Origin of the sequence: Pseudoduganella danionis (assembly GCF_009720775.1) — a bacterium.
Lineage (GTDB): Bacteria > Pseudomonadota > Gammaproteobacteria > Burkholderiales > Burkholderiaceae_D > Rugamonas > Rugamonas danionis.
On sequence record NZ_WNKW01000005.1, the window covers coordinates 288,358 to 346,028 of the forward strand.

The 57,671-nt window shown below is 62.5% G+C and carries 44 protein-coding genes (2 of these 44 only partly in view); 27 read left to right on the forward strand and 17 right to left on the reverse strand.

The genetic code is table 11. The annotated features are described in order from the left end of the window. Positions 1–1,125, reverse strand: the 5' portion of a protein-coding gene (locus tag GM655_RS17825; protein WP_229632623.1) for an MATE family efflux transporter. 249 nt of this gene lie to the left of the window's left edge; 1,125 of the gene's 1,374 nt are visible here — the first part of the coding sequence; the start codon lies at positions 1,123–1,125; its stop codon lies off the left edge, out of view. A 229-nt stretch (positions 1,126–1,354) separates the two neighbouring features. Between GM655_RS17825 and GM655_RS17830 the strand changes: the two genes are divergently transcribed. From GM655_RS17830 to GM655_RS17840, 3 genes are all read left to right on the forward strand, one after another. Then, a complete protein-coding gene (locus GM655_RS17830; protein ID WP_371866875.1) occupies positions 1,355–2,194 on the forward strand; it encodes an ABC transporter substrate-binding protein in 840 nt (279 codons plus the stop codon). Positions 2,195–2,251: 57 nt separating this feature from the next. After that, complete coding sequence (locus GM655_RS17835) at positions 2,252–6,352, forward strand: EAL domain-containing protein (protein WP_155436033.1); 4,101 nt, start codon at positions 2,252–2,254, stop codon at positions 6,350–6,352. Positions 6,353–6,419: 67 nt separating this feature from the next. After that, positions 6,420–8,531, forward strand: a complete 2,112-nt coding sequence (locus GM655_RS17840; RefSeq protein ID WP_155436034.1) for a TonB-dependent receptor plug domain-containing protein — start codon at positions 6,420–6,422, stop codon at positions 8,529–8,531. A 21-nt stretch (positions 8,532–8,552) separates the two neighbouring features. Here GM655_RS17840 and GM655_RS17845 read toward each other — a convergent pair whose 3' ends face one another. Next, complete coding sequence (locus tag GM655_RS17845) at positions 8,553–10,187, reverse strand: methyl-accepting chemotaxis protein (protein ID WP_155436035.1); 1,635 nt, start codon at positions 10,185–10,187, stop codon at positions 8,553–8,555. A gap of 168 nt (positions 10,188–10,355) precedes the next feature. Between GM655_RS17845 and GM655_RS17850 the strand changes: the two genes are divergently transcribed. The 4 genes from GM655_RS17850 to GM655_RS17865 are packed head-to-tail and all read left to right on the forward strand — an operon-like array spanning position 10,356 to position 13,312. Further along, positions 10,356–11,582 carry a SpoIIE family protein phosphatase gene (locus GM655_RS17850; RefSeq protein WP_371866876.1) on the forward strand — a complete coding sequence of 409 codons (1,227 nt, stop codon included), beginning with the start codon at positions 10,356–10,358 and terminating at the stop codon, positions 11,580–11,582. A 9-nt stretch (positions 11,583–11,591) separates the two neighbouring features. Beyond that, positions 11,592–12,149: a SiaB family protein kinase gene (locus GM655_RS17855; RefSeq protein WP_155436036.1), complete on the forward strand. Its 558-nt coding sequence runs from the start codon at positions 11,592–11,594 to the stop codon at positions 12,147–12,149. An 18-nt stretch (positions 12,150–12,167) separates the two neighbouring features. Then, on the forward strand, positions 12,168–12,557 hold the full coding sequence (locus GM655_RS17860) for a DUF1987 domain-containing protein (protein WP_155436037.1): 390 nt from the start codon (positions 12,168–12,170) through the stop codon (positions 12,555–12,557). Next, positions 12,557–13,312: a GGDEF domain-containing protein gene (locus GM655_RS17865; protein ID WP_155436038.1), complete on the forward strand. Its 756-nt coding sequence runs from the start codon at positions 12,557–12,559 to the stop codon at positions 13,310–13,312. Before GM655_RS17860 ends, GM655_RS17865 begins: the two co-directional genes overlap by 1 nt. Before the next feature lie 30 nt (positions 13,313–13,342). On the opposite strand, the gene GM655_RS17870 is transcribed toward GM655_RS17865, so the two are convergent. From GM655_RS17870 to cyoA, 7 genes are read right to left on the reverse strand one after another with little or no spacing between them, the layout of a single operon-like run. Next, on the reverse strand, positions 13,343–13,882 hold the full coding sequence (locus tag GM655_RS17870; protein WP_155436039.1) for a response regulator transcription factor: 540 nt from the start codon (positions 13,880–13,882) through the stop codon (positions 13,343–13,345). Further along, on the reverse strand, positions 13,872–15,248 hold the full coding sequence (locus GM655_RS17875) for an ATP-binding protein (protein WP_155436040.1): 1,377 nt from the start codon (positions 15,246–15,248) through the stop codon (positions 13,872–13,874). The genes GM655_RS17870 and GM655_RS17875 overlap by 11 nt, the downstream gene beginning before the upstream one ends. Before the next feature lie 16 nt (positions 15,249–15,264). After that, a complete protein-coding gene (locus GM655_RS17880) occupies positions 15,265–16,125 on the reverse strand; it encodes an SURF1 family protein (RefSeq protein WP_155436041.1) in 861 nt (286 codons plus the stop codon). Further along, entirely contained in the window at positions 16,125–16,532 is a 408-nt protein-coding gene (gene cyoD / locus GM655_RS17885; protein WP_155436042.1) for a cytochrome o ubiquinol oxidase subunit IV, read from the reverse strand. The genes GM655_RS17880 and cyoD overlap by 1 nt, the downstream gene beginning before the upstream one ends. Next, positions 16,529–17,143: a cytochrome o ubiquinol oxidase subunit III gene (cyoC, locus tag GM655_RS17890; protein ID WP_155436043.1), complete on the reverse strand. Its 615-nt coding sequence runs from the start codon at positions 17,141–17,143 to the stop codon at positions 16,529–16,531. The genes cyoD and cyoC overlap by 4 nt, the downstream gene beginning before the upstream one ends. Then, positions 17,136–19,139 carry a cytochrome o ubiquinol oxidase subunit I gene (cyoB, locus tag GM655_RS17895; protein WP_155436044.1) on the reverse strand — a complete coding sequence of 668 codons (2,004 nt, stop codon included), beginning with the start codon at positions 19,137–19,139 and terminating at the stop codon, positions 17,136–17,138. The genes cyoC and cyoB overlap by 8 nt, the downstream gene beginning before the upstream one ends. A gap of 2 nt (positions 19,140–19,141) precedes the next feature. After that, positions 19,142–20,155: a ubiquinol oxidase subunit II gene (gene cyoA, locus GM655_RS17900; protein WP_155436045.1), complete on the reverse strand. Its 1,014-nt coding sequence runs from the start codon at positions 20,153–20,155 to the stop codon at positions 19,142–19,144. 152 nt (positions 20,156–20,307) lie between these two features. On the opposite strand from cyoA, the gene GM655_RS17905 reads away from it, so the two are divergent. The 4 genes from GM655_RS17905 (at position 20,308) to GM655_RS17920 (ending at position 25,940) form a co-directional block, all read left to right on the forward strand. Next, entirely contained in the window at positions 20,308–21,660 is a 1,353-nt protein-coding gene (locus tag GM655_RS17905) for an MFS transporter (RefSeq protein ID WP_155436046.1), read from the forward strand. Between the two features lie 106 nt (positions 21,661–21,766). Further along, positions 21,767–22,750, forward strand: coding sequence for a 2-dehydropantoate 2-reductase (locus GM655_RS17910; RefSeq protein ID WP_155436047.1), 984 nt, complete (start codon positions 21,767–21,769; stop codon positions 22,748–22,750). 200 nt (positions 22,751–22,950) lie between these two features. Further along, the gene (locus GM655_RS17915) at positions 22,951–24,519 is read left to right on the forward strand and encodes a fatty acyl-CoA reductase (protein ID WP_155436048.1); all 1,569 of its coding nucleotides are present in this window, start codon (positions 22,951–22,953) and stop codon (positions 24,517–24,519) included. A gap of 53 nt (positions 24,520–24,572) precedes the next feature. Continuing rightward, positions 24,573–25,940 (forward strand): wax ester/triacylglycerol synthase family O-acyltransferase, encoded by a 1,368-nt coding sequence (locus GM655_RS17920; protein WP_155436049.1) that lies wholly within the window; start codon positions 24,573–24,575, stop codon positions 25,938–25,940. Between the two features lie 22 nt (positions 25,941–25,962). Here GM655_RS17920 and GM655_RS17925 read toward each other — a convergent pair whose 3' ends face one another. Then, positions 25,963–27,168, reverse strand: coding sequence for a cyanophycinase (locus GM655_RS17925; protein WP_155436050.1), 1,206 nt, complete (start codon positions 27,166–27,168; stop codon positions 25,963–25,965). A gap of 198 nt (positions 27,169–27,366) precedes the next feature. Between GM655_RS17925 and GM655_RS17930 the strand changes: the two genes are divergently transcribed. From GM655_RS17930 to GM655_RS23255, 4 genes are all read left to right on the forward strand, one after another. After that, positions 27,367–27,951 (forward strand): RidA family protein, encoded by a 585-nt coding sequence (locus GM655_RS17930; protein ID WP_229632624.1) that lies wholly within the window; start codon positions 27,367–27,369, stop codon positions 27,949–27,951. A 66-nt stretch (positions 27,952–28,017) separates the two neighbouring features. After that, positions 28,018–29,379, forward strand: a complete 1,362-nt coding sequence (locus GM655_RS17935; protein WP_155436051.1) for an amino acid permease — start codon at positions 28,018–28,020, stop codon at positions 29,377–29,379. Further along, positions 29,376–30,584 carry a hypothetical protein gene (locus GM655_RS17940; RefSeq protein WP_155436052.1) on the forward strand — a complete coding sequence of 403 codons (1,209 nt, stop codon included), beginning with the start codon at positions 29,376–29,378 and terminating at the stop codon, positions 30,582–30,584. The genes GM655_RS17935 and GM655_RS17940 overlap by 4 nt, the downstream gene beginning before the upstream one ends. 149 nt (positions 30,585–30,733) lie before the next feature. Then, positions 30,734–32,491: a methyl-accepting chemotaxis protein gene (locus tag GM655_RS23255; protein ID WP_155436053.1), complete on the forward strand. Its 1,758-nt coding sequence runs from the start codon at positions 30,734–30,736 to the stop codon at positions 32,489–32,491. Between the two features lie 38 nt (positions 32,492–32,529). Here the strand turns inward: GM655_RS23255 and GM655_RS17950 are convergent, their stop codons facing one another. Continuing rightward, positions 32,530–35,583, reverse strand: a complete 3,054-nt coding sequence (locus tag GM655_RS17950) for a response regulator (protein WP_155436054.1) — start codon at positions 35,581–35,583, stop codon at positions 32,530–32,532. 53 nt (positions 35,584–35,636) lie between these two features. Next, a complete protein-coding gene (locus GM655_RS17955) occupies positions 35,637–36,776 on the reverse strand; it encodes a glycerate kinase (RefSeq protein ID WP_155436055.1) in 1,140 nt (379 codons plus the stop codon). Between the two features lie 314 nt (positions 36,777–37,090). On the opposite strand from GM655_RS17955, the gene bcaP reads away from it, so the two are divergent. From bcaP to GM655_RS17970, 3 genes are all read left to right on the forward strand, one after another. Then, positions 37,091–38,482, forward strand: a complete 1,392-nt coding sequence (gene bcaP, locus GM655_RS17960; protein WP_155436056.1) for a branched-chain amino acid transporter BcaP — start codon at positions 37,091–37,093, stop codon at positions 38,480–38,482. A 102-nt stretch (positions 38,483–38,584) separates the two neighbouring features. After that, the gene (locus GM655_RS17965) at positions 38,585–39,673 is read left to right on the forward strand and encodes a GNAT family N-acetyltransferase (RefSeq protein ID WP_155436057.1); all 1,089 of its coding nucleotides are present in this window, start codon (positions 38,585–38,587) and stop codon (positions 39,671–39,673) included. 194 nt (positions 39,674–39,867) lie between these two features. After that, positions 39,868–40,227, forward strand: coding sequence for a flagellar protein FlaG (locus GM655_RS17970; RefSeq protein WP_196308800.1), 360 nt, complete (start codon positions 39,868–39,870; stop codon positions 40,225–40,227). A gap of 19 nt (positions 40,228–40,246) precedes the next feature. On the opposite strand, the gene GM655_RS17975 is transcribed toward GM655_RS17970, so the two are convergent. Next, positions 40,247–41,734, reverse strand: coding sequence for a DUF4214 domain-containing protein (locus GM655_RS17975; protein ID WP_155436059.1), 1,488 nt, complete (start codon positions 41,732–41,734; stop codon positions 40,247–40,249). Between the two features lie 162 nt (positions 41,735–41,896). Between GM655_RS17975 and GM655_RS17980 the strand changes: the two genes are divergently transcribed. From GM655_RS17980 to GM655_RS18010, 7 genes are all read left to right on the forward strand, one after another. Next, positions 41,897–42,412 carry a TlpA family protein disulfide reductase gene (locus GM655_RS17980; protein ID WP_229632625.1) on the forward strand — a complete coding sequence of 172 codons (516 nt, stop codon included), beginning with the start codon at positions 41,897–41,899 and terminating at the stop codon, positions 42,410–42,412. Next, entirely contained in the window at positions 42,409–42,636 is a 228-nt protein-coding gene (locus GM655_RS17985) for a DUF4266 domain-containing protein (protein WP_155436060.1), read from the forward strand. Before GM655_RS17980 ends, GM655_RS17985 begins: the two co-directional genes overlap by 4 nt. Before the next feature lie 9 nt (positions 42,637–42,645). Then, positions 42,646–43,752 carry a DUF3570 domain-containing protein gene (locus GM655_RS17990; protein WP_155436061.1) on the forward strand — a complete coding sequence of 369 codons (1,107 nt, stop codon included), beginning with the start codon at positions 42,646–42,648 and terminating at the stop codon, positions 43,750–43,752. A gap of 4 nt (positions 43,753–43,756) precedes the next feature. Then, positions 43,757–44,659 (forward strand): FAD:protein FMN transferase, encoded by a 903-nt coding sequence (locus tag GM655_RS17995; protein WP_371866877.1) that lies wholly within the window; start codon positions 43,757–43,759, stop codon positions 44,657–44,659. A 175-nt stretch (positions 44,660–44,834) separates the two neighbouring features. Further along, complete coding sequence (locus GM655_RS18000) at positions 44,835–45,914, forward strand: HD-GYP domain-containing protein (protein WP_155436062.1); 1,080 nt, start codon at positions 44,835–44,837, stop codon at positions 45,912–45,914. A 16-nt stretch (positions 45,915–45,930) separates the two neighbouring features. Further along, positions 45,931–47,088 carry an FIST signal transduction protein gene (locus tag GM655_RS18005; protein ID WP_155436063.1) on the forward strand — a complete coding sequence of 386 codons (1,158 nt, stop codon included), beginning with the start codon at positions 45,931–45,933 and terminating at the stop codon, positions 47,086–47,088. Between the two features lie 36 nt (positions 47,089–47,124). Continuing rightward, positions 47,125–50,223 (forward strand): hybrid sensor histidine kinase/response regulator, encoded by a 3,099-nt coding sequence (locus GM655_RS18010; RefSeq protein WP_155436064.1) that lies wholly within the window; start codon positions 47,125–47,127, stop codon positions 50,221–50,223. A 31-nt stretch (positions 50,224–50,254) separates the two neighbouring features. Here GM655_RS18010 and GM655_RS18015 read toward each other — a convergent pair whose 3' ends face one another. From GM655_RS18015 to GM655_RS18030, 4 genes are read right to left on the reverse strand one after another with little or no spacing between them, the layout of a single operon-like run. Beyond that, complete coding sequence (locus GM655_RS18015; RefSeq protein WP_155436065.1) at positions 50,255–51,565, reverse strand: TolC family protein; 1,311 nt, start codon at positions 51,563–51,565, stop codon at positions 50,255–50,257. Further along, positions 51,562–51,882, reverse strand: coding sequence for a DUF3240 family protein (locus tag GM655_RS18020; RefSeq protein WP_155436066.1), 321 nt, complete (start codon positions 51,880–51,882; stop codon positions 51,562–51,564). Before GM655_RS18020 ends, GM655_RS18015 begins: the two co-directional genes overlap by 4 nt. Further along, the gene (locus tag GM655_RS18025; protein WP_155436130.1) at positions 51,872–54,961 is read right to left on the reverse strand and encodes an efflux RND transporter permease subunit; all 3,090 of its coding nucleotides are present in this window, start codon (positions 54,959–54,961) and stop codon (positions 51,872–51,874) included. The genes GM655_RS18020 and GM655_RS18025 overlap by 11 nt, the downstream gene beginning before the upstream one ends. Continuing rightward, positions 54,961–56,184, reverse strand: coding sequence for an efflux RND transporter periplasmic adaptor subunit (locus GM655_RS18030; RefSeq protein ID WP_229632626.1), 1,224 nt, complete (start codon positions 56,182–56,184; stop codon positions 54,961–54,963). Before GM655_RS18030 ends, GM655_RS18025 begins: the two co-directional genes overlap by 1 nt. A gap of 129 nt (positions 56,185–56,313) precedes the next feature. On the opposite strand from GM655_RS18030, the gene GM655_RS18035 reads away from it, so the two are divergent. Together GM655_RS18035 and GM655_RS18040 are read left to right on the forward strand one after the other, a co-directional pair. Next, the gene (locus GM655_RS18035) at positions 56,314–57,000 is read left to right on the forward strand and encodes a response regulator transcription factor (protein WP_371866879.1); all 687 of its coding nucleotides are present in this window, start codon (positions 56,314–56,316) and stop codon (positions 56,998–57,000) included. After that, a protein-coding gene (locus GM655_RS18040; protein WP_155436067.1) for a sensor histidine kinase crosses the window boundary here: on the forward strand, positions 56,997–57,671 show its 5' portion. It continues 708 nt past the right edge of the window; 675 of the gene's 1,383 nt are visible here — the first part of the coding sequence; the start codon lies at positions 56,997–56,999; the stop codon falls past the right edge of the window. Before GM655_RS18035 ends, GM655_RS18040 begins: the two co-directional genes overlap by 4 nt.

Consider the following 57,671-nt stretch of genomic DNA (forward strand, 5'->3'; position numbering starts at 1 on the left):
CAAGGCATTGATCACCACCAGATTGAAAGTGCGGCCCGGCTCCAGCAATACCGTCAGCCACAGCAGGATGGTGCCACCCGCAAGTATGTGCTCGTCATTGCTGAACCAGCCCAGCAGCGGCCTGGCCGCCAGCGCCGCCAGTGCAGCAATCAGCAGCGCGACCAGCGCGCCACGTAGTAACATGCGTTGGACCAGTTGATGCGCCTGACGCAACTGGCCTGCACCGATCAGATAGCCCACCATGATTTCCACGGTCAGACCGCTGGCGATGCTGAACATCATTACGCCCGCCATCACCTGCAGTACATAGGCCTGGGTGGCCAGCGCCGTCGCCCCCAGTTCCGCTGCCGTGGCCACGCTGACCATGAAAGCCAGCCGCCAAGCGATGTTCTCCGCCGCCCCGGGCAGGCCGATGTGCAGCACGGCCGCCAGTTCGGCCCGCGGCAAGCGCCACCAGTCCTGCGCGTGCAGACGTATGCCCAGCTGGCGCTGCCACAGGATCAGATGCAGCGCCAGGCCCAGCATGCGGCTCAGCGTGAGTGCCAGTGCATAGCCGGGCAGCCCAATGGCCGGTAAGCCGCCCCAGCCAAACATCAGGGGCAGCGCCAGCGCCAGATGGCAGACATGCATGGCCACTAGCACCAGCAAGGTATCGCGCGTGCGCAGATGGGCCCGCATCACGCTGGCCATGGCAGCATTCCAGGCATCGAACAACATGGCCAGCGCCAGGGCCTTTAACAAGGGCACGGCCAGTGGCAGCACGTCAGCCGGCGTGTTCAACAGCCGCAACAGGGGTTCGGCTGCGAGCCAGCCGGCCAGTGCCGAAATTCCGCCCAGCCAGCTACTGGCACCAACCACGGCACGCGCCACATTCTGCGCTGCATCATATTGTCGTGCGCCCAGCTTCTGCGTTACCACCACGCTGACGCCGGCGCCGATGATGCGGAACAGCAGGAACAACATGGCAGTTACCTGGCTGGCGATGGCAAAAGCCGCACCGGCCGCATCCGAACTTCGGGAGGCCAGCGCAGTACCCGCCACGCTGATCGCCATGGCCAGGCCTAATTCTGCCAGTAAAGGCCAGACCAGCGCATGCATGCGCAGAGGGGGGCGGGAGCGGTTCATGAATTCAATGAGTTTGTTGCAGGCAGCGCTAGTGTAACGCAAGTGGAAGCGCTTACATAACTACCATAGAATATATCTATTGATGATTTTTGGTTGGCAAAGTGTACACTCTTGCTGCATCCTTTTATCCAGTCCGCAAGCCGCCTTGACCCCTGCCGCCGTCCTTCGCCTGCTTCCTGTTTTGCTGCTATGCCTGTCAGGCAGGCTGGCGCACGGGCAAACGCTGGCCGTGCTGCACCCGGAACTGAACGGACCTTATCGCAGCGTCGTCAGCGAAATCCTGCAGGGGGTGGAAGAGCAGACCCGCAGCCGCCCGCGCGCCATTGCGCTGGGCCAGATAGCCGATGGCAGCGAATTGCGCGCCAGCCTGAAGAATAGCAAAGCCGTCATCGCGCTGGGTCGGCAAGGCATGAAAGTGGCGGCCACACTAGAGGCTGGCACGCCCGTGGTGATAGGCGGCGTCAATCCCGGTGCCGAAGGCGAGCAGCTTAACGGCATCAGCATGATGCCTGATCCGGCCCTGCTGTTCAGTCTGCTCAGAAACGTCCTGCCCGGGGTAAAACGCGTGATGGTGGTCTACCACCCGCAAAATAGCGAAGCCCAGTTGCGGTTGGCACGCGAGGCGGCACGCGCCCAGGGGCTGGACTTTTCCGCACTGGAGGCGACGGATCTGGCCAGCGCGGCGCGCGCCTATGAAGCCCTGCTCAGCACGGCCGATGGCCGGCGCGATGCACTATGGCTGCCACAGGATGGCACCACGGTCGAAGAAACCACCCTACTGCCCATGATACTGAAGGAATCGTGGAGCCGCAGCCTGCCCGTGTTTTCCAGCAGCGTGCTGCACGTCAAGAAGGGCGTGCTGTTCGGCATGTATCCGAATAATGTACAACTGGGCCATGATCTAGCCCAGCTTGCCACTGCGCTACAAAACGGCGAAACCATACGGCGCGGACTGACGCCCTTGCGTGCGCTCAGCAGTGCACTCAATACGCGTACCGCCAGCCACCTCGGGCTGCACCTGAGCACAGCACAACAAAGGCAATTCGATGCAATCTTCCCTGAACTCTAAGCTGCGTGCCGCCTTGCCGGCAGCGTGCAGCCCCCTGCAACGCCGCTCAGCCACGCCATGATCCAGTCACTCCGTCTATTCCTGCGCCGCACCGGCTTCCAGCGCCAGTTAATGCTGATCGCTGCCAGCTCCATCCTCGGACTGGCCGTGTTCTCGGCCCTGATGAATGCGCGCGAAGCCAATGTGCGCATGCGCGACTACTACATCGGCCAGGGCCAGCGCATCGCCGAGAATCTGGCGCGCCAGAGTACCCTGGCCTTGCTGTTCCATTCGCCCGAAAACGCGCGCGAAGTGGTCAGCACCACGCTGGCCTTCCCCGATGTGAGCGCCGTGCAGATCATGGATGCGCAGCAGCGTGTGCTGGTTAGTGAAACCCCGGCCGGTCAGCCTGCCCTGCATGCGCCGGGCACTGCCCTGCCGGCCCGCGCCGGTCTGATCAGCGAAGATAGCCGCAGCTGGCTGTTTGCGGCGCCCGTGTTTGGCGGACAGGCGGAAAGCTCGCCGCTCGATCCGCAGGATGTGCGCCCGCAAGTCCAGGGCTATGTGCATGTTCAAATTGCCAAGAGCACGCTGAATAGCCTGACCAATTCCCTCTTGCTGGGCAATCTGGTACTGACCCTGTCGTTTGCCGTGCTGGTGCTGGGTGTGGGCCGCTTGCTGACGCGCCATATGATACGGCCGCTGAATGCGCTGTCGGCGCTGATGCGGCGCGCCGAAGCGGGCGAATCAGGCATGCGCGCGAGTCCGTCCGGTCCTCGCGACCTGATCGATATGGCCCAGGCCTTCAACCAGATGATGGTAGTGCTCGAACAGCGCGAAAGCGAACTCAAGGACTCGCGCGATGCCGCCATCAATCTGGCCCAGTTGAAAGCCCAGTTTGCCGCCACCGTCAGCCATGAAGTGCGTACGCCACTCAACGGCGTGGTCGGCATGCTGGACATGCTGCGCGAAACCCGGCTCTCGGCGCGCCAGCAGGAACTGGTCGACGTGGCCTGGAATTCGTCCAACACCCTGATCGAGCTGATCAACAACATCCTGGACTTTTCCAAGCTCGAAGCAGGCAAGCTGACGCTGGAACCCAACACCTTCGACCTGCCAGCCTTGCTCGATCAGGTGATCGATCTGCTGGAGCCGCAGGCCAGCCAGAAAGGCCTGCGCCTGAGCTGGCAGGCCGCCGGCGAACTGCCGCCATATATCACAGGCGATGCCATGCGGCTGCGCCAGATCCTGCTTAACTTGATAGGCAATGCCATCAAGTTCACTGCACGCGGCGAAATCAGCGTCAGCCTGCGCATAAGCGGCGACGCCGCTGCCATGCGTCTGCACTGCAGCGTGCGCGATAGCGGCATAGGCATGAGCGCGGAGGTCTGCCAGCGCCTGTTCCACGCCTATGTGCAGCCGGAGACGGGGACCACGCGGCGCTATGGCGGCACGGGGCTGGGCCTGGCCATCTGCAAACAACTGGTGGAGCTGCTCGGCGGCCAGATCAGTGTGGAAAGCAGCCCCGGCCACGGCAGTTGCTTCAGCTTCGACATGCTGTGCCAGTCTGCTAGCGCCGCACCGGCCTCGCGCGCGCTGCCTGCCGCAGCCGACGAGCGCAGCGCTGCCCTGCCCGCCCCGGCAACACGCAGCCAGCCGGCCAAGACTGGCTCGGCGCCGCCGCGCTTCCGCGTACTGGTGGCCGAAGACAATCGCACCAATCAGATGGTGGCGGCCGGCATGCTGGCCCTGAATGACTGTGCTTGCGTATTCGCGGCCGATGGCGCCGAAGCCGTGCGCGCCGCCCAGCGCGAACAGTTCGACCTGATCCTGATGGATTGCAGCATGCCGGAAATGGATGGCTACGAAGCCACCGCCCATATCCGTCTGGCCGAACTGGCCAGCGGACGGCGTACGCCGCTGCTGGCCATGACGGCCAACACCCAGTCCGGTGATGCAGAAAAATGTCTGGCCGCCGGCATGGATGACTATCTGGCCAAGCCCATCACGCTGGTGGAACTGCGTCGCAAGCTGGAAAAATGGCTGCCCCTGCTCGATGTGCTACCCACACCCCAGCCCGCGCCTATGAATGCCGCCGGCCCTTGCCCCGTCAACCGCGCCGTGTTCGAGCCGCTATGCCAGGTACTGGGCGCCAGCCTGCCACAGGCCATCGAACCCTATCTGGAAGATGCGCCGCGCTGCATCGACGATGTGCAACAGGCTATGGCCACGGGCAACTATACGCTGGCACGCGAGCGCGCCCATACGCTCAAGGGCGCCTCGGCCAATCTGGGCGCAGAAGCGCTGGCCCAGCTGGCCCAGCAGGTGGAAGACTATGCGGCACGCGGACAGGGCGAGCTGCTGGCACCGTTGCTGGTGCCGCTGCGCAGTCAATACGCAGCACTGGCCGGCTTCCTGCAAGCCCAGCTACGCGTGATCGCGCCAGCGCTCGACCAGCACGACGATAGTCTGGCCCAGGTGCTGATCGTCGATGATGACCGCAGCACGCGCAGCACCTTGCGCCATACCCTGCAGCGCGACGGCTTCCATGTGGAAGAAGCGGCCGATGGTGCGCAGGCATTGGCCATGCTGGCCGTTTGGCAGCCCGACGTGATCCTGATGGATGCCATGATGCCCGTGATGGATGGCTTTACCGCCTGCGCGCGCATGCAGCAGCTACCTCATGGCAGCGAGATACCCGTGCTGATGATTACCGCACTGCAGGACAACGCCTCCGTCGAAAAAGCCTTTGCCGCCGGCGCCAGCGATTACATCCCCAAGCCCATCCACTACGCCGTGCTGTCGCAGCGGGTACGCCGCATCATCGAAGGCAACCGGGCCGAGAAGCGCATTCGCCACCTGGCCTACAACGATGTGCTGACCAACCTGCCCAACCGGACCCTGTTCTTCGATCTGCTGGCCCAGCGCATCAGCCGGGCAAGCGAACAACAGCACCAGCTCGGCGTGCTGTTCATGGATCTGGACCGCTTCAAATACGTCAACGACAATCTGGGCCACCACATCGGCGACCGCCTGCTGCAGGCCGTGGCCCAGCGCGTGCGCCAGACCGTGCGCGATGACGACACCGTGGCCCGCCTCGGTGGCGATGAATTCACCGTGGTGCTCGACCATCTGGATAGCCCCGCTGCCGCAGCCACGGCCGCACAAAATATCGTGCGCGCACTAAGCGCCCCCTTCCCCATCGATGGCAACGATATCTTCGTCACGGCCAGCGTGGGCATCGCCATGTACCCGCACGACGGGCTGGATGTGGCCAGCCTGGTCAAGCATGCCGACAGCGCCATGTACCGCGCCAAGCGCACCAACAGCGGCTTCCAGTTCTATGAAGCGTCGATGGAACTGTCCATCTCCGAGCACGTGCGGCTGGAGAGCGATCTGCGCCACGCCATGCTGCAAGGCCACCAGCTCGAAGTGTATTACCAGCCGCAGGCGCGCATGCAGGACGGCGGCATCCTCGGCATGGAAGCGCTGCTGCGCTGGCACCATCCGCTGCGCGGCCTGATCCCGCCCGACCAGTTCGTACCGCTGGCGGAAGAGACGGGGCTGATCATCCCTATCGGCGAGTGGGTGCTGCGCACCGCCTGTACCCAGTTGCAAAGCTGGCGCGCGGAAGGCATGCCGGATCTGCGCGTGGCCGTCAACCTGTCGGTACGCCAGCTGCTGCAGAAGAATTTCAGCACTACCGTAGCCAACATACTGGCCGAAAGCGGTCTGCCGCCAGCCATGCTGGAATTGGAAATCACCGAAAGCACGCTGATGGAAAACGCCCAGGATACGCTGGCTACGCTGCATAGTCTGCACGCGCTCGGAGTGCGCCTGTCGATCGACGACTTCGGCACCGGCTATTCCTCGCTGTCCTATCTGAAGCGCTTCCCCGTCGACATTCTCAAGATCGACCGCTCGTTTGTGCAGGATGTGCCGCAGGATAGCGATGACATGGCCATCGTCAGCGCCATTATCGCGCTAGCCCATAGCCTGCGGCTCGAAGTAGTGGCCGAAGGCGTGGAAACGCAAGCCCAGCTCGACTTCCTGCGCACACGCCAATGCGATCTGCTGCAGGGCTATTACTTAAGCCCGGCTCTGCCGGCGCAGCAGTGTGCCGAACTGATACGCGCCCATCAGGCGCGCAGCAGTAACACACTGGCCGCGCTGGAATAAGGCCGCACACCATGCCGCAAAGTTTTGTTTATCCGTCTAGTACCGTATCAGGAGTTTTCGCGTGAATATGCCCCGTCCTCACCGTTTGCGCTATGCGCTGGCAGTTGCCCTGCCATGGTTCTTCAGCGCCCCGCTGGCCTGGGCCAGCCCGGTATCCGATGACGATGACCTGGCCCTGTCGTATAGCGAAGCAGCCAGCGTCAGCATCGCTACCGGCAATAGCCAGAGCTTGCGCCGCGCCCCCGCCGTGGCCAGCGTGATCACGGCGGCCGACATCGTCGCCATGGGTGCGACAGAACTGGACCAGATCCTCGAGACGGTGCCCGGCATCCACGTCAACCGTGCGCCCAATAGCAACTCGCCGCTGTATGTGGTGCGCGGCATCGTCAGCGCCTTCAATCCGCAGGTGCTGCTACTGCAGAACGGCATACCCATCACCACGGCCTACATGGGCAACAAAGGCAATATCTGGGGCGCCTACCCGGTCGAACATATCGCCCGCATCGAAATCCTGCGCGGGCCCGGTTCGGCCCTGTATGGCTCGGATGCCTATGCGGGCGTCATCAACATCATCACCAAGAATGCCGCCGAGGTGGGCGGTACGGAATTCGGCCTGCGCGGCGCCAGCTTCGGTACAGGCGACCTGTGGTTCCAGCAAGGCACGCGGCTAGGGCCGCTGGCTGTGGCCAGCTACCTGCGCTATGGCCAGACGGACGGCAACCACAATCTGGTGGAGAGCGATGCCCAAAGCCGCAACGACAAACTGTTTAACACCCATGCCACGCTGGCCCCCGGCCAGATCAACAATCAGCTCAAGGCGGTGGACGGCAATCTCGACCTACAGTTTGGCGTCTGGCGTGCCCGCTTCGGCTACAAGCGCCGCTACGACATGGGTACGGGTCTGGGCATAGCCTGGTCGCTCGATCCCACCGGCCGCCAGCAAACCGAGCGCATCACCAGCAGCCTGTCATGGGCCGATGCCCAGCTCGCGCATGACTGGGGTGCGGGTGCCACACTGAGCAGCCAGCAGTATTCGCAAGAAATTCCCACCTGGTTTCGGCTGATGCCTGCCGGACTGGTCTATCCTACCGGCGCCTTCCCCAACGGCATGATCGCCGCACCAGAGACCTGGGAACGCACCTACCGTGCCAGCGCCTATGCCGATTACAGCGGCTGGCAACTGCACCGCCTGCGACTGGGTGTGGGCCACGACGATATCGATATGTACCGCACGCGCGAGTATCGCAATTTTAACTATGCCGCCAACGGCATGCCGATTCCGCTGCCCAGCGTGATCGAAACCAGCGCGAGCTCGCCTTTCATCCGGCCGCAGCGGCGCAACATCAACTATCTCTACCTGCAGGATGAATGGAATCTGGCGGCCGACTGGAACCTCACGGCGGGCCTGCGCCATGACCGCTATTCCGATTTCGGCAGCACCACCAATCCCCGTCTCGCACTGGTGTGGGATGCCAGCTACGATCTGACCGCCAAGCTGCTGTATGGCCGCGCCTTCCGGGCGCCAGCGTTTGTGGAAAGCTATGGCATCAGCAATCCCGTCGCCTTGGGCAATCCTCTCCTCAAGCCGGAACGCAACGCCACCACCGAACTGGCGCTGGCCTGGCAGCTCAGCAGCAACGCCAGCTTCAACCTGACGTTCTATCACTACAGCATGCACGACATCATCCGTGCCGTCATGAACCCGGTGGCCGGCACTGGCTCCACCTATGCCAACACGGGCGACCAGCGCGGCGACGGGCTTGAGCTGGAAGGCAAGTGGCAGCTGACCAGCACCGTACAGTTCAGCGGAAATTATGCGTGGCAGCGCTCCATCGATCAGCGCACAGGCACTGATGCCGGGGCAGCACCGCGCCACCATTTGCTGGGCAGGATAGACTGGAGCGTGGTAACCGACTACCAGCTCGGCGCCCAGCTCAACCACGTGGCTGGGCGGCGCCGTCCGCTCGGCGATCTGCGTGCACCGATCGCCGACTACAGCACGGCTGACTTTACCATCGCCACGCGTTACGGCCGCCAGCGCTGGAACTACACGCTGGCCATCCGCAATGCCTTCAACGCCAACGTACGTGAACCCAGCCCGGCGCCGGGGCTGGCGCTGCCCGGCGATATACCCATGCCGGGTCGTAACATTTCACTGCAAGCCAGCTACCAGATGTAGTCGCGCCGCAGCGCCAGCGCTTCAGGCTGCGCGCGGTAGCGCCGCCAGCTTGCGCTGCGCCAATCTGGTCTGGGGCGGCATGGCTAGCACCTTAGTCTGGCGGAGCGGTTCATGGTCCAGCCGGAAGCCGCCCATCAGCTGAGCCATTTCACGGCATTGCTGCTGCATGGCCTGGGCGGCAGCTGCGGCCTGCTCCACCAGCGCTGCATTCTGCTGGGTCACGCCATCCATCTCGCCAATGGCGGCATTGACCTGTTCTATGCCTTGCTCCTGCGCGCTGCTGGCACTGCTAATGGCAGCGATAATCCCCGCCACTTCACCGACCCGCGTGACGATTTCCGCCATGGTCACGCCAGCATCGCGCGCCAGAGCGCTGCCACCCGCGATCTGCTCTGCCGATTCATTGATCAGCAGCTTGATTTCCTTGGCCGCCACGGCCGAACGCTGGGCCAGATTGCGTACTTCCGTTGCCACCACGGCGAAACCGCGGCCCTGATCGCCGGCCCGGGCCGCTTCCACGGCCGCGTTCAATGCCAGAATATTGGTCTGGAACGCGATGCCATCGATCACGCTGGTGATCTCGACGATGCGCTGGGCTGCCGCATCGATGTTCTGCATGGTCGCTACCACCTGCGCCACCACGGCGCCGCCCTTGTCCGCTACTTCCGTCGCCGACACGGCCAGCGCATTGGCCGTACGGGCATTGCCGCTATTGGCGCGTACCGCCTCAGTCAGTTCGACCATGGCCGATGCCGTTTCTTCCAGCGCGCCGGCCTGATGTTCGGTACGCTGCGACAGATCCAGATTGCCCGCCGCAATTTCACGCGAGCTGTAGTCTATGCTGTCCGCACCATCGCGCACGCGCCGCACCGTGTGGGCCAGCCGCTCTGTCATATGGCTGAGCGCATCGAGCAGCTTGCCAATTTCATCGTCGCGCTCATGGGCGATACTGCCGTGCAGCTGGCCGGACGCCACCTGCTGTGCCAGCAGCACAGCCTGTTCGAGCGGGCGCACCACGCTGCGCGTCAGCAGCACAGCCAGCACTATGCCCGTGACCAGCGCCAGAGCACCCAGCACCAGCAACAGTAGGCGGCTCAGGGCAAACTGGCTGGCACTGTGTTCGGCAAGCTGTTGCGCCTGCTGCTTCTGATAGGCCAGCAACTGTGTCAGCGCGCCCGTATAGGCACCGGCCACGGCCGGCATACGCTGCTCCAGCAAGTCAGCGACTTCCTGGATGCGGCCGCCATCCTTGTATTTGAACAGCTCGCTGCGCATGGCCAGATACGCCTGCTTGTGGCGCGCCACCTGCTGCAGCAAACGGGTTTCCTCGGCGTCGCTGGGCAACTGCGCCAATCGCTGTTCCAGCGCAGCCAGCTGTTTCTCGCCCGCGTCGAGCTGGGCCTGGAACAGATCGGCCACTTCCAGACTGTCGGCGCGCGCTACCGACACGGTGCGCAAGCCATTGAGTTCTACGCTGGCCAGCAGCTCCGAGCCGAGCTGCTGTTTGGCCAGTTTTTCGTTGACCAGTATCGAGGTGCTGGCATTGCCCGTATGCAGACGCCAGAGTGCGACGGCGGACATGCACGCCATTAGCACGAGCAACAGGCCGAACGAGGCCATGACACGGAAACCAGTATTAAATCGGGGAATATTCATCGCGTTTTCTAGGGGATGGACTGAGTGAGAAACAGCCGGCAGTTTAGTGACCAAATGTGACGTCATCATTACCTCATGGAAACTATTAGTACATCAGGCCTATGTAATGAGCAGGTAACAATTTCCCATTAGCATTACGACCACTAGCCATTACCGGGAAACCCCACCGTGGAGTTCAACGCTTCTCGTCACCACCTGCCGCGCTTCCGCCTGTCCACCGCCGCCGATCTGTGCGTGGAAACGGTGTCGGTCGCATCCGACACCAGCAATCTGGGCGTGCTGGAACTGTTCACCGAACGGCGCGAGCTGATGAGCTTGCCCGTGCTCGAACATGAGCGCCCGATAGGCCTAATCAGCCGTAACATCTTCCTGTCGCAGATGTCCAAGCCTTACTACCACGAGCTGTATGGCAAGAAGAGCTGCATCGCCTTCATGGACAAGGATCCCCTCATCGTCGACGCGGCCATGAGCATCGAAGAGCTGACCTTTCGCGCCGTGGAATCGGGCGAGAAAGCGCTGGCTGATGGTTTCATCGTCAGCCGCGATGGCGGCCTGGCCGGCGTCGGCTTCGGCCTGCAACTGATGAATGTGGTGGCGAATATGCAGGCCGAGCGCAACCGCCAGATCATGCACAGCATCGCCTACGCCAGCGTAATCCAGCGTTCGCTGCTGCGCCCTTCCGATCTGGCGCTGGCCGCCGCCGTGGCCGATGCCCACCTCGAATGGCAGCCGCGCGACGTGGTGGGCGGCGACTTCTACCATTTTGCCCAGTATCCGCAGGGCTGGTTCGGTGCGATTGCCGATTGCACGGGTCATGGCGTGCCGGGTGCCTTCATGACGCTGATCACTTCCTCCATCCTGTCGCAGGCACTGCAGCAGCAAGGGCCGGCCGATCCTGCCGCGCTGCTGGCCGAAGTCAGTCGTGGTGTCAAAAGCATGCTGGCCCAGCAGGACGCTAGCAATGGCAGCAGCAGCTCCAACGACGGCATGGACGCCGGCTTCATCTGGTACGAGCGCGCCAGCCGCACCTTGCATTACGCCGGGGCACGCATGGCCTTGTTCCTGCTCACTCCGGACAGCGCCGCCATCCAGAGCATAGACGGCGACCGCATGGGCGTGGGCTACACCGATACGCCGGCCGACTATCAGTGGCACAACATCAGCGTGGACATACCCCCGGGCAGCTTACTGCTGCTCACCACCGATGGTCTGATCGACCAGATCGGCGGCAGCCGCGACATCGCCTATGGCAAACGGCGCATGCGCGATGCCCTGCTGGCCCAGCGCCATGCCAGCGCAGCGCAAGCCGGTGCGGCACTGCTGGCGGACTTCCTTGCGTGGCAAGGCAGCCAGCCGCGCCGCGACGACCTGACCTTTTTCGTTTTTCGCCCTTAGGAGCACCCTTTGCTGTACGAAGAATTCAACGACTTCTGGGACGTGGCCCGCAAGCGCCACATCATCTTCTTCTACGTGGGCTATTTCTCGCAGCACGTGGTGGCCGCCATTTCCGAAACCATCAAGGCGCGGCTGGATACGGCCGGCGCGGCGGGACCTACGCGGCGCCGCATCTTTTCCTCGTTCGTGGAAATGTCGCAGAACATCATGCACTACTCGTCCGACACGCTCACGCCGGGGCAGGAAACCACGGGCCAGATGCGCCGCGGCTCGTTCTGCATAGGCATGAAGGACGACAGCTTCTTCCTGCTATGTGCCAATCCGGTCGACAGCACCAATGTGGAACGCATACGCCAGCGCCTCGAACCGCTGCACAGCATGACCATGGAAGAAATCAAGACTGCCTATAAAAAGGCCTTGCGCGACGAAGCCCCGAGCGACAGCAAGGGCGCCGGTCTGGGCTTTCTGACCATGGCGCGCGACGCCAGCGAACCGCTCGAATTCGAATTCGTGCAGGAAGCTCATGCGCCTGACACCACGGTGTTCTGCATCAAGGCGATTATCTAATTCAGTACTGGAACCGTTATGCAAGCACTCTATCTCAGCGCCACCCCTACCTCGCCGGAAGTGGACTTCCGCTTCGAACAGCATAGCCTGTCGATCAAGGGTGAATCCTATCCGGAAAATGCCGCTGCCTTCTACAGCCCCCTGATCGAACAGGTGCAACACTATCTGGCTAGCTGCGACGGCCAAAGCATCAGCGTGAATGTCTCGCTGGCCTACTTCAACAGCTCCAGCACCAAGATGCTGTTTGCCTTCTTCGACGCGCTGAATCAGGCTGCCATGGCCGGCAACGACGTCTGCCTGAACTGGTACCACGACGAGGACGACGACACCATCCTCGAATTCGGCGAAGAACTGCGCGACGACTTCGCCGCACTGGACTTCCGCGCCCATGCCGTGAGTGGCCAGTAATGCAGCGCCACGCCGCCCGCGCCGAAGCCGATTTGTTTGCACAGGAAAGTGCGGCACTGGCGCAGGCGCGCGCCGCCCATGACGATGCGCAGGCCGATACCCGTGCCGCGCTGGCAGCCCTGATCAACCATTACGAGCGCCTGATGCGCGAGAGCCGCCGCCTGATCCGCCGCAGCGACCGCGCCGAACTCGATATGAACCAGATGAACCGCCAGCTACACGAGCTGGCGCAGCAACTCGAATACCGCGCCACGCATGACACGCTGACGGGTGCTCTGAACCGCGGCGCCATCATCGAATGCGCCACGCGGGCGCTGGCACAGGGCGATCTGGCCCTGATCGTGCTCGATATCGACCACTTCAAATGGGTCAATGACGATTTCGGCCATCCGGCCGGCGATATGGTGATCCAGACCGTCGTGGCCTGTCTGCAGCAGCTACTGGGGCCTGAGGCCAGCATAGGCCGCGTGGGTGGGGAAGAATTTTCCGTGGTGTGGCCAACCAGCGAGCTGGCCGAGGCACTGAGCGTGGCCAAGCGTATCTGCGACGCGATCGCCGATCAGGTGTTTGCCGCGCCCATCAACCGCCAGATCACGGCCAGTGTGGGCGTGAGCTGGGCCGCTTGTGGCGGCAGCTTCGAAACCATCTACAGCCATGCCGACGAAGCCCTGTACGCGGCCAAGCGGGCTGGCCGCAATTGCGTACGCAGCCATGTGGGCGAGGATCTCAACCCGCTACTATTCGCCGCCGCCTGAGGCTGCGGCTGCGGCTGCGACTGCCCACCTCTATTTGACGCGCTGCTTTTCCAGCTTGCGCGCCAGCGTGCGGCGGTGCATGCCAAGCCGGCGCGCTGCCTCGGAAATATTGAAATCCGTTTCCGCCAGCACCGTATGTATATGCTCCCACTCCAGCGTCTTCACGGAGGTAGCACGATTGGTCAGTTCCAGCTCGGCCGCCCCGGCCACATGTTCGAACGCAGCCTCGATATCGTCGGTATTGGACGGCTTGGCCAGATACTGGCAGGCGCCCAGCTTGATGGCTTCCACTGCCGTATTGATGCTGGCAAAGCCCGTCAGCACCACGATCAGCATGGCAGCATCGTGCTGGTGCAGCATCTGCACGCAAGCCAGTCCCGATGAATTGCCCTTAAGTTTGAGATCGACCACCGCGTAGCCGGGACTATGTTCCACCAGCACGGCGCTGGCTTCATCCACATTTTCCGCCAGCAGTACTTTGTAGCCGCGCCGCTCGAACGAGCGGCTCAGCGTACGGGCGAACGCTGCATCGTCTTCGACCAGCAGCAGTACGCGTTGTTCAATAGTCATGTTGTTGCGTTTCCGATTTGATTTCTATCGCCGATACGGGCAGCGTCAGGCGCACCACCGCCCCGCCTTGCGGCAGGTTGTGCGCCGTAACGGCACCGCCCAGCGTACGCGCCACGTTCACCACCAGGAACAGGCCGAGGCCACCACCGGGGCGGCCCTTACTCGAATTATAGGGCTTACCGAACTGCGCGAGTATATGCGCGGGAAAACCGGGGCCCGCATCCGTCACCTGCAGCACCAGCATACCCTGCTCGCACCAGGCTTCCAGCCGCAACCAGTGCGGCGAAGCTTCCAGCGCATTATCGAGCACATTGCAGATCATCTGCTTGAGGGTGGAATCGGACACCACGGGAAAATCGGGCGCGATGCGCTTATCGAAAATGAATTGCACCACAGGGCGGCCATAGCGCCACTCGGCCACCGTCTCGTCGAGGAAGGTCAGGATGGTGGTGGCGGCCGACGATTCGCCGCGCGCTTCACCAGCCGACAGCAGGATACCGCTGACGATGCTCTTGCAGCGCTTGAGCTGGGTCTGCATTTCTGCCACGTCGCCCAGCAGTTCAGGATTATTCTTGAACTCGGGCATACGCTTCCAGTCGCCCAGAATCACGGCCAGCGTGGCCAGCGGCGTGCCCAGTTCGTGCGCCGCGCCGGAAGCCAGCAAACCCATACGGATGATGTGCTCTTCTTCGGCCGCACGCTGGCGCAAGTCGGCCAGCTTGGCCGAACTGGCGCGCACATTGTCGGTAATACGGGTAATGAACACCACCAGAAGCGCCGCATCGAGCACGAAGCACAACAGCATGCCCTGCACGTACAGGCTGGAGATGCCATTGGCGTGGTCCAGCGGCAGCGTAAGCGGCTGGGAGAACAGTGCCAGACCGGCAATACAGGCGCCCGTCACGCCCACGATCACCCAGGTGGACCAGCGCTCCAGCAGCACGGCACCGAGAATCACCTGCAGCAGATAAAGGAAGACGAAGGGATTGGTGGCTCCACCGCTCAGGTAGAGCTGGGCCGTCAGGCTGGCCACATCGACCAGCAAAGCCAGTAACAGCTCGCCGTTCGAGACCACCTGGTTTTCCTGCCAGCGCAGGGTGCTGGCAATATTAAAGGCGATCAGGCAGGCCAGCACATTGAGCATCAGCGCCATCGGCAGCGCCACGTCATACACCAGCGAGGCGATCGAAATCGTGGTGATCTGGCCCACCACGGCGATCCAGCGCAGCTGGATCAGTTGCTGCATGTTCTGGTGGCCCGCCGCGTGGGTGATGGTGCTGGCCGCCTGTGTGCTGTCCGCCGCCTGCGCCACTACCGTACCATGCCCGGGCGGTTTGCCCGCTTGCTCCGCAGTGTGTTGTGCCATTCCCGCCTTCTCATCATCAAGCTCGATTCCAGCGCCGCGCATCGCGCGACATCCACCAGGCAATACCGGCTACCATCAGTGCCAGCCCGTACCAGGTGAGAGCATAAACCAAATGATTGTTGGGGAAGGAAATTACTGTCAGGCCGCCCACCGGATGCTCGAGCGAACTGCCCGCACTCTGACGGTCGGAAGGCCGCAGTGCTTCGGCGTCACTACCGCCTTGCAGTGCTACCAGCCGCTGCCCTGCCGGTGCGTCGGCATCGACAAAATAAGGGGCGACGCTGCTCTGCTTCAGGCCCAGCGCAGCCGCCATGGCTGCCACATCACGCGAATACCAGCGGCCAGCCGCAGCATCATTGGCGCGCAAGAAGCCGCCACGGCTTTCGCTGATGCGCAGCAGGCCCGTTACGCTGACGGCGGGACCGGCTGCCGTCGCCGCCTTGCAGGCCTGGTCGCCAGCGCGCACAGGCGCTGGTAGCTGGCGTACTGCCTCGGCGCTTACAAATCCCCGATTGACCAGCACCACCGAACCATCGACCTGACACAAGGGCGTCACCAGCCAGTAGCCACTACCCAGTGCCGTGACAGCCTGCACCTTGCTGGTCAGTTCGTACAGCAGCACGCCATTCAGCAGCACATGGCGGTATTCATCACTGGCAGCAGTGATTTGCGCCCAGCGACTGGGCGGCGGAGGGAAATCCGGCTCTGCGTGGACCCGCTGGTTCACCCTTTCGATCAAGTCCAGCTTCCATTGCAGCCGGTAGACTTGCCAGGTGCCTAAAGCGAAAAAGCCTGCACACAGCAGGCTTGCAATCGCTAGCAGGACAACACGCAAAGCCCGGTTGCGCTGGGGCGCCGGACTTTGCGTAGCCATCATTACATTGCGTGCGTGGCTTCGGTCATGCCAGGCATCATGTTGTGATTCAGGTGGTACATGACCCAGATCGAACCGCTCATGGCGATGACAACCATCATCACCGTGAACAGCAGAGCCAGCATATTCCAGCCGCCTTCCGACTTCGAGTTCATGTGCAGGAAGTAGACCATGTGGACCACGATCTGCACGGCACCCAGTGCCAGCAGCACGAATGCTGCCGTGCTGGAGCTGGCGAACACTTTGCCCATCACCAGCCAGAACGGAATGGCCGTCAGGATGACCGACAGAATGAAGCCGGTGGCATAACTGCCGAGGCTGCCGTGGTCGTGGCTGTCGTGGTGATCGTGGCCGTGACCATGATCGTCATGGCCGTGGCCATGGTCGTGTGCGTGGTTGTGATCGCTCATGGCAGAACTCCCATCAGGTAGACAAAGGTGAATACGCCGATCCAGACCACGTCCAGGAAGTGCCAGAACATCGACAGGCACATCAGACGACGGTTGTTTTCAGGCGTCAGACCGTGTTTCTTCAGCTGGAACATCAGCGTAACCAGCCAGACAATACCGAAGCTCACGTGCAGACCGTGGGTACCGACCAGCGCGAAGAACGAGGTCAGGAAACCGCTACGCTGCGGGCCGGCACCTTCGTGAATCAGGTGCACGAACTCGTACAGTTCGAGGTAGATAAAGCCGCAGCCCAGCAGACCGGTCACGGCCAGCCAGATCAGTACCAGACGCAGATTTTTCTTCTGCATTTCCAGCATGGCAAAGCCATAGGTGATCGAGGACAGCAGCAGCAGCGAAGTGTTGAGTGCCACCAGTGGCAGGTCGAACAGTTCGGCGCCCGATGGGCCGCCCGCGTAGTTACGACCCAGTACAGCATAGGTCGCAAACAAACAGGCGAAGATCAGGCAGTCGCTCATCAGGTACAGCCAGAAGCCCAGCAGCGTGCCGTTCTCTGGATGGTGCTCGCGCACGAAGAAGCGCGAGCTTACGTCGGTAGCGGTGGTATTAGACATGGCTCTCCAGCAGACGAGTGCGCGCTTCTTCCGTACGGGTTACTTGATCCGCAGGGATGTAGTAGTCGCGCTTGTAGTTAAAGGTATGAACGATGACAGCCACCACCAGTGCCACGAAGGACACCACGGCCAGCAGCCACATTTGCCAGATCAGGCAGAAGCCGACCACGAAGCTGATGGCCGAGATGATGAAACCGGCACCAGTGTTCTTCGGCATGTGGATCGCCAGGAAGTCTTTCAGCGGACGGGTGTAACCGGCCTTCTTCATGTCAGCCCAGGCGTCGTTGTCATGCACGCGCGGGGTGAATGCGAAGTTGTAGTCTGGCGGTGGCGACGAAGTCGACCATTCCAGCGTACGGCCGCCCCATGGGTCGCCCGTCACATCGGCCAGTTCCTTGCGACGCAGGAAGGACACGAAGAACTGGATCAGCATGGCAGCAACACCGACCGCGATCAGGGCAGCGCCCAGTGCAGCGATGATGAACCAGATACGCAGCGAAGGATCTTCGAAGTGGCTCATACGGCGGGTTACGCCCATCAGGCCCAGTACGTACAGCGGCATGAAGGCCAGATAGAAGCCCGGTACCCAGCACCAGAACGATACTTTGCCCCAGAATTCATCGAGCTTGTAGCCGAAGGCTTTCGGGAACCAGAAGTTGATACCGGCGAACAGACCGAACAGCACGCCACCGATAATCACGTTGTGGAAGTGAGCGATCAGGAACAGCGAGTTGTGCAGCACGAAGTCGGCAGGTGGCACAGCCAGCAGCACGCCCGTCATACCGCCGATCACGAAGGTGACCATGAAGGCGACGGTCCACATCATAGGCAGTTCGTAACGGATACGGCCGTGGTACATGGTGAACAGCCAGTTGAAGATCTTGGCACCGGTCGGGATCGAAATGATCATGGTGGTGATGCCGAAGAAGGAGTTGACGCTGGCGCCCGAACCCATGGTGAAGAAGTGGTGCAGCCATACCAGATACGACAGGATGGTGATCACGACGGTGGCGTACACCATCGAGGTGTAGCCGAACAGACGCTTGCTGCAGAAGGTGGAAACCACTTCCGAGAAGATACCGAACACTGGCAGCACCAGAATGTAGACCTCAGGGTGGCCCCAGATCCAGATCAGGTTCACATACATCATGGCGTTGCCGCCGAAGTCGTTGGTGAAGAAGTTGGTGCCGAACATACGGTCGATCGACAGCATGCCCAGAACAGCGGTCAGCACAGGGAAGGCAGCCACGATCAGCACATTGGTGCACAGTGCGGTCCAGGTGAAGACTGGCATTTTCATCAGGCTCATGCCCGGTGCGCGCATCTTGACGATGGTAACGATCAGGTTGACGCCGGACAGCAATGTGCCGACCCCGGCAATCTGCAGCGACCAGATGTAGTAGTCCACCCCCACGTCAGGGCTGGCCAGTATGCCCGACAGTGGCGGATAAGCCAGCCAGCCGGTACGGGCGAATTCACCGACGAACAGCGAAGCCATGGTCAGCATGCCGCCGAACACGGACATCCAGAACGAGAAGTTATTGAGGAACGGGAAAGCCACGTCGCGCGCACCGATCTGCAGCGGCACCACGTAGTTCATGAAGCCCGTTACCAGCGGCATCGCCACGAAGAAAATCATGATCACGCCGTGGGCAGTGAACACTTGGTCGTAGTGGTGCGGTGGCAAAAAGCCGGCGCTGTCGCCGAACGACAGTACCTGCTGGGCACGCATCATGACGGCGTCGGCGAAGCCGCGCAGCAGCATGATCAGGCCGAAGATCATGTACATGATACCGATCTTCTTGTGGTCGATGGAGGTGATCCAGTCGCGCCACAGCGGGCCCCACAGTTTGAATTTGGTGATAGCACCGAGCACGGCAATCGCGCCCAGCGCCACCATGGCAAAGGTGCCGATCAGGATAGGCTCATGGAACGGAATCGCATCCCAGCTCAGCCGGCCCAAGATCAGCTTGGTCAGAGTCATTTCTTCGTGCATGGTCAGTTCTTCTTGGTAGGGGTGATGCAAACTTCGTCGATGCTGGCCTGGGCGATGCGGCGGGCGCTGCGTTCTGCGGCCAGCGACACGCTGGTAGCAGCGCGGGTAGCGCGGGCTTCATCTTCTGCAACCATTTCGCGGATGCAGGTGGCATTGCGGTCGACACAGCGGTTGACGATGGCTTCGTACAGATCGGCATCGACCTTGCCGAAGCGGCGTACAGGCTCGCGTTCGCTAGGCTTGGCCACTTCCGTGTAGGTGGCACGGTCCAGCGTTTCGGTGCTGGCGCGGGTGCTGTCTACCCATTTATCGAAGTCGGCTTGCGAGGTGCCGTAGAACTTGAAGCGCATGTGCGAGAAGCCGGCGCCGCTGTAGTTAGCGGAGAAGCCTTCGTACACGCCAGCTTTGTTGATGACGGCGTTGAGCTGGGTTTCCATGCCCGGCATGGCGTAGATCTGGCCGGCCAGTGCAGGAATGTAGAACGAGTTCATCACTTCGGTCGCCGTGATCTTGAAGCGTACTGGCACATCCACCGGTGCGTACAGTTCGTTGATGGTCGCCACGCCCTGTTCAGGGTAGATAAACAGCCATTTCCAGTCCAGCGCCACCACTTCCACTTCCAGCGGCTTGACAGCGGCCGAGATCGGACGGCTGGCATCCAGACGCGTGAGCGGACGGTATGGGTCCAGCAGGTGGGTGCTGATCCAGGTCAGCAGACCCAGCGCAATGATGATCAGCAGAGGCGCACCCCAGATGACCAGTTCCAGACGGGTCGAGTGATCCCAGTCGGGCTCGTACTTGGCGGCGGTGTTGTTTTTGCGGTAACGCCACGCAAACCACAGCGTCAGGAAGATGACGGGTACGATAATCAGCAACATCAGAGCAGTAGACACCATGATCAGGTGGCTTTGTTGCTGGGCAATATCTCCGGACGGATTCATGACGACTGTATTGCATCCTGCAAGCGCAATAAGTGCGGCAACGAACAGCCCGCGTTGGGCGAGTTTATGTATCATGCGATAAAAGTGCTGTACAGAGTGGGAGGATCGTGCCACTGTACACACAACATCAAAATATGTGGATTGGACACTTTGTCCTACCCTGTCCCGTTCACCAAACTTGATGTTGCGCAGCACTTATAAAATAAACAACTAGTGAGACAAAGATTATGGCCAACATGAATACACCTCATGGGGGCAGCATCGCTGCCGATTTTCCTCCACACCAAAGTGCGGAAGACGCACGGCGGATCAACTCAGACGACCATGCCATTTCACCGGGTGAAATTGCGGTCGGCGTAGTGATAGGCCGGGCTTCCGAGTACTTTGATTTCTTTGTCTATGCCATTGCCTCAGTGCTGGTATTCCCTTCCATGCTGTTCCCGTTCGACGGCAGACTGGAAGGAACTTTGTACGCATTCACTATATTTTCTTTTGCCTTCATTGCAAGGCCGATAGGTACCGTGATCTCGATGGCAATCCAGCGCCGTTACGGCCGGGAAGTCAAGCTCACTGTTGCTTTATTCCTACTCGGCTCCACCACGGCCGGCATAGCCTTCCTGCCCACCTACACGGAAATTGGTATTTACTCTGTCATCATTCTGTCCGTGCTACGCGTAGGACAAGGACTTGCATTAGGCGGCTCCTGGGATGGCTTGCCATCGCTGCTGGCACTCAATGCACCGGAAGAAAAACGCGGCTGGTACGCCATGCTGGGCCAACTCGGTGCACCCGTCGGCTTCTTCCTGGCGGCCGGTCTGTTCTGGTATCTGATCGGCAACCTCAGCGATCTGGACTTCATGGACTGGGGCTGGCGCTACCCGTTCTATGTGGCCTTCGCCATCAACGTGGTGGCCCTGTTTGCCCGCCTGCGCCTGATTTCCACCAATGAATACACCCATTTGCTGGAAGAACGTGAACTGCAGCCCACCAGCGTGATCGAGATGGCCCGTTCGCAAGGCCGCAACCTGATCATTGGCGCGCTCGCCGCGCTGGCCAGCTACGCCCTGTTCCACCTTGTGACGGTGTTCCCGCTGTCGTGGATTACCATCTATTCGCCCCGTAACATGGCCGACTTCCTGGCCACCCAGATGACGGGCGTGGTGCTGATGGCCGTCGGCGTGGTGGCTTCCGGCGTGATTGCCGACCGTATCGGCCGGCGCCGTACGCTGGGCACGCTGGCTTCGCTGATTGCCGTGTTCAGCGTATTCGTACCGATGATGCTCGACGGTGGCGAAGCGGGCCAGAACACCTTCATCATGCTGGGCTTCGCTCTGCTGGGCCTGTCCTACGGTCAGGCTGCCGGTGCCGTGACGGCCAACTTCCCGTCGCACTACCGCTACACGGGCGCCGCCTTCACCTCCGATCTGGCATGGCTGGTGGGCGCAGGCTTCGCTCCGCTGGTGGCGCTGGGCGTGTCGTCCCAGTTCGGTCTGGCCTATGTCGGTCTGTACCTGCTGTCGGGCGCGGTCTGCTCGCTGGCCGCACTGAGCCTGAACCGCGCACTCGACATCCGCAACTAATAACATCGCCCCCCCCAGACGCCAGCGCACGGATTTTCCGGCGCTGGCGTTTTTGCGTCAGAAACATGGCAAAATAGCCACCTTTTTTGATTCTACGGAGACTCCCATGAAAGTAGCGATCGTCGGCGCAGGCGCCATCGGCGGCTTTATCGGCACACGGTTAGCCCTCGCCGGCCAGTGCCAGCCGAGCGCCTACGCACGCGGCGCCACGCTGGCCGCCTTGCGCGACCATGGCTGGCGTATGCAAATGGGAGAGCAGTTGCTGCAAGCGCCCTGCCACGCCAGCGACGACGCTGCTGCCCTCGGTGTGCAGGATGTGGTGATCATTGCCGTCAAAGGTCAGGCGCTGGCCAGCGTGGCACAGCAGATTGGCCCCATGTTAGGCCCGCACACTGTGATACTGCCCGCCATGAACGGCGTGCCTTGGTGGTTCGGTGCAGGCAATGCGGCCATGGGCACGGCGCCGCTGGAAAGCGTCGATGCGGGCGGCGTGATTGCGGCAGCCCTGCCCGCATCACAAGTGCTGGGTTGCGTGGTACATGCGAGCACCTCCACGCCGGAGCCCGGCCTGGTCAGCCACAAGATGGGCAATGGCCTGATCATCGGTGAGCCAGCCGGGGGCGTGTCGCCACGCGCCGAACAGCTAGGCCAGCTCCTGCGTGGGGCCGGCTTCGATGTCACCGTGACGGCTAATATCCGGCAGGATATCTGGTACAAGCTGTGGGGCAATATGACGCTCAACCCCGTTTCCGCCATCACGGGCGCCACGGCCGACCGCATTCTCGACGACCAGCTGGTGGCGGAATTCTGCCGCGCCGCCATGCGCGAAGCCCAGCAGATTGGAGCACTGATCGGCTGCCCCATCGCGGAAACGCCGGAACAGCGCCATCTGGTCACGCGCAAGCTGGGCGCTTTCAAAAGCTCGATGTTGCAGGATGCCGAGGCCGGCCGCACGCTGGAGCTCGATGCACTGGTGGCCGCCGTACGCGAAATCGGCCAGCGCGTGGGCGTAGCCACGCCTTTCATTGATGCCGTGCTGGGCCTGACGCGCCTGTTCGGCCGCGTGCATGGCCTGTATCCGCAGGCCTGAGGAGCCAGCTTACGGGGCAACGTTGCGCAAATGCCTCAATGTTGCCATCACGGCCACACCCGTTTCTCCTGTGACTAGCGGCGCATGACTCGTCCAGCCATGTGTTTGGCTCCTCAAGCCAGTCTATAGCGTCCGGAAATAAAGTGGTTTCGCTCTAAGATCGGTTCATTGCAGTATTGATACCGTATCTGAGAAACCCTATGAAGCCAGCCTTGAATGTGCACGCGGCGCTGTCCGGTAAGCGCGTCCTGATCACCGGTAGTACCGGCTTTCTTGCCAAAGTTGTGCTGGAAAAGCTGGTGCGCAGCGTACCCGATATCGGCCGCATCATCCTGCTGATCCGCGCTGGCGCGAATGGCAGCGATGCCCGCCAGCGCTTCGAGCGCGATATCGCCACCTCTTCGATTTTCGACCGCCTGCGCGCCGAACATCCGGCCTATCTGGCCCAGTTCTTCGCCGAGCGCATCGAATGCGTGACGGGCGAAGTCACCGCGCCCTGCTTCGGCCTGCCCAAGGCCGAGTTCCATGCGCTAGCACGCCGCGTCGATCTGGTCATCAATGCGGCCGCCAGCGTCAATTTCCGCGAAGCGCTAGACGAAGCGCTGGCCATCAACGCGCTGAGCGTGGAGCACATCGCCGAACTGACCCGCGCCAACAATGCGCCACTGGTGCAAGTGTCCACCTGCTATGTGAATGGCTACAATCAGGGTGATATGCGCGAGCAGAACGTGGTCCCGGCGCGCGCCGCCATCCCGCGCCATGGCGATGGCTATTACGATCTGTATGCGCTGCAGAAGCATCTGGAACACCGCATTGCCCAGGTACGCGCCAGCACCAGCGTGCCGGAAGAACTCGAGCGCCGTCTGACGGAACTGGGCATCGCCGAAGCCAACTACCACGGCTGGAACGATACCTACACCTTCACCAAATGGATGGGCGAACAACTGGCCATGCGCGCCATGCGCGGCCGCTCGCTGACCATCGTGCGCCCTTCCATCATCGAAAGCACGCTGGAAGAGCCGGTGCCGGGCTGGATCGAAGGCGTGAAAGTGGCCGACGCCATCATCCTCGCCTACGCACGCGGCAAGACCAGCTTCTTCCCCGCCAAGGCCGATGAAATCGTCGACATCATACCGGCCGACATCGTCGCCAACAGCGTGCTGCTGGGTGCTGCCGAAGCCCTGCTGGAAGCACCGGCCACGCGTATCTATCAATCCTGCACGGGTTCTTCCCGCCCCATCACCGTGGGTGGCGTGATAGCTCTGATACAGGGTGAATCGCAGCGCAACTGGCAGCAGTATGAGCGCCTGTTCTACCGCCAGCCCAAGCACGACTTCCGCGTGGTCAGCCGTCCCGTGTTTCTGGTACTGCTGCGCGCCATGCGCCTCGCGGCAGGTGGCTGGAGCGGCATACGCCGCCTGCTCGGCGCCGGCGAATCGCCCAGGCTGGAAGCGCTGCGTACCACCCAGCTGCTGGCGCTGACGTTCTCGTTCTACACGGCGCCGCGCTACACCTTCCATAACAGTTCGCTGATGGCGCTGGCCCAGCGCTTCGTCAGCGAAGATCGCGCCCGTTTCAACGTCGATAGCAGCCGTATCGACTGGCAGGAATATCTGTGCCGCATCCACATGGCAGGTCTGAACCGCTATGCCCTGCGGCCACGCGCACCGAAATCGGCCGAGGCGCAAGCCGCCGCGGCAGCAGTACCCGAGGCAGCGCAGGCTGCCCCGCATGCAGTAGAACAGGCAGCACCGGCCACGCCGTTATAAAAAACAGATGGACGCCGCCACAGATGCGGCGCCACAGGAGGAGACAGCAGCACATGAGCAAAGCAAACGCAGCCCCAGCGGCAATGACCCGGCGTGACTATGCATGGCATCGCATGGACACGGAGCGCAACCTGATGGTCATCAACAGTATCCTGCTGTTCGAAGGCGCGGTCGACATGGAGCGGCTGGTTTCGACCATCGCCCTGCGCCTGCCCAACTACCCGCGCTTCACCCAGAAGGTAGAGCAGCGCCATGGCCGCCCGCACTGGGTGGAAGACCACGCCTTTGACATCACCCGCCACATCAAGCTGGAACAGATGGAGCAGGACGTCAGCCGCGCCGATCTGCAAAGCCATATGACCCGCCTGGCCCACCTGCCGCTGGAACGCGACCGCCCCATGTGGCATATGACGGTGCTGGACCGCGTCAACGGCGGCCATGCTATCGTGTTCCGCGTGCACCACTGCATCACGGACGGTCTGGGTCTGGTCCATGTGCTCAACCATCTGACGGACGACAACGGCCTGCATGGCCGCACGCCCTCGCCGGTCGGCCATCCGCACCGCGCCACAGTGGCGCATAACGCCGTCTGCTCGGCCGTGGCGCGCGGCATTTCGTGGCTGAAGATCGCCTTCCATGTGAGCCGCCTGTCCGTGCTGTGGCCCGATGCGCACAGCCGCTTCAAGGCCCCGATGACGGGTGAAAAGCAGCTGGTCTGGCTGCCGCCGCTCGATATGGAACGGGTGCGCGCCATGTCCAAACGCATGGGCGTAACGCTCAACGACGTCTGGGTCGCCGCCGTTTCCGGCGCGCTGCGCAAATATCTGGACGAGCATGGCCAGCGCCCTGATGGCCGCGCCCTGCGTGCCGCCGTCACCTTCAACCTGCGCGAGAAAGCCAATGCCTTCCAGCTGGGGAACGAGTTCGGTCTGGTGGCCGTCGATCTGCCGACCAATGTGGATGATCCGCGCCTGCGCCTCAAGCAATCCAGTTCGCGCATGACGGCCATCAAGCGCTCGCACCAGCCGCGCGCCACCATGGCCTTCCTGTCGATTGCCGGCTGCCTGCCGACGGCGCTGCAGCACTTCGCCCTCAATCTGTTCACCTCCAAGGGTTCGGTGGTGCTGACCAATATCGAAGGGCCGGTGAGCCGCCGCTATCTGGCCGGTTCGCGCATGACGGACCTGATCTGCTGGGTGCCGCAGGCGGGCAAGCTGGGCGTAGGGCTGGCCTTCATTTCCTATGCCGGCCAGATCCAGCTGGCGCTGTTCGTGGATACCGATCTGGTGCCGGATCCGGACCGTCTGATGGCACTCACCTACGAAGCGTTCGAGGAACTGCAGTTGGCGACGGCCGGCGAAGAGGCCACCCAGAGCAGCACCGACCTGGCCGGTACGGGCGCACTGGCCGCCGGTTCCTGAACACCCCCGGCAGCATCAGCCGCTAGCGATACCACGGCTGGCTGATCTGCAGGGGCCGCACATCGAGCCGCAGTTTCAGCACCGTATAAGCTTCCGAAGTAGCCGATTCATAGCCTTCGCTTTCGGCCACGCGGGTGAACTTGAATTCGAAACCCAGCTCCGGATGGGGCTCGCCCGGCGCGGCCGTAGCGATGCCTATGGCCTGCGTCTGTACATTGTCGATCAGGCGCTCCATCATTATCAGCACGGCATTGTGGCCAAGAATATCGCTGGAATACACGGGCTGGCGGTTGGCCGGATGCAGCGGATCGACTTTGCCATCGATCTTGTCGGCCGAAGGCGTGTAGCGCCCGCTCGGCAGCTCGAAACGGTCACCGCGGTCGTAATAGCTGATACGCGCGTTGCTCAGATTGAACTGGGGCGTTGCTGCATCCACCGTCGCCTGCTGCAAGTCCAGCAGCAGCGCACCCTGATAGCCTATCACTTCCACATTGCGCTGGCCCTGCACCACCAGCGCCGTGTTTTCATCGATGCCCAGCCCCAGCTTGTAGCCTTTCTTCAGCATGGCCGGCAGCATGCGGGCAAAGCGTCCGCGCGCCAGCAAGTGCTGGTCGACAAACACATCTTTACCGATAAAGCCCAGACCGGGCGCCAGTTCCTTGCCGTCGTTGACGCCGCTGCTCAGGGTATCCAACACACTGCGCGTTTCGTCATACATGGTGCTGCTCATGATGGCCGCGCCGGCACTGGTGCCGGCGATCACGCCACCGCGTTGATACAAGTCCCAGATCGCCTGCAGAACAGCCGTGCGGCTGCCATCGGGCCGCACCAGCGCGCGCGTGATCTTGGTCTGGTCGCCGCCGGCGAAATACACGCCGCCCGCTTCGCGTATGCTTTGCGCCAGTTGCGCATCTTCCGCGTCGATGCGGTAATCGCGCTGCTTCAGGCTGGGCGCCAGCGGTACCACGAAGGCGGCGGCGCCGTAGCGGTTCAGATAGCTGGCGATATTGCGTCCCGAACGTTCGGGGTTGCCGGCCGCGGTAGGCAGAACGGCAATGCGTGCACCGGTACCGCCCGATAACTGGACGATGCGCTGCCACACCACGGCATTATCCGCCCGCAGCGCGCCGCCGATAATCACCAGCGAGCCTTGCGGCGGCGCCTCGGCCGCCCCGCCCTGTGTGCACCAGATCAAACCCGCTACCAGCCAGCCCAGCCACCGCTTCATACGCCACCCTCGTCAAATTCGCCTGTCAGGCAGAAAAACCGGCAAAAACCGGCTGCACTCCCCGAAAAAGGCTACAGCATACTGATATTTGCCACATTCTGGCAGAGCTATCTTGCGCCTGCATGCGCAATGATTTACTTCGGCTGGACGGGCTGCCTATAATTTACTGTCGGTTAAGACCACTCACAGGAGCCCGTCTTGCAACCATCGTCCTGCCTTGCCCTGAATTTTTCCAGCCTTTCAGCCGCGGGCACCAGCCAGCCGCTGAAGCTGCAGCTTGATCGCCTGCTGCCTGCAGTACGTAGCGTCGTGCGCAATGCGCAGCGCACAGCCCGCCGTGCCAGCGTATATACACTGGTACGCGCCGGATTGCTGGCCAGCCTGCTGGGCGCGCCGCTGGCCCAGTCCACCCAGTTCTACAACAAGGGCGCCGAGCCGGGCCTGCCGTTCTCGCTGGCCGTGCGTGCAGGCGACTACATCTTCATCTCCGGCCAACTGGGCATAGGCCCGGCCGGGCTGGCCAAAGGACTGGAAGCCCAGAGCAAGCAGGCCATGGAAAATATAGGCGCGATACTCAAGGGCCATAATCTGAACATGGACGATGTGGTCAAATGCACCATCATGCTGACCGATATGAGCAAGTGGGCCGATTTCAACCGCATCTACACAGGCTATTTCAAGCCTGAGCGGCTACCAGCGCGCAGTGCCATGGGCGTGAGTGCTCTGGCCATGGGCGGCGAAGTGGAAATCGAGTGCATCGCCTACCTGCCACGGAGGTTGTAAAACAGCCATCTGACTCTGCCATTTCTGCTATAGAATCATGCTCTTTACTCAACAACCGAGGCAGCGATGGCAGCACAGCAGAACCAACTCCGGCGCGGACTCAAAAGCCGCCACATCCAGCTCATCGCCCTCGGTGGCGCCATCGGCACCGGTCTATTTCTTGGCATAGCCCAGACCATACAGATGGCTGGCCCTTCCGTGCTGCTGGGTTATGCGATTGCCGGCGTGATCGCCTTCCTCATCATGCGCCAGCTCGGCGAAATGGTGGTCGATGAACCGGTGGCCGGCTCGTTCAGCTATTTTGCCGATAAATACTGCGGCCACTGGGCCGGTTTCATGTCGGGCTGGAATTACTGGGTGCTGTATGTGCTGGTCAGCATGGCCGAACTGTCGGCCGTGGGCATCTACGTGCAGTACTGGTGGCCAGCAGTGCCCACCTGGGCTTCCGCGCTGGCCTTCTTCCTGATTATCAATGCCATCAGCCTGTCCAATGTGAAGGCTTTCGGCGAAATGGAATTCTGGTTCGCCATTATCAAGGTAGTCGCCATCGTCGGCATGATAGGCTTCGGCGCCTATCTGCTGGCCACGGGCGGCGCGGGCGAACAGGCCAGCGTGGCCAATCTGTGGCAGCACGGCGGCTTCTTCCCTAACGGCTTAAGTGGCATGCTGATGGCCATGGCCGTCATCATGTTCTCGTTCGGCGGGCTGGAGCTGATAGGCATCACGGCAGCCGAGGCCGACAATCCGGCGCACAGCATCCCCAAAGCCACCAATCAGGCCATCTACCGCATCCTGATTTTCTATATCGGCGCACTGGGCATTTTGCTCTCGCTCTACCCGTGGCAGAAAGTGGTGACGGGTGGCAGTCCGTTTGTGCTGATCTTCCACGCCCTGAACAGCAATCTGGTGGCCAATGTGCTCAACGTAGTGGTGCTGACAGCCGCCCTGTCCGTGTACAACAGCGGCGTGTATTCCAACACCCGCATGCTGTACGGTCTGGCGCGTCAGGGCAATGCGCCGCGCGCACTGCTCAACGTGAATAGCCGCGGCGTGCCCGTCATCGCACTGGGCGTTTCCGCACTGGCGACAGGCATCTGCATCGTGATTAATTACCTAATGCCGGGCAAAGCCTTCGGTTTCCTGATGGGGCTGGTGGTGTCGGCGCTGATCATCAACTGGGCGCTGATTAGCTGGATCCATCTGCGCTTCCGTGCCGCCAAGCTGGCAGCCCAGCAGCCTAGCCAGTTCCGCAGCCCGGCCCAACCTTACACCAACTACCTGTGCCTGGCCTTCCTGCTCGGCATACTGGTGGTAATGTTCCTCACGCCGGATCTGCAACTGTCCGTCTATCTGATTCCCTTCTGGCTGGCAGCGCTGGCACTGGGCTACCGCCTGCGCGGCAAGCCGGTGGCGGAGCACGCGGCTTGAGCGGCAAGGCGCGACCTTACCGTAGCCTGTACTGCTACCCATGGGATGTCGCATCGGCTGCCCAGCATGGGCAGCGCCTGCAGCAACTGGGCATGAATGGCGTGACGCTGGCGGTCAGCTACCATGCGGGCAAATTCCTGCGCCCGCAGGCGGGCGACGCCCCACGCGTCATTTTTCCCGAAGACGGCGTGGTGTATTTCGAACCGCAGCCCGCGCTGTATGGTGAACTCAAGCCGCTCGCCCATTCTGATCCGGCCATGCGCCGCGTGCTGCCCGAGCTGGTGGCCGACGCTCAGTTGGCGGTGCACGCATGGACCGTGCTGCTGCATAACAGCCGGCTCGGCGCGCTGCATCCGCAATACACGGCACGCAATGTGTTCAGCGATGGCTATGTTTACAGCCTGTGCCCCATGCACGATGCCGTGTTCGCCTATGCCGTCAATCTGTGCCGTGACATCGCCGCACAAGGCGTGCATTCGCTGGTACTGGAAACGCCGGGCTGGCTACCGTTTGCCCATGGCTACCATCACGAGTTTGCCCAAGTGCGCAGCAACGTCTGGCTCGATACCATGCTGAGCCTGTGCTTCTGCGACGCCTGCATGGCCGCGGGCCGCCAGCATGGGCTGAACATGGACAGCCTGCGCGCTTCGATAGCACGTAGCGTCGACCAGTATCTGCAAGCGCCCGTGGATGCCACGCCTGCACAGGCGCAAGCATGGTTGCAGGCCGACCTGCTGGCTATGCCTGCGCTGGCCGAATGGCTAAGGCTGCGCCAGCGTCGTGTGACGGAGTTGGTGGGCGCTATCCGTGCAGCCATCCCGCCGCAGGTTGAGCTGGCCGTGATCGCCACCGTACAGCGCCCCACCGCCAGCAACTGGCTGGAAGGCATGGATCTGGCAGCACTGGCCCAGATAGCCGACTGGATAGAAGTACCGTTCTACGAAGCCGATGCCGCTGCCGTCGCCAGCGACGCCTGGGACTGCATACGCCGCCTCGGCGGCAGCGCGCAACTGCGCGCCATCCTGCGCCCCGGCCCACCTGATCTGGCTGACGGCGCCCAGCTAACCAAGGCCCTGGACCAGCTCGCCCAGCTAGGCATACGTGAACTGGGCTTCTACAACTTCGGCCTGCTGCGACCAGCCCGGCTGGAAGCGCTCGGCCTCGCGCTACGCCCCCTCCATGATGAGCCTGCCAGCCCAAGCTGAGCTCAGCTTTCAAAATGATGGTAAGCAGTTCTTGTAATTTGACAACGACTCCTTTAGCCTAAGTAATACTACGCAAGCGCCACAGGAACACCCAGCCAGGCCAGAGCGCTGCTGGGGCGCGCCCGTTCCCACTAAACACGGAGAACTCTATGTTTGACCGGCTTACCATCCGTACCCGTCTCACCGGCACCATCGCTTTGCTAGCCCTGCTGATGCTGTTTCTTGGCGCGCGCGGGATATTCGAGTTGCGAAAAAGCAACGAGATCCTGAAGGACGTGTATGGCAATTCCATGGTTTCCATGAAAGCCATCTACGAATCGCAAATCCAGCTCGACCGTGCCCGCTTATCGCTGGACCGGGTGGCACTCGATCTCGATAATGCGGCTTCGCAAGACCCACTCAAAAAGGCGCAGGATTTCATCGACGGTAACGAGAAATTCTGGAAGAGCTATCTGACACTGCCGTTCGGGCCTGGCGAAAAAGAACTGGCCGACAAGGCGGAAGCCAACCGCCAGGCGCTGATCAAGGAAGGTCTGCAGCCCGCGATCAAGGCACTGACGGACAAGAATCAGGACGAAATCCGCCGTCTGATGCTGGGCGAGATCACCCGCCTGTTCCGCCTCTACATAGAAGGCAATGAAAAACTCACCGCCTACCAGCTCGATATCACAGGCAAACATTATGCGGAAAGCCAGGCCGATTATTCGCGCAGCATGATGCTGTCGATAGTCGCCGTGGTCATCGGCCTGGGGCTGGCCGGCGTGTCCGGCCTGATGCTGCTGCGCGCCGTCATGCATCCGCTCGATGAGACGCGCACCCACTTCGAAGCCATGGCGCAAGGTAATCTGTCCAACCAGATCGACCAGAGCCGCGACGACGAGATGGGCGCCATGATGGTCGGCCTTAAACATATGCAGGAACGTCTGGCCGGCACGGTACGCAGTGTGCGCGAGGGCAGCGACGCCATCGCCACGGCCAGCAGCGAAATCGCCGCCGGCAATCTGGACCTGTCGCGCCGCACCGAACAGCAGGCCGCCAGTCTGGAAGAAACCGCGTCCTCGCTGGAAGAACTCACCTCCACCGTGCGGCAGAATTCGGAAAATGCACGTCAGGCCAGTGCGCTCGCCACCTCGGCCTCCGAGATTGCCATCAAGGGTGGCGAGCTGGTCAGCCGGGTAGTCGATACCATGGGGTCGATTACGGAATCGTCCGACAAGATCGCCGACATCATAGGCGTCATCGATGGCATTGCCTTCCAGACCAATATTCTGGCGCTGAATGCGGCAGTAGAAGCAGCGCGGGCCGGCGAACAGGGGCGCGGCTTTGCCGTGGTCGCCACCGAGGTGCGCAATCTGGCCCAGCGCTCGGCCGCTGCAGCCAAGGACATCAAGGCACTGATCACCGACTCGGTGGAAAAAGTGGGCAGCGGCAGCGCGCTGGTCAACGAGACCGGCAGCACCATGAATGAAATCGTCAGCAGCGTGGGCCGCGTCACCTCCATCATCAGCGAAATCAGCGAAGCGGGGCGCGAGCAGGAAATAGGCATAGAGCAGATCAACCAGGCCGTGGCCGAGATGGACAATGTGACCCAGCAGAATGCCGCACTGGTAGAACAGGCCGCCGCTGCATCACAAGCCATGCAGGAACAGGCCGCCAATCTGGCGCAGATGGTGGCTGTGTTCCAGATCGCTGGCGATACCCAGCGCCACGGCATTGCCCGCGCCAGCGCACCGGCAGCGGCCAGCACCGCGCCGGCCCGGCGCAGCGCGATTGCCCGCCCTGCCCGGGCCGCCATCAAAGCCAGTGTACCGGCAGCACAGGCCAGCAGTAGCGCCAGCAGCGCCAGTGCAGGCAAAGCCAGCCGGTCGGCCAGCAAAGCGGCGGAAGACGAGTGGGAAGAGTTTTAAACGCGGCTCAGGCGCTGCCCCAAGCGGGCGGCGCCTCGTCAGGCAGCAGGCAGGTGGCGCAATATGGTGGACATCATCTGCTCTACATCGAGCGGCTTGCCGATAAAGTCATCCATGCCGGCCGCCACGCACTGCTCACGTTCGGAAGCCATCACACCGGCCGTCATGGCCAGCACTGGCAAGTGCAAACGTAGTTCGCGCCGGATCGCCCGGGTCGCCGTGTAACCATCCATTTTCGGCATCTGTACGTCCATCAGAATCAGATCGAAGCTTTCGCCGCTACGCAGCAAGTCTAGCGCTTCTTCGCCATTGGCAGCCACCGTGACCTGTGCACCGGCCTGCTCTAATATGCCCTTGGCCACCGCCTGATTGATCAGATTATCTTCCGCCAGCAACAGGCGCGCACCTGCCAGCAGTTGCGGCGGCGCCGGTGTGCTGACCACTTCGCTCGTCGCCGGCGCCAGTGCCGTCTGCACGGCGTCGAACAGGCTGGAAGCGGTGACCGGCTTGGTGAGGAATTCAGGCGCAGCAGCATCGCTCATTTCCAGCGTCAGCTTGCTGCGGCCGAAAGCGTTGACCATGCAGATCAGCGGCACGGCAAACTCCTGCCGCACGGCGCCTATGAGCTGCGGTCCTGCCATGTCGGGCAACTGCCAGTCCACCAGCACAACATCGAAACGCACACCGCTGCACAGATGGGCCAGCGCTTCCGACCCGCTGCCCACGCTGACGCTGGTCCAGCCCCATGCGGCCAGCGTCATTTCTAGCGCGGCCAGACTGCTGGGGTTATCGTCGACCAGTAGCAGATGGCGCGGCTGGGCCGAGCGGTTAGGACCGCTCTGGGCCGATAGCTGGAACGGCAGCGTGAACTGGAAGGTGCTGCCCAGGCCGGGCTTGCTCCTCACCTCCACCCCGCCGCCCAGCAATTCGATGAGGCCTTTGGAAATGGTCAGGCCCAGCCCCGTGCCGCCGAAACGCCGCGTGGTGGACAGGTCGCCCTGCACAAACGGCGAGAACAAACGGGCCAGCTGTTCATCCGTCATGCCTATGCCGGTATCGCGCACGGTGAAACGCAGCTGGACCGCAGCACCCGGCACTTCAGCCCGCTCCACCAACACGGCCACTTCGCCCTGTTCGGTAAATTTGATGGCATTGCCCGTCAGGTTGACCAGTATCTGCTGCAGCCGCAGCGCATCGCCTATCAGCGCGCGCGGCACATCGGGCGCAACCCCCAGCGACAGCTCCAGATTGCGCTCGCCCACATTGATGCTCATGATGCTGGCCAGTGCATGCAGCACTTCGTCGAGATCGAACGGCGCCGGATAAACTTCGATTTTCCCCGCGCTCATCTTGGAGAAATCCAGAATATCGTTGAGGATGCCCAGCAGGGACTGGCCCGACGCCCGTATCATTTCCAGATAGCGCCCCTGTTCCGGCGTCAGTCCCGTCGTTGCCAGCAGGTGGGCCATGCCCAGCACGGCATTCATGGGCGTGCGCAACTCATGGCTCATATTGGCCACGAACACATCCTTGGCAGCGCTGGCGATCTGAGCCTGTTCCATGGCCTGGCGCAGCTCGCGTTCTGCCCGCTTGCGCTCCGTCACATCGCGCACGATGCCCACGAACAGATGCTGGCCTTCCACGAACAGCGCGCGGATCGACAATTCCAGCACAAAGGTATGGCCATTCTTGTGCAAGCCCTGCAGCTCGATGTTATTGCGCCCCACCACTGTCGGCACGAAGCCGGCCAGATAGCGCGCCACGCCGGCCTCATGGGCCGCGCGCATGGACTCGGGCATGAGCATGGTCAGCTGTTGCCCCATCACTTCTTCCGCCCTATAGCCAAAGATGCTGCTGGCAGCACGGTTGAACGAAGCGATGCGGCCATCGGCCGTCATGGTGATGATGCCATCACCCACGTTATCGATCACGGTGCGGGTGCGGGCTTCGCGGTCGACGGCAGCGCGCCGTGCCAGCTGCAGTTCATGCGTGCGGGCCTCGATGGCGCTTTCGAGCTGGTGGCGGTAATGCTGCAATTCCGCTTCCACTGCCTGCAGCGTCTGCATGGCTTCATCCGCTTCACGGAACTGCGGTTTGCGCACCAGTTGCTGCAGCCGGCCGCCCTTGCCCAGCGCGCTGGCGGCGACTGACAGGTCGCGCACGGAATGCTCTATCCTGCGGGCGAAGTACCACGCACCGGTAATCCCCAGCGCGAGCAGTACCACCACACCCAGACTAATCCAGCGTATCGATTCGAGCATTTCCGCCATCACCGTGCTGCGCGGCACGCCTATCACCACCGCCCAGCCCGACATCTGCGAATGGCTGTACATGGAATACACGGGCGTACCTTCCAGCGTGGTGGTGCGAAGCGCTGCCTCCCCCTTGTCGGCCATGCCGGCCAGCAGCGAAGGCGAACCGTATTTGCCGACAAATTTTTCCGGCTGGTGCGAGCGCGCCACGATCACTCCATGGCGGTCGAAGATACCGGCCACACGGCCTTCCGGCAAATGCTGTTCGCTCAGTATCTTGCCCAGCCGCTCAGGCAGGAATGCCACCGACAGCACGTACAGCACCTTGCCTTCACGTTCCACCGGCACGTGCACAGCCACCAGCGGGCGCTGCAGCGCACCGCCGATGAAGACATCGGAAATCAGCGTGCGTCCAGTCTGGAATACCTGATTGATACGCTCATAGCTGCCCGGATCCGCCAGTTTGCTGCCGTAAGGCCGCACTGTATTCAGCAACTGCACCGACTGGCGATCGCTGAGCACAAAGTTCAGGCCAGGGAATTCAGGACGCAGCGCTTTGCTGGCCAATTGGTAGAAGGCCGCCAGATCGCCACGGTCCAGACTGGGATCGTGCGACAGCGCCATGGCCATGGTGATGCCGGTATTCAGGTCGCGGTCCACCGCCTGCGCCAGCGCGCGCGCCGTGATCAGCGACTCGAGCTGGATCTGGTCGCGTTCGCGCTCGTAGAAATTATTCGCCAGTAGCGCCAGACCGATCAGCGCCGGCACGACGCAAGCCCACACCAGCGCATAGATCTGCGCCCGTATCGTAGGCAGAGGCTGCGTTGCGGCTTCACTCATAATGGCAAAAATATTTTCGTTTAAACAAATCTAGCACATCCTCCGCGCGCGTACTACAAACCCTGCCCCAGCTTTAGCAAGGCCGCCACATTGCGCGCCGCCAGTTGCAGATTCTGCCGCGCTTCGGCCAGCGCCTGCGCCACCGTGCACGGACGGCTCACTGCCGCCACGCTGGCCGCTATGCCATGCTGGTACACCAGCTCGACACCGCTGCCCAGACAACCGCCGATGGCGATCACCGGCTTGCCATACTGCTGCGCCAGCCGCGCCACACCTACCGGCGTCTTGCCATGCACGCTTTGCCGATCGATGCGGCCTTCGCCCGTCAGCACCAGATCGGCACTGGCGATGGCCTCGGCCAGCCCCACGGCCTGCGCCACAATCTCGACCCCGGGCCGCATGCGGCCGTGCAGGAATACCAGCATGGCGGCAGCTATGCCACCGCCTGCACCGGCACCGGGCAACTGTGCCACCTGCTGGCCGAACTGGCTCGCCAGTACATCAGCATAGCGCTGCAGCGCCGCGTCAAGCTGCTGCACCTGCTCCGGGCTGGCGCCCTTCTGCGGGCCGAATACGGCAGAGGCGCCATCCGGCCCCACCAGCGGATTGTCGACGTCGCAGGCGATCTGGAAACCGCACTCGGCCAGCCGCGCATCAAACTGCGCCAGGTCGATCGTTGCCAGTTGCGCCAGCGCTGCGCCACCGGCGGCCAGTTCTTGCCCATCACCATCGAGCAGACGGGCGCCGAGCGCCTGCAGCATGCCGGCGCCGCCATCGTTGGTGGCACTACCGCCTACGCCAAGAATGAAGCGACGCGCGCCTGCAGCGAGCGCGGCGCGGATCAACTGGCCCGTGCCATAAGTGCTGGCATGCAGCGCATCGCGCTGCTCTGGTGTGAGCAACTCCAGTCCGCTGGCGGCGGCCATTTCGATCACGGCGGTCAGGCCATCGCCCATCAGGCCATAAAACGCCGTTACCGGCTGGCCCAGCGGACCGGCCACCTCGCACACGATGCGCTGGCCGCCGCTCGCATCGATCAGGGCTTGCACCGTGCCTTCACCGCCATCCGCCATGGGCAGCTTGCAGTAGTCGGCATGCGGATAAATCTGGCGGAAACCCGCTTCAATTTCGCTAGCCACCTCCAGCGCAGACAGGCTTTCTTTGAACGAATCGGGCGCAATGACAATTTTCATAGTGGGCAGCGTTGCTAGGGAACGACAGTCTGGCACAGGCGTGCAAGCAGGCGTGGGCGCATGGTTCACCACGCTGTTCCTGCGGTTTTGCCCGCCACAGCCGCATGGCTGCGTTCCGGTTAAAGCGCCTATCCTACCAAAAGGAGCTGAACTGTGGCGTAGTTGCGACGCTGGGCAACATCACTGGTCGATATATCATCGTTGTAAAGACAGCCACTTCCCTCCACGCCCGCTTTTCTGCTGTATGATCTGCCGTTGCCCATGCCCACAAGGCTGCGACGGGCAAGGAACCACCACAATAAGACTGGAGTCACATGAGCCTATTTCGCACCAAGAATCTCGACGAGATGATCGCCCACAGCCGCAAACCTAGTGGCCTGGCAAAAGTTCTCGGTCCATTCGACCTGATCCTGATGGGTATCGGCGCCATTGTCGGCACCGGCATCTTCGTTCTGACCGGTACCGGCGCTGTCACGGCTGGCCCCGCGCTCACGCTGTCCTTCATCGTTGCGGCCATTGCCTGCGGCTTTGCGGCACTCTGTTATGCGGAATTCGCCTCCACCGTGCCGGTGGCTGGCTCCATCTACACCTACACTTATGCCACGCTGGGCGAACTGGCCGCGTGGATGATAGGCTGGGATTTGCTGTTGGAATACGGTCTGGCCACGTCGGCCGTGTCGGTAGGCTGGTCCGGCTACTTCCAGTCGCTGATCGCCGGTTTCGGCCTGCACCTGCCCGTCGAACTGACAGCCGCACCGGGCGCGCTGCCCGGCGTGACCACCTATATCAACCTGCCGGCCCTGTGCATCATGCTGGTGCTGACGGCCATGCTGGGCTGGGGTGTGCGCGAGTCGGCCCGCCTCAACAACATCATGGTGGCCATCAAGGTCGGCGTGGTACTGCTGTTCATACTGGTCGGTGCCCGCCACGTCGAGCCAGCCAACTGGCAGCCTTTCATGCCGTTCGGCTATCACGGCATGCTGACCGCTTCGGCACTGGTATTCTTCGCCTTCATCGGTTTCGACGCCGTGACCTCGGCCGCGGAAGAAGTCAAACGTCCCGAACGCGATCTGCCTATCGGCATCATCGGTTCGTTGGCAGCCTGTACCGTGCTGTATGTAATCGTATCGGCCATCATGACCGGCATTGTGCCTCACAAGCAGTTCCTCGGCATCGACCACCCGGTTTCGCTGGCGCTCAAGCACGCCGGTGAAAACTGGTTCGCCGGCTTCGTCGATCTGGGTGCGATTCTGGGCATGACCACCGTGATACTGGTGATGGCTTACGGCCAGACCCGCATCATTTTCGCCATGTCGCGCGACGGCCTGCTGCCCAAGCGTCTGTCGAATGTGCATCCGCGCCTGAAAACGCCGTTCTTCGCCACCTGGCTGGTTGGCATCATCTTCGGCCTGATCGCTGCCGTCGTGCCGCTAAATGTGCTGACCGAACTGATCAACATCGGTACGCTGGCTGCCTTCAGTCTGGTTTCCGTCGCCGTGATCATCATGCGCAAAAAACGTCCAGACCTGAAGCGTGCTTTCCGCTGCCCAGGCGTGCCTGTGGTGCCGGCACTGGCTGTGGCCTTCTGCGTGATGCTGATGGTCTACCTGAGCGCTTTCACCTGGGTGGCTTTCGGCGTGTGGCTGCTGCTGGGTCTGGCTGTCTACTTCGGCTATGCCCGCAAGCACTCGCTGCTGAACAAATAATCCTCACGGCCGGTGCCTGCACCGGCCTGCTAGCGCGCAGCGCCACGCGCTTCGATCTAGCGCAAACGGCAGATCGGCCAGATATGCGAATGTCTGGCCACCATGCCATCTTCCCTCATCTATTTCCGCAATCTTGACCAGCAGTCTGGCGACGCCCGCTTGCGCGCGCAGTGGCAAGCGCTGGCGGCCGCCAGCAATAGCAGCGAAGCCATCTACCAGACTCCGGCCTTCGCCGACTTTCTTACCACCTGCGCCGCACCGCAGCAGCGTTTCCACCTGTATGGCGCATACACCGCCAACCACCAGCCCTTGGGCCTGATACCGCTTTTGCACACGGGCCTGGCCACTGGTATCACCCAGCGCTGGTATCAACGCCAGCAGCTAGTGCTGCTGGGCAGCAGCCCCTTACTGCCAGCCGACGCGGCCCTGCTCGATGCGCTACATGATTTTTTGCTGGCCGAATTCCCGCGCGTGCAGGCGCTGGTGTATCGCGCATTGCCGCAGAACCATGCCATCTGGCTACACCTCCAGCAATCATCAATGCTGCTGCCACTCGCGCTACACGGCTGGCGCGGCTGCCACAGCATGGCACTGCCATCGAGTTATGCCGATTATCTGAACCGGCTTGGCAGCAAACGCCGCTACAACCTGAAGCGCCAGCAGCGCCAGTTAGTCGAAGCGGCTGGCGGCACGCTGGCGTTGCAAGTGATCCGACGCCCGGCCGAGGTGGCAGCGCTGGAGCAAGGTCTGCAACTCTGTTGCCCGCCCGCGCGACGGCTGCAGCTATGGGACACGAACGAAATGCAGGCCCTGGCACGACTGGGGCTGCTGCTATGCTTCCGCATCGATGCGGGAACGCAGTGCTGCGGTGTGGTACTGGGTCTGCAGAGCGGCACGGTCTATCACCTGTTCAACATTCTGCCCGCACCAGCATGGCAAGCACTGTCGGCCGGCACCAGCATCTTGCAACTGGCCCTGGCCTATCTGTGTGATGCGCAGCGCGGACACTGCCAGCGGGTGGAATTCGGCTACGGCCAGCCCGGGCACAGCTACCAGTCCAGCAATGCCGTCAGCCTGCGCAGCCACGTACTGGTGCTACGCGACAGCCCGGCCAACCGGCTGTACAGGCTATGGCATGGTGCACGTAGCGGCCTGCTGCAGCGCTTGCACAGCAAGCCTGATGTGCGCTAACAGATTGATTTTCAATAAATATTTCCTTCCCGCCACATTAAATTAGTGCGAAAAAAACCCGCGCCGCCGCCCTGTCTACCCTTTAATTCTTCTGCCAGCTGCCGTTATCAATGACAGAAGCGGTAGAAAAAAGCTGCGCCACTCCGACACGATGCAGCAAGCCGCATGGCCACACTTTAAAGAAAGAGCACGCGATGAACCTCACTCCCATTACTAGCCCGAACGGTCAAACCAGGACGAGCGATGTCAAGGCAGCCGAGCCATCTCACGCCTCTGCTCAAGCCGCTCCTGCCGAGAACACGCCTGCTGCGAGTGCCGCCCCTGTCACGCTGGACAAAAACCAGCTGAAGAACTCGGTCGATGCAATTAACCGCTACCTCAAGGATAACAGCGAGGTGCAGTTCAGTATCGACGACAGTAGCGGTGCATCCGTGATCAAGGTGGTAGATACGGAAACCAAGAAGATCCTGCGTCAGTTCCCGTCGCAGCAGGCACTCGACATCAGCAAGGATTTGCAGAGCAAAACCGGCCTGCTCCTGAAAGGCGAGGCCTGAACTGCGCGGCCCCGCTGGCCTAGCCGTAAGGGGTGTAGGTGAAGCCCTGGCCTATGGTCGCGGCCAGCGTGGTGACGTTCTCGAGACTTTCGCCGAAATAGGCTAAGACCTGGGCCTGGGTACCGCCGGCATTATTCATGTAGTTGAGCCAGTACGCTACGCCCCCGTCTTCGCCGGCGCGGTGCAGCACGTTATGGTAGAGCTTGTCGATAAAGTCGGCATTGCTCAGATTACTGCCATACATATCGATGAATTCCTTGCTGGTGACAAAGTTGCCAGCCACCTCATTGAGTGACATGCCCTTGTCCATCTGGTAGATCCAGAAGCCCAGACCGCCACTATCCGGCGTTCGGTTGAATGCTGCCTGATACAGCCGGTATGCCTGCCCACCTATACCGCTCACATCGAGCGCCAGCATGGTATCGGCAAACTGTAGCCGTTCGATATTGCTGAGCGTATCCACGCCTTCCGCACCCGTCTGGTCCGTGAGCGTATAGCCTGTGCTGGTGGCAGCCAGTGTGTAGCTGGCACGGTTAGCGTGGTACACCACCTTGTCTACCCCCGCAGCACCGTCGATCAGATCGTTGCCGGCGCTGTTCGTCAACACATCATTGCCGGAAGTACCCATATACACGCCCGACACCCGCGCGCTCGCTGGGCTCAGCAGTTTTTCCTGATAGCCCGCGCCATCCGTGTAGGAAAGCTGCACGGTAATCGCTGCTCCGGCCTGGCTAGCACCCAGTTGCAGCGTGCTGGTCGTGGCGCCGTTGATGGTCGTGCCGTCGGCCAGCCACTGGTAGTTCAGCAGCCCCAAGCCATCTGCATCGGCCACCGTGGTCAGTGCCGTCAGGGTCTGTCCAGTCTGGGGCGTGCCGCTGATAGTGACCGTACCGGTTGGCGCATGGTTGGCCGCCAAAGTGGTGAAACTTTCCGTCACCCCTGCAAACGCATTACCCGCGCCATCGCTGAGTGCAGCGGCGCCTATTACCAGCTTGTAGCCGCTGCCAGGTGCCAGATCGGCACTGGGATTGATCGTCACGGTGCTGCCGGCGATGCTGACGGCGCTACTGCCCGCCGAATAGGTTTCCACCAGTTCACCCGATGCAGTCTGCAGTTGTATGGTGCCGCTGCCGAACTTGATGTTTTCACTAAAATTCAGCACCAGATTGGCGCTGACCGCCACTTTGCTGGCACCATTGGCCGGCGTGCTGCTGAGCAGAGTAGGCGCGCTGGTGTCACCAAAATACGTGCTGAGGTCGATACTGTTGCGGCCGGTGTTGAACACCAGTTTTTCGATGTTGTACAACTTGGCGTGCAGCGAGGCGCTGGCGCCGGAAACGCTATCGACCGTCACCGCGCCATCGCTAAGCTGGGCGATCACATAGTCACTCTGCTTGGAGGTACCTAGATTCAGCGTATCCACCCCACCCAGGCCATCGAGCGTAAAAGTCCCGGCCTGCACCACGGTCCAGGAATCATTATTTGCTGTACCCAAAATTGTTGCCATCTACAACCTCCACGTATGTCGATCTAATTATTGCAGCAAATTATGCAGCAAACACCAGCCAGCGTTGGAATTCTGCAGCCGGCCGCCACGCTGCTTGCCTTTCTTCCTTTCTGGCATCAAAATCGCTGGGAATAGGCATTATCACAACACCACATGCATACTATGCCGCGACACCATTCCATCCTGCAGCCTTGCGCTCTGATCCTGACCCTGTCCAGCATGCTGCCGATGGCCCATGCTGGACAGCCGGAAGCGGGCAGCATGGCACCGGAGTTCAGCCTGGCCAGCCCACAGGGCACGATACGGCTGGCTGACTACCGCGGCAAGACCGTGTATCTGGATTTCTGGGCTTCGTGGTGCGGCCCATGCAAGCAATCCTTCCCGTGGATGAATGCCATGCAGGCCAAATACGCGGCGCAAGGCTTGCAGGTGATTGCCGTCAATCTCGATGCCAAAGCCGAAGATGCCCACACCTTCCTGTCCAGCGTACCGGCCCAGTTTACTATCGCCTTTGATGCGGCCGGCGTCTCAGCCCAGCAATATCGCATCAAAGGCATGCCCAGCAGCGTGCTGATAGGACGCGATGGCAAGGTACTCAGCGTCCATGCGGGCTTCAATCAGGCGGCCAGGGCCGAACTCGAACAACAGATCACCACTGCACTGGGAGTAGCTCCATGAAGCGTCTTATTCTGCGCGGCAGCGCACTGGCTGCCTGCTTGCTGCTAAGCGCATGCGCCGGCATCACGCCGGTGCAGCCATGGCAGAAAGGCATACTGGCCAAACCTGAAATGACCTTTGCCGGAGACAACCTAGGCAATGAATTCAACGAACACATTTATTCCAGCCGTGAAGGCGCTTCCGGTGGCAGCGGTGCCAATGGCGGCGGCTGCGGCTGCTACTAAGGCGGTGCCATGAGTCAGACCACCTCCCGCCGCCCGCTGCTGGCCGCAGCACTGAGCCTGCCCCTGCTCTCGGCGCAAGCTGAAGCACCGCCCGACAACGCTACGCTGGCCTTCAAATATCTCGACTATCAGGATAGCCAGCCCGGTGCCAACCGGGTGCGCGTGACAGCGCCCGAAGTCAGCCTGATGACACCGGTCGGCCAGGCCTGGTCGCTCAGTGCCAACCATATCGTCGACAGCATCACGGGAGCCTCGCCGGCCTACCATACGGAAGCACTGATCCGTCTGCACGACCAGCGCCGCGCCAGCGACATCAGCATGACCCACTACAGCGAGCTGACCACGGCCACCATCGGTGCCAGCTATTCGGCCGAAGCCGACTATGTGTCGCGCGGCCTCAGCCTGGCCGGCACGCTCTCCACCGAAGACAAGAACACCACCTGGAATGCCGGCCTCAACGTCCTGCACGATACGATAGACCCCAGCAACCAGATCGTCAGCAACGAGCGCAAGAATGTGCTCGACCTCTCGCTGGGCTGGACCCAGGTACTCAGCACCCATGATCTGGCCCAGCTACTGTTCGGCTATTCGCGCGGACGCGGTTACTTCAGCGATCCCTATAAAGTGTTCGACCAGCGCCCGCGCACGCGCAAGCACAGCACCGTGCTGCTGCGCTGGAACCACCATCTGGAAAGCAGCGGCGGCACCAGCCGGCTCAGCTATCGCTACTATCAGGATAGTTTCGCCATCCACGCCCATACGCTGACGGCAGAGTACGTTCAGCCACTGGCAGGCGGCTGGACCCTGACGCCACAGCTACGCCTGTACAGCCAGAGCGCGGCCGACTTCTACGTGGAGCACGACATCAGTTCCGATCCGTTTCCCACCAATCCGCCCGTCACGGCCAGCTATTACACGGAAGAGCAAAGGCTGGCCGCGTATGGCGCCCGCACGCTGGGACTGACGGTCAGCAAGAAGCTGGGCCTGTGGAGTGTGGACTTGCGTGGCCAGCACTATGAACAGCGTAGCAACTGGAGCTGGTTTGGCAGCGGTAGCCGCAATCTGGCGCCGTTCCGCGCCCGCATAGTGCAGTTTGCCGTAACGCGCCAGTTCTGACAGCGTGGAGATCTTTCGTCTGCCGTTTGGCGCCATGGCCAGCCAGTGCGAAATCGTGCTGGCCGCGCCCGACCTCGCGCGCGCGCGCACGCAGGCCGCTGCCGCGATGGCGGAAGTGGCCAGGATAGAACACAAGTACTCGCGCTATCGGCCCGACAGCATCGTGGCAAGGATCAATCAGGCCGCAGGCCGCACCGCCGTGCAGTGCGACGATGAAACGCTGGCGCTGCTGCAGTTCGCCGACGAGCTTTACCAGCATAGCGCCGGCCTGTTCGACCTCACTTCGGGCGTGCTGCGTCAGGCCTGGGACTTCCGCCAGCCGCGCCTGCCGGATGCGGCCCGGCTAGCCGAGTGTCTGCAACGGATAGGCTGGCCGCGCGTGCAGCGTGACGGCGCCAGCATCTACCTGCCGCAGGCCGGCATGCAGCTGGACTTCGGCGGCTTCGGCAAGGAATATGCGGCCGACCGCGCCGCTGATGTGCTGCGCCAGCATGGCGTGCAGCATGGCTATGTCAACCTGGCCGGCGACTTCCGCATCCTCGGCCCGCGCCCCAACGGCACACCATGGCAGATCGGCATACAGGACCCGCGCCAGCGCGACCGTCTGGTGGCCAGCATCCCCGTACTGCAGGGCGCGCTCACCACCAGTGGCGATTACGAGCGCTATTTCGAGCTCGATGGCCAGCGCTATTGCCACATTCTCGATCCGCGCGATGGCCAGCCGGTACGCTACTGGCGCTCGGTGACGATACTCGCGCCGCTGGCCATTGTCGCTGGCGGCGTGAGCACCATCGCCATGCTAAAACAGCAACAGGGGCTAGCCTATCTCGAAGCTAGTGGCTATAGCTATCTGGCCATAGACCATCAGGGCCAGCCCCATCAGGCCGTGCGCCACCAGACGCCTTAGATCAAGATTGGCCGCCCCGGGAACGCCGCGCCACGGCGCTTTCCTGCATCAGCGCGCAACACTGGCGCACGCCCTCCGCTTATATTTCCTGCAGCCATTGCTAATTTAGAAGCCACCATCTATATTCGTGGTGCAACAAGGTAGTTTGGCCGTCTTTTTACTTTTGTCTGGACCTATGAAGCTTTCCGTCGTCATTGTCGATGATTCGGAGATTAACCTCTCCCTGTTCAAGAATTTCGTTGCACGCATCGACGGACTGGACCCGCTGTGCTTCAGTGTCTCGGCCGATGCCTTGAACTGGTGCGAACAGCATGGCGCCGACATCGTCATCGTCGATTACATGATGCCGGCGCCGGATGGCATCGAAGTGGTCAAGCGCATCGCCCGCATGCCGCATATGCGCGATGTACCAGTGATCATGATTACCGCCAACGACCAGAAACAGGTGCGCGTGGCAGCGCTGGAATCCGGTGCGACCGACTTCCTCAACAAGCCGGTCGACAAGAGCGAATTCATCGCCCGTATCCGCAACATGGCCACCATGCGGCGCAGCCAGCGCCTGCTGAGCGACCGCGCCGCCCTGCTGTCCGAAGAAGTGGCGCAGGCCACACGTGCCATCATCGAACGCGAACGCGATACCATCGTACGGCTGAGCCGCGCGGCCGAATACCGCGATCCCGAAACGGGCAACCACATCCTGCGCATGGCCCATATCGCCAAACTGGTGGGCGCGCAGATGGGCTTGAGCGCCGCCGATCAGACTTTGCTGCTGGAAGCGGCCCCCATGCACGATATCGGCAAGGTGGGCATCCCCGATCACATCCTGCTGAAGCCGGGGCGGCTCAATCCCGAAGAATTTTTCATCATGAAGCAGCATGCCGAAATCGGCTACGCCATCCTCAGCAACAGCCCTTCGCCGATACTCGATGCGGCCGCCGAGATCGCCCTGTGCCACCACGAAAAGTTCGATGGCAGCGGCTATCCGCGTGGCCTGCGCGGCAAGGAAATTCCCCTGTTCAGCCGCATCGTCGCGGTCTCCGATGTATTCGATGCGCTGACTTCGGCACGGCCTTACAAGCGCGCGTGGGAGCTCGATCGGGCGCGCGATTTCCTGATCGACAATAGCGGCAACCATTTCGATCCCGACTGCGTCGATGCCTTCCTCAAAGTCTGGGACGAGGTGCTGCGCGTGCGCGAGCAGATAGGCATAGACCGCTGCGACAGCGACGATTTCAACGAACCCAGCCACCCCTAGTCTAGCGAGCCTCGCCATGCAGATCCAGCAAGCCAGCTTCAAACCGGGCGACGACGTCGCCGCCGCACTCGCACCGCTGAGTGCCATCGCACCGCAACTGGTGCTGGTGTTCGCCGCGCCGCAGTTCTTTAGCGGCAGCGGCGCGGCGGAGCAGCTGACGGCCCAGCTACAGGCCACGTTTCCGGCCGCGCAGCTGATAGGCTGCTCGACTGCCGGCGAAATCAATGGCGCCTGCGTGCAGGAAAATAGCGCTGTCGTCACGGCCGTACATTTCCAGCATGCGCGCGTGCTGGCAGCGGCCACCGAACTGACCGGCATGGAAGCTTCGTATGCTGCTGGCCAGCGGGTCGGCAAGGCACTGGCCCAGCCAGATCTGCGCGCGGTGCTGGTGTTTGCGCCCGGCGTGGCCGTCAACGGCAGCGCGCTGGTGGCCGGCATGACGGCAGCACTGGGCTCCAGCCTGCCCATCATGGGCGGTCTGGCCGGTGACAATGGCGCTTTCCAGCAGACCTGGACCATAGGCAAGGATGGCATTTCGCCGCGCGCCGTGGTGGCCGTGGGGCTGGCCGGCGCCCAGCTGCAGATCGGCCATGGTTTCTTCGGCGGCTGGCGCGCGTTCGGCCCGGCGCGCTGCGTGACGCGCTGCGAAGGCAATCTGCTGTATGAACTTGATAACGAACCGGCACTGGAAGTGTACAAGCGCTATCTGGGTGATTATGCACGCGACCTGCCCGCTTCGGGCCTGCTGTTCCCGTTCGAGATGCTGGGCGACGATCTGTCCGAAGTCGGCCTGATCCGCACCATCCTCGGCATCGACGAAGCCAATGGCTCGCTGCTGCTGGCAGGCGCCATCCATCAGGGCGGCTTCCTGCGCCTGATGCAGGCGTCCACCGATGCGCTGATCGACGGCGCCGAAGTGGCGGCGGAAAAAACCATCGAAATGCAGCAGCCGGCCACGCCCCATCTGGCGCTGCTGGTGTCCTGCGTGGGCCGCAAGCTGGTCATGGGCGACCGCGTGGAAGAGGAAATCGAGGCCGTCACGGCCAGGTTGGGCAAACAGGCCCACGCCACCGGCTTCTACTCGTATGGCGAAATTACGCCGTTTGCACCGGGCGTGGCGTGCGAAGTACACAACCAGACCATGACCATTACCACCATCAGCGAGCGCGCATAAGCATGGACCGGCAGCGGCCATCGGGGGAGCCTAGCATTGCAGCATAAGACATTCCTGCGCCAGTTGAAGCGCACCACGGGCATCGAGGATAGCCAGCAACTGCAAGCGTTTCTGGACGCTGCGCACGCGCTGGGCGGCAATTCCGAACTGCCCGAAAGCGTGCGCCGTGGCCTGCAAGGGATGGGCGAACTGTTCGAGCGCGTGGTGCGCACCTATGAGCAGTATGATCGCGACCTCGACCTGCGCACGCGCAGCCTGGAACTGAGTTCGCGCGAACTGACCGAGGCCAATTCGCGCCAGCGTCAGGAACTGGCCAGACGCGAAAGCGCCATTGCCCTGCTGCGCGAGACCGCGCAGGCACTGCAGGATGATCCCGCCGGTGCCGATGGCCGTAGCGGCGACCTGTATGATGTGGTGGAGCTGATTAACGAGCTGGTGCAGCAGCGCCGCGCCGGCGAGCAGGCCCTGCGCCAGGCCCAGCGCGCACTGGAGAACCAGAAGTTCGCGATGGACCAGCATGCCATCATCAGCATTACCGACCCGGATGGCTGCATCACCTACGCCAATGAACGCTTCTGCAGCGTGTCCGGCTATACGCGCGAGGAACTGATAGGCTCCAACCACCGCCTGATCAACTCGACCTACCACCCGAAAGAGTTCTTCGCCAATATGTGGGAGACCATACGTTCGGGCCGGGTGTGGGACAACCAGGTTTGCAACCGCGCCAAGGACGGCAGCTTGTACTGGGTACACGCCACCATCGTGCCCTTCCTCGACGAGGGCGGCAAGCCCTATCAGTATGTCGCCATCCGCACGGACATCACGGCCCACCACGCACTGATGCAGCGCCTGCAGGAGCAGCTGCACTTCGTGGAAGAGCTGTTCGAAGCCATTCCGCTGCCCGTCTACGTGAAGGACGCGCAGCGCCGCTACCAGCAGGTCAACCCGGCGTTCGAGCAGTTCTTCAACGTCAAGCGGGCCGATATTCTGGGCAAGACCGTATTCGATCTGCTGACGCCGGATGGCGCAGCCATGCACGACGCCTACGACAGCCGCCTGTTCGCCGGCGAAGCGCTGCAAAGCTTCGAAGCGCTGATCCCCACGGCCGATGGGCGCCAGCGCGAAGGCATCTACCAGAAGGCCTTGCTGACCCGTCCCGATGGCGAAGTGGCGGGACTGGTAGGCACCATCGCCGACATCACCGAGCGCAAGAACCTCGAACGCGAAGCCTTGCTGGCCAAGGAAGCGGCGGAAGCCGCCACCCGCGCCAAGAGCGACTTCCTGGCCAATATGAGCCACGAGATCCGCACGCCGATGAACAGCATCCTGGGCATGACGGAACTGGCGCTCGATACCAACCTGACGCCTGAACAGCGCGAGTATCTGACCATCAGCAAATCGTCCACCGAAGCGCTGCTGACCATCATTAACGACATCCTCGACTTCTCCAAGATCGAAGCGGGCAAGCTGCAGATTGATGAAACCCGCTTCGACCTGCAGGACATGGTGGGCAATACCCTCAAGGTGCTGGCCGAGCAGGAGAACAGCAAGCGGCTGGAGTTCGGCTGCTATATCGCGCCCGACGTGCCAGCCTTTGTGGTGGGCGACGGCGGGCGCCTGCGCCAGATTCTGATGAACCTGGTCGGCAATGCCATCAAGTTCACCCGTCAGGGCGAAGTCATCGTGTACGTCGATCTGGCCGAACATGACGACGACCACGGCACGCTGCACTTCTCCGTGCGTGATAGCGGCATCGGTATTCCTGCCGCCAAGCAGCAGGCCATTTTCGAAGCCTTCGAGCAGGCCGACACGTCAACCACGCGCCACTATGGCGGTACGGGTCTGGGCCTGACCATCTCCAGCTATCTGGTGTCGCTGATGGGCGGGCGCATCTGGGTCCACAGTGAGGAAGGCGTAGGCAGTACCTTCCATTTCACCGCCCAGTTCCGCTGCCCTGGAAACGATACGCCGCCACGCCTGTCCAGCCGCCTCGGTGCACTGACTGACCAGCACGTGCTGCTGGTGGTGGGCAATGATAGCTGCCGCCAGATTCTGGCCGATACGCTGCAGCAGTGGCAGGTGCGTGTGACCGCCGTGGCCAGTGGCGCGGCAGCGCTGGAGCTACTGCGCCAGCCCGATAGCCACTATGCCTGCGTGCTGCTGGACGCGCTACTGCACGACCAGCACAGCGCCGAAACGGCAGCCGCCATCAACGCCCTGCCGTCCGCGCAGCGCGTGCCGATGGTGGTGATGGCGCCCACCGCCAGCCTCGGTAGCGAACGCTGGAAAGAAGTCAGCGTCAACAACATCATCACCAAGCCGGTGCTGCAGGGCGATCTGGCCAATGCGCTGCTGCTGGCCACGGGCGCCGAACCACTGCAGCCGCTGTTGCCAGCGACTCAGAACACCACACCGTCGGAACCGCGCCCGCTGGCGCCGCTCGACATCCTGCTGGTGGAAGACCATCCTTCCAACCAGCGCCTCGCCATCACGCTGCTGGAACGCTGGGGCAACCGCATCACGCTGGCGCAGGATGGCCGCGAAGCGCTCGACAAGCTGGCCAGCCAGCGTTTCGATCTGGTGCTGATGGATATGCAGATGCCCGTTATCGACGGGCTGGAAGCGACCCGCATGTTCCGCGCCACAGAACAGGGCCAGCGCACCCCTATCATCGCCATGACGGCCAACGCCATGCAGGGCGATAAGGAACGCTGTCTGGCGGCCGGCATGGATGGCTATCTGACCAAACCGTTCAAGCGTGACCAGTTGCGCGCCGTGCTGGAGCTCTACCATCCGCGCCCCAACGATGCGGCCAGCTTCGACTACGCAAAAGCGCTGCGCGAAACCGAACAGGAAGTGCTGGAAATCATCGGCGAACAAGCGCTGGACATCTTCCCGCAGGATTTCGCTGCGTTGCGCGCCGCCGTCGCGGCAGGCGACCATGCCACCATTACCCGCATGGCCCACTCGATCAAGGGCAATGCCGCCATCTTCTATGCCCAGCCGCTGGCGGACATGGCCAACCAGATCGAACAGGGCCTAGCCGGCAGCCAGCTGGAACCGCGTATAGACGCGATGGAAAAGGAATTCATGCTGCTGGCGCAGGCGTTGCGCAGCACGCTAGGCCTGCACTAGGCCGCTGCGCCAGCGGCAGGGCCAAGCCAGGTTAGCGGTGTTTCGGTTCGTCGATCGACCAGATTTCGTGCGCATCGAGTCGTACTCTGGCCTCGGCCTGCAAGGCGTCCACCTGCGCGCTCTGGGCTGCCAACAGGGCTTCCAGCGCGAGCCGGCGTCCCGTCAATGCTTCGGCCAGCGGCAGCTCGCCCGCCTGATAGGCACGCAGCATCAGGGTCGCCTGTTCCTGTGCCTGCTGCGCCACCTTGTCCAGCGTCTGCCACACGGCCGCACTGCGCACGCCTTCGGTGGCAGCGCGGCGCGCATCGGCCGCGACCTTGCGCTGCACCAGCGCCAGCCGCTCACGTGCCATACCAGCCCGTGCGACGGCCGCATCACGCTCGGCCGAACGGGCTGCGCCGCCGAGCGGTATTGAAATCGATAGCCCCAGCAAACGCTCTTGCCCATCGCGTTCGCGTACGGCGCGCAGCGCCAGCGTGGGGTCGGGCATGCGCTCGCTGTCCTGCCGCTGGGCGCGCAATTGCGCCAATGCTGCGCTAGCCTCGGCCAGTTCCACTTCATGGTTGTCGTCGAGGATACGGGCCTGCAGGGTTTCTATCGATGCCGTGTCATATTCCGGCACGGGCAGTTCGCCTGCCTGTGGCTGTGGCAGGCCGCGGTAATTGAGTTGTAGCTGGCCCAGCACCTGTTCCAGCCGCAGGCGGGCCTGCTGTAGCTGGGCGTTGACTCGGCCCTGCTCTGCCTGCGCCTGCAGCAGATCGAGACGGGCCGCATCACCAGCCTTGACGCGCTTCTCCACCATCGCCACCAGTTGCTGCGCCACCTGCAATTGCTCCTGCCAGCGCGCTACTGCCACCTGCTCGCGCAAGGCGTCGAACCAGTCGGCCAGCAAGGCCCTTCCTGCTTCATGCCAGGTGTCGGCGCGCTGGGTAGCGGCCAGCGCCACCGTCTGCGCGCCTATGACTTCATCCTTGCCAGCCTTGCCGAACCAGCGCACGGTGCGTTCCAGCCCCAGTTCCTGCTCCTGATAGCGCTCGCCACCGACGATATTGCGCTGGCTATGACCTGCGCGCAGCGTCCATTCATACTGGCCGGCGGCCAGCTTCCGCTGGTCCGCCCGTGCCAGATCGCTTTCCAGCACGCTGGCGCGCAACTGCGGCAATTCAGCCAGCGTCTGGCGCACCACCGCGTCCGGTGGCAGCAAGCTCAGGGCACTGGCCTGTGCCGCGCCAACGAGTGCCAGCTGCAGGCTGAGTCCCACTCCCACTCCCAGCCCCAGCCACAGTCCCGCGCCCGGTTTTAGCCGGTACCGCGCGAACGGCGTTTTCATCATGCTTTTCATGCCAATCTCCCGAATTCCGTCAACGGCTGCAGCCAGTAGCTCACTTCACTACTGGGAATCTGCGCTGCCAGCGCTGCCAGCAACTGGCGCAGTGGTTGCTCTTGTCCCGCTATCGCTACCTGCTTGCTGCGGCGCCGTCCCTGCACCTGCTCCATGGTGGTACTCAGGCGCATGCCGCGTCCCATGCCGTGCGCATCCGTCACCGTATAACCGCCCGCCCATTGCGGGTGGTCGAGCAGAAAATCGAGCACATCGTCTTCCAGTGCCACCGGCAGGGTCAGCGTCAGCAGCGTATCAAATCGTGGTTCAGGCTTCATGGGCAGCTCCTGCTGTCTGGGTGGCCGGCGCCACGCCGAAGCGCCGGTAAAGTATCGGTAACAGAATCAGCGTCAACAGCGTTGCGCTGATCAAACCGCCGATCACCACGATGGCCAGCGGCTTCTGGATTTCCGAGCCAGGGCCCGTTGCCAGCAACAGCGGCACCAGTCCCAGCGCCGTAATCGAAGCCGTCATCAGCACGGGACGCAAGCGGCGCTGGGCGCCCTGCTGCACCACCTGCGCCAGCGCCACGCCGCGCGCGACTAGCTGGTTAAAGCAGGTAATCATCACCAGCCCATTCAGCACGGCGATACCCATCAGGGCGATAAAGCCTACCGAAGCGGGGACGGACAGGAACTCGCCGCAGGCCGCCAGCGCTACCACCCCGCCGATCAGGGCAAACGGAATATTGATGAACACCAGTGCTGCCTGGCGCACGCTGTGCAGGGTGCTGAACAGCAGCAGGAAAATCAGCGCCAGTGCCACCGGCACCACCACGGCCAGCCGTGCTGCCGCGCGCTGCTGGTTCTCGAACTGGCCACCCCAGGCCATGCGATAGCCGGAAGGCAGTTTGACGCTGCTGGCGATACGGGCCTTGGCTTCTTCCACAAAGCCCACCAGGTCGCGCCCGTGCACATTCGCGCGCACCACCACCATGCGGCTGCCGTTCTCGCGCTCCACTTTGACGGGACCATCGACCTGCTGCAAGCGGGCCAACTGCGATAAGGGAATCGCGCTGCCATCGGCCAGCGGTAGCTGAAGCTGGGCGAAGCGTTCCGGCGCCAGCCGCAGGCCTTCTGCGCCGCGCAGCAGCAGTGGCAGGCGACGTCCGCCCTCGACGACCACGCCGGCTATGCGTCCTTCGATCAGCGTGCGCAGATCGGCCTGCACCTGTTCCACATTCAGGCCCAGCCGGCCAGCGGCCAGCCGGTCTACTTCCACCTGCAGATACTGCACGCCTTCGTTCTTCACCGTCAGCACATCCTCGCTGCCGCTGATAGCCTGTACCTGGCGCACGATCTGGCTGGCCAGCGCATCGAGCTGCTCGGTGTCCGGACCATAGACCTTGATGGCCACATCGCCGCGCACGCCGGACAGCATTTCCGAAGTGCGCATTTCGATAGGCTGGGTAAAGCTCAGATTAATCCCGGGGAAGCTGGCCGTAGCCTTGCGCAGCGCATCCATCAGTTCTTCCTTGTTACGGCTCTGCCACTGTTCGTGCGGCTTGAGCACCATGAAGGTGTCCGTTTCGTTCAAGCCCATCGGGTCGAGGCCCAGTTCATCGGAGCCGGCCCGCGCGACGATGCGCAGCACATCGGGTACTTCGGCCAGTATGGCGCGCTGGATTTCGCCATCCAGCCGGGCCGATTCGGCCAGACTGACGGAAGGCAGCTTCTCGATCTGCATGATGATGTCGCCCTCGTCCAGCGTGGGCATAAAGGATTTACCCACCACCGTGAACAGCCCGACAGCCAGCAGCAGCGCGACACCGGCGGCCGCCAGCACCTGCTTTTCCGCCGCCATCGCGCGCTGCAGCCAGCGTGCATACACCTGTTCCAGATAGGCCACCAGCTTGGGCGTGGCATGCTGGTGGCTGCCCATCAGCAGCGACGCCAGCACCGGAATCACCGTCAGCGAACACAGTAGCGACGCGCCCAGTGCAAAGATAATCGTCAGTGCCACCGGCGCAAACAGCTTGCCTTCCAGTCCCTGCAGCGACAGCAGCGGCAGGAACACGATCATGATCACCAGCATGCCGGCCGTGACGGGCAGCGCCACTTCGCGCACGGCCCGATAGATCACATGCAGCCGCGCCATGCCGCGCGCACCGCCGTCGCCATGGGCTTCGATATTCTCCACCACCACCACCGCCGCATCGACCAGCATGCCGATGGCGATGGCCAGACCGCCCAGCGACATCAGATTGGCGCTCAGACCATAACTCTGCATCAGCACAAACGTGCCCAGCGCGGCCAGCGGCAATATGCAGGCCACCACCAGCGCCGAGCGCACATTGCCAAGGAAAACATATAGCAGAACCACTACCAGCACCGTGGCTTCGGCCAGTGCCTTGACCACCGTATTGACGGCGCGCGCCACCAGGTTGCCACGGTCATAGAAAGGGCTGATGGTAGTGCCCTTGGGTAGCGTGGGCGCCAGTTCGGCCAGCCGGCTGCGTACCTGCTCCAGCACCTGCTGCGCATTGGCGCCACGCATGGCCAGCACCAGTCCTTCCACGGCTTCGCCCGCGCCATTCTGCGTGACCGCGCCATAGCGCGTGAGCTGGCCTTCGTGCACACTGGCCACCTGCCCCAGCGTGACGACCTGGCCTTCCGTGCTGCGCACCACGATGGCACGCACATCATCAAACGTACGTACGCTGCCATCGCTGCGGATCAGCAGCGATTCTTCACCATCGCTGAGCCGCCCAGCGCCATCGCTGCGGTTATTCATTTCCAGCGCCTGCTGCAACTGGGCCAGCGAAATACGCCGTGCCGCCAGTGCGGCCAGATCGGGTACCACTTCAAAACTGCGCACCAAGCCACCCAGCGCATTCACATCGGCCACGCCGGGAATGTTACGCAGTTGCGGCCGGATCACCCAGTCCAGCAGGCTGCGTTTTTCCATCTGGCTCAACGGCCCCTCGATGGTGAACATAAAGATTTCACCCAGCGGCGTGGTGATAGGCGCCAGACCGCCGCTGACGGCCGGTGGCAAGTCCTTCATCACACCGGACAGCCGTTCGCTGACCTGCTGGCGGGCCCAGAACACATCCGTGCCTTCTTCAAAATCCAGCGTGATATCAGCGATCGCATACTTCGACTGCGAGCGCAGCATCACCTGCTTGGGTATGCCCAGCAGCTCCTGTTCGATAGGCGCGACGATGCGGTTTTCCACCTCGCCCGGCGTCATGCCGGGCGCCTTCATGATGATCTTCACCTGCGTGCTCGATACGTCGGGGAAGGCATCGATAGGCAGGCTGCGGAAGGCGCGCACGCCCGCTGCCATCAGCAGCACGGTCAGCACCAGCACCAGCAGCCGCTGTGCCAGCGACATGGCTATCAGACGGGCCAGCATCATTTAGCTCCGGCGCTGGCAGCCGCGCTGCTAGCCGCATTACTAGCTGTAGCCGGCGCCGCAGCGGCGCCCTCATTGCCCAGTCCCGCCCAGCTCCCCTTGAGCACCACCAGTCCCTTGACGGCGACGGCATCACCGGCCGCCACCTTGCCGCTGATGCGTACCAGATCGGCGCCGGCCTGTACCGCCTGCACTGGCGTGGCCATAAAACCGCCAGCGTTCTGCACGAAGACAAAAGTCTCCGCACCGCGCCGCACCAGTGCAGCCGCCGGCACTAGCACGCCTTGCGCCGGCGCCGCACCCGTCTTGCTGCTGGGCGCCATGCGCGCTTCCACATAAGCGTTGAGCTTCAGACAATCGCTACTGCCCACCTGCTCGGCGCGCACGGGCACGCTCTGGTTGGCCGTATGCACGGCACTGCCGACCGCAATCACGCGGGCGCTGCCGCAGCCCTGCACCTGCAGTACTTCGCCTACGCGCAAGCGTTCGGCCTGCATACGGCTGGCCTGCAACTCTATCCAGAGCGGGCCGCTGCGGCTGATGCGGGCCACCGGCATGCCTGCTTCCAGCCGGGCGCCGGGCTCGGCGGACAGTTCCAGCACCGTACCGGCGCGCGGTGCACGCAGCACCAGCTCGGGAGTCAGCGCGCGGCTGCGCAGCAAGGCCTCGATGGCGCGGCCATCCCAGCCGCCCGCGCGCAGCGCCTGGGCGCGCTCGTCGGCAGCCAGACGGGCCAGCATGGCGGCGCTGCGGCTTTCTTCCAGCCGGGCCGCAGCGATGATGCCATCCGCATGCAAGGCGGTGTCGCGCTGGGCTTTTGCCTCGGCCAACGCGGCCTGGGTGGCAGCTTGCAGATAGTCGCGCTGCACTTCCAGCCAGGCCTGGCTATGCATGGTCAGCAGCGGCGCCCCCTGGCGCACCGTCTGCAGGCTGCTCGCGTGCAGTTGCTGCACCACGCCCGCATAAGCAGTGCTGGCCACGGCCAGCAAGGCCGGTGGCGCCACCACCGTACCTGCCAGCGCCAGATCGTTGGCGCCACCATGGGCCGATGCTACGTAGTTCGCCGCCACGGCGACCGCCGTGCTGATACCGCTGCGGCCACGCTCGGCCGCGCTGATGCGGATTTGTTCGGCCGGCTGGGATTCTGCCTGCGCAGCCAGCGGGGCTAACACCATGGTGGGCAGCAGAATTGCCGTAAAGACACTCTTACGCGATAATTTCATGCAAAATGACGTGGTTTTCATAAGACAGCCGGACGGGTGAACGATGGCGGCATAGTGAAATCCAGTTGTTAAGAAGTTCTTAACAAGCGGGAACTAGCATCATCGTGTCGATCAGATCAGGAGCGCAACGTGAGGATATTGCTGGCAGAAGATGATCCGCAGCTCGGCCGGGCCACCCAGATCGGGCTGGAACAGGGCGGCTATGCGGTGGACTGGGTACGCAGCGGCGAAAGCGCGCTGACGGCAGCCCGGCTGCACCAGTACGGCTGCGTGCTGCTCGATCTGGGCCTGCCAGACCGGGACGGCATGAGCGTGCTGGCCGCCCTGCGTGCCAGTGCCTACGAAGGCGCCATCCTGATCGTGACGGCGCGCGACCAGATCCCTGACCGGATTGCCGGCCTCGATGGCGGCGCCGACGACTTCATCATCAAGCCATTTGATCTGGATGAGCTGACCGCGCGCATCCGTAGCGCGGCGCGGCGTGCCAGTGGGCGCAGCCGCACTACCTTGATCCATGGCGATATCGTCATCGACGTGGCCGAGCGCCATGTGAGTAAAGCTGGCGTCGACATACCGCTAACGCTGCGCGAATACAGCATCCTGCTGACGCTGATCGAAAACCGTGGCCGCATCCTGAGCCGGCTGCAGCTCGAAGAGAGCCTGTACGGCTGGGGCGAGGAAGTGGAAAGCAATGCCATCCAGGTACACATCCACCATCTGCGCAAGAAGCTGGGCCGCACCCTGATCCGTACCGCGCATGCGATCGGCTATTGCATCGACAAGCCGCTGGATCAACAAGGCGGTGCCGCCGCATGAGCAAGTCTTCCGTCTGGTCGCTGCGCAACGCGCTGTTCCGCTGGCTGATCGGCCTGACGCTGGCCCTGTGGGCGCTCAGCGCCGTCATCGTGTATGTGGAAGCCGATTACGAGAGCCAGGAACTGTTCGACCAGTCGCTGGAGGAAACCGCCCATCTGCTGCTGTCGCTGGCCGAATACGAAGTACGCGAGCATGGCAGCGCCTCGCCCATCATCGTGGCCGTGCCGGCCGAGCGCAACCACCGCCAGTACCTGCTGTACCAGATCTGGGACGTTCATGGCCGGCTGCTGTACAAGAATCCCGGCGCGCCGGACCAGCCCATCTGGCCGCAAGCCCATAGCGGTATGCGCTGGCTGGACGGGCCGGATGGCCGCCAGCGCGTCTACGCCAGCTGGAGCAATAGCGGCCAGTTGCAGATACAGGTGGCCGAACCCGTCACCCACCGCAAGGATATTTCGCACCGTTTCGCCTACAAGCTGAGCGGCTTTGCGCTGGCGCTGGTGGCGCTGGCCGCGCTGGCCATCTGGTGGAGTGTGCAGCGCCTGTTCCGCGGCCTGCAGCAAAGCACGGGCGAAGTAGCCAGCCGCACACCCAATGATCTGGCCGACGTCAGCCTGGCCGGCGTGCCGCGCGAAGCCCTGCCCCTGCTGGAGGCCATCAACCGTCTGTTC

Coding starts and splice junctions, on each gene's coding strand:
- GM655_RS18025 (WP_155436130.1), bottom strand. CDS start 54,961: ATGCTGGCCCGTCTGATAGCCATGTCGCTGGCACAGCGGCTGCTGGTG.
- GM655_RS17935 (WP_155436051.1), top strand. CDS start 28,018: ATGGCAGCACAGCAGAACCAACTCCGGCGCGGACTCAAAAGCCGCCAC.
- GM655_RS17985 (WP_155436060.1), top strand. CDS start 42,409: ATGAAGCGTCTTATTCTGCGCGGCAGCGCACTGGCTGCCTGCTTGCTG.
- cyoA (WP_155436045.1), bottom strand. CDS start 20,155: ATGATACATAAACTCGCCCAACGCGGGCTGTTCGTTGCCGCACTTATT.
- GM655_RS18000 (WP_155436062.1), top strand. CDS start 44,835: ATGAAGCTTTCCGTCGTCATTGTCGATGATTCGGAGATTAACCTCTCC.
- GM655_RS17845 (WP_155436035.1), bottom strand. CDS start 10,187: ATGAATATTCCCCGATTTAATACTGGTTTCCGTGTCATGGCCTCGTTC.
- GM655_RS17975 (WP_155436059.1), bottom strand. CDS start 41,734: ATGGCAACAATTTTGGGTACAGCAAATAATGATTCCTGGACCGTGGTG.
- GM655_RS17905 (WP_155436046.1), top strand. CDS start 20,308: ATGGCCAACATGAATACACCTCATGGGGGCAGCATCGCTGCCGATTTT.
- GM655_RS18005 (WP_155436063.1), top strand. CDS start 45,931: ATGCAGATCCAGCAAGCCAGCTTCAAACCGGGCGACGACGTCGCCGCC.
- GM655_RS17990 (WP_155436061.1), top strand. CDS start 42,646: ATGAGTCAGACCACCTCCCGCCGCCCGCTGCTGGCCGCAGCACTGAGC.
- GM655_RS17920 (WP_155436049.1), top strand. CDS start 24,573: ATGAGCAAAGCAAACGCAGCCCCAGCGGCAATGACCCGGCGTGACTAT.
- GM655_RS17915 (WP_155436048.1), top strand. CDS start 22,951: ATGAAGCCAGCCTTGAATGTGCACGCGGCGCTGTCCGGTAAGCGCGTC.
- GM655_RS17970 (WP_196308800.1), top strand. CDS start 39,868: ATGAACCTCACTCCCATTACTAGCCCGAACGGTCAAACCAGGACGAGC.
- GM655_RS23255 (WP_155436053.1), top strand. CDS start 30,734: ATGTTTGACCGGCTTACCATCCGTACCCGTCTCACCGGCACCATCGCT.
- GM655_RS18030 (WP_229632626.1), bottom strand. CDS start 56,184: ATGAAATTATCGCGTAAGAGTGTCTTTACGGCAATTCTGCTGCCCACC.
- cyoB (WP_155436044.1), bottom strand. CDS start 19,139: ATGCACGAAGAAATGACTCTGACCAAGCTGATCTTGGGCCGGCTGAGC.
- GM655_RS17860 (WP_155436037.1), top strand. CDS start 12,168: ATGCAAGCACTCTATCTCAGCGCCACCCCTACCTCGCCGGAAGTGGAC.
- cyoD (WP_155436042.1), bottom strand. CDS start 16,532: ATGAGCGATCACAACCACGCACACGACCATGGCCACGGCCATGACGAT.
- GM655_RS17875 (WP_155436040.1), bottom strand. CDS start 15,248: ATGGCACAACACACTGCGGAGCAAGCGGGCAAACCGCCCGGGCATGGT.
- GM655_RS17965 (WP_155436057.1), top strand. CDS start 38,585: ATGCCATCTTCCCTCATCTATTTCCGCAATCTTGACCAGCAGTCTGGC.
- GM655_RS17880 (WP_155436041.1), bottom strand. CDS start 16,125: ATGATGGCTACGCAAAGTCCGGCGCCCCAGCGCAACCGGGCTTTGCGT.
- GM655_RS18015 (WP_155436065.1), bottom strand. CDS start 51,565: ATGAAAAGCATGATGAAAACGCCGTTCGCGCGGTACCGGCTAAAACCG.
- bcaP (WP_155436056.1), top strand. CDS start 37,091: ATGAGCCTATTTCGCACCAAGAATCTCGACGAGATGATCGCCCACAGC.
- GM655_RS17925 (WP_155436050.1), bottom strand. CDS start 27,168: ATGAAGCGGTGGCTGGGCTGGCTGGTAGCGGGTTTGATCTGGTGCACA.
- GM655_RS17950 (WP_155436054.1), bottom strand. CDS start 35,583: ATGAGTGAAGCCGCAACGCAGCCTCTGCCTACGATACGGGCGCAGATC.
- GM655_RS17955 (WP_155436055.1), bottom strand. CDS start 36,776: ATGAAAATTGTCATTGCGCCCGATTCGTTCAAAGAAAGCCTGTCTGCG.
- GM655_RS17980 (WP_229632625.1), top strand. CDS start 41,897: ATGCCGCGACACCATTCCATCCTGCAGCCTTGCGCTCTGATCCTGACC.
- GM655_RS17865 (WP_155436038.1), top strand. CDS start 12,557: ATGCAGCGCCACGCCGCCCGCGCCGAAGCCGATTTGTTTGCACAGGAA.
- cyoC (WP_155436043.1), bottom strand. CDS start 17,143: ATGTCTAATACCACCGCTACCGACGTAAGCTCGCGCTTCTTCGTGCGC.
- GM655_RS17910 (WP_155436047.1), top strand. CDS start 21,767: ATGAAAGTAGCGATCGTCGGCGCAGGCGCCATCGGCGGCTTTATCGGC.
- GM655_RS17835 (WP_155436033.1), top strand. CDS start 2,252: ATGATCCAGTCACTCCGTCTATTCCTGCGCCGCACCGGCTTCCAGCGC.
- GM655_RS18020 (WP_155436066.1), bottom strand. CDS start 51,882: ATGAAGCCTGAACCACGATTTGATACGCTGCTGACGCTGACCCTGCCG.
- GM655_RS17870 (WP_155436039.1), bottom strand. CDS start 13,882: ATGACTATTGAACAACGCGTACTGCTGCTGGTCGAAGACGATGCAGCG.
- GM655_RS17840 (WP_155436034.1), top strand. CDS start 6,420: ATGCCCCGTCCTCACCGTTTGCGCTATGCGCTGGCAGTTGCCCTGCCA.